The sequence below is a fragment of the Caballeronia sp. dw_19 genome (assembly GCF_018449515.1).
GTDB lineage: Bacteria > Pseudomonadota > Gammaproteobacteria > Burkholderiales > Burkholderiaceae > Caballeronia.
Genome location: NZ_JAAVUQ010000049.1, coordinates 1 through 51,427, shown reverse-complemented (window position 1 = coordinate 51,427; position 51,427 = coordinate 1). Strand labels below are relative to the sequence as shown.

Sequence of the window (51,427 nt, the reverse complement as noted above, 5' to 3'; positions counted from 1 at the left end):
GACAAAGAAATGACGTGCCGCCACGCACAGTGGCTAATAGTGATAAAGAGAAAATCCGACTCACGCAGACCACTAACGCTGAAAGCATCAACCCGGCATAGACTCCGACCACTAACCCCAGAACCTAATACCCCACCCACCCCCCCCCCCCCCCCCAACCCCGAGTGCCAACTCACCCCACTGGCATTGGCGCCAGCAACGCCTCAATATCCTCGGCAGAAAACTTCACCGCCCCAGCCGCGTCCTCACGCAAAATACTATCGGCGAGAGCGGCTTTGCGGCCCTGCATCGCCACAATCCGTTCTTCAATGCTCCCCGCCACAATCAGCTTGTACACAAACACCGGCTTCAATTGCCCAATCCGATGCGCCCGGTCCGTCGCCTGATTCTCCGCCGCCGGATTCCACCACGGATCGTAATGAATCACCGTGTCCGCAGCCGTCAGATTCAACCCCACGCCACCCGCCTTCAAACTGATCAGAAACAACGGTACCTCGCCATCCTGAAAACGCGTCACCGGCGTAATCCGATCAGTCGTATCTCCCGTCAACATGACATAAGGAAGCGCGGCTTTATCGAGCGCGGCAGCAATAATCGCCAGCATCCCGGTGAACTGCGAAAACAACAGCACCCGACGCCCTTCTTCAAGTAACTCCGGCAGCATATCGAGTAACAAATCGAGCTTCGCCGATTCCTCCACACGCTTCGCCCGCGCCAGCTTCACCAACGCCGGATCACAGCAAACCTGCCGCAACTTGAGCAACGCCTCAAGCACGACAATATGGCTGCGCGCCAAGCCCTGATCCGCCACCGCCATCCGCACTTTTTCCTGCATCGCGATCCGCACGGTCTCGTACAGATCACGCTGCGCACCCTCGAGCGCCACGGTCCGCACAATGGTCGTCTTCTGCGGCAATTCCTTCGCGACCTCATCCTTCCTTCGACGCAGCATGAACGGCCGAATCCGGCGCACGAGCAACTCACGCCGCACCGGATCGTCGTATTTCTCGATCGGTGTGCGCCAACGCTTCGTGAAATCTTTCTGCGTCCCAAGGAAACCGGGCAGCAAGAAATCGAATTGCGCCCACAACTCACCCAGGTGGTTTTCCAGCGGCGTGCCAGTCAAACATAGCCGATGCCGCGCGCGCAAATCGCGAATACCCTTCGCGGCCTTGGTCGCGACGTTCTTCACTATCTGCGCTTCATCAAGGATCAGCAGGTGGTACTCGTGCAACGACAACATCGCCTGATCGCGCCACAGCAGCGGGTATGTGGTCAATACAAGATCGTGCTCGCCAATCTGATCGAAACGTTCCTTGCGCTGCGGGCCGTGCAGATCCAGCACCCTCAAATCTGGCGCGAACTTTTTCGCTTCCTCACGCCAGTTGTGAACCAGCGTGGTCGGCAACACCACCAGCACCGGCCGGTCGAGCCGTCCGGACTCCTTCTCGACCAGAATGTGCGCCAGCGTCTGCACGGTCTTGCCGAGACCCATGTCATCGGCGAGAACTCCCGACAGATTGCGCTCGCGCAAATACTGCATCCAGTTGAGCCCTTCGCGCTGATACCCCCGAAGCTCGGCATGCAAGCCAAGCGGCACGGGCACTTCCCGCAGCCCCGGCCCTTCCTGCAAGCGCTGAGCAAGCTCGCGAATGGAAACATCGCCGTGAAACTCCCAGCGGCCCGTGTCGCTGAGCGCTTCCAGCCGTCCGGCGTCCTGTTCGGAAACACGCAGCGGATGCGTGCCGAGGGTATCGAAGAGATCGATCAGTACGCGTACCACCGGCTTGATCCGCGACGCCCGCACCCGCAGCCGCTCGCCAAGATCGGTCTTGAGCTCGATGCCTTCGTCGTCGTGGATCGAATCGATAGCGCCCGCCAGCCAGCGCCGGTCGCGCTGGAACAGGTCAGCCAGCAGCGGTTCCAGCCGAACGCTCCGATCCCCCACGGCAATGCCGAGTTCCAGGTCGAACCAGCCATCGGTTCCCTGGCGCGCGGTGCCCTGGATGTCGTCGATCTCAATAAAGTCGAAGCGAAATTCCGGCGTCATGCTCACGCGCCAGCCGTCCTCACGCAACGCGGGTAGCGCGTCGTTGGTGAACACGGCCCATGCGTCGGGCACGGGCAAGCCGAGCACGCCACTGGGAATGGGCTTGGGTCCAAAACGCTGATGCGAGGGAATCTGGCGGAAGCCAAGATCGTAGAGCGAGGCCAGATAACGCGCTTCAACGTCGTGGCGGCGTCTCACCTGGACCATCTCACCGGACGCGGCGCGCATGACCGTGGTGGCGCGCGTGGGGTCGATGCTGAAACCGTCGTAATCGAAAGTCACGAGGGCAAAGTCGAGCACGTTCGCGGCGGTGCGCTCGTCGCGGGGACGCCAACTGCTGTTGACGGGCTGCGTATCGAGCACAAGCACCGGCACCGGTTCCGTATCGACAATACGCACGTTCAGCGTTTCCGGCTCCGGCGGCGGAGGCAGATCGGAGTCGACTTCACGCAACATTGCGCTGACCAGCGGCGCTTCGGCAAGCGAGATGGGCGGCATCGACAAATAATCGGCCAGTTGCCGCGCGGGTTGCGGCATATCGACGATGCCCGCTTCAAGCGTCTGCGCGTCGGCGAACCACAGCGGTTCGGTGGGAATGACCAACGTGGCAGGCGGCTCGGTTTGCAGCACGGGACGCACGCGATCGTCCAGATCGGGCGTCCACTCGATTCGTCCCGGCCGCTGCTCACCTTCACGCAGCGGCCGGCGCGGCCCCGAGGTCTCGTGGCTGGCCAGCCTGGCGCTGAATAACCGTCCTGTCGCCAGCATGCGCTGCAGCAAGTCCGCGCCTTCTTCGCCGTGGAGCCCGAAGCCGCCGAAATCGTTGCGGGTACGTCCAATGAGGAGCCCCCGCACGATGCTCATGTCTTCATCGCCGACGAACTTCGGCTGCTTGACAAGCGCCGCGTCCAGATTCGTCCAGGGCCGGTCGAACGTGTGGACCGAACCGTCCGGACTGAGCCGCACTTTATACAGCGTGACTTCGGCGGTGCGCATGATGCGCGACGTTCCCAGCATATAAACGAGCGCGAGCGCGCCGCTCGACTCGCCGGGCTTTTTTGCGGAGGCACTGCGAGTGGAGGCGAACCGCGAGCGGAATCCTTCAAGCCAGCCTGCTACCTCGGGGCGCACGGTTTCGGACTCGCGCGGTCTGTCCGCGGCGCTCGCGAGCAATACGGCGGCGGCATGCTTGCAGCCGAATCCGACCGGGCACGAACAACGGCCTTGCGCGGAAAGTTTGCCGTGCTGATCGTTAAACGTCACCTCCACGGTATAAGGCTGGCGTTGCGTCCCTTGAACGTTGGCGCGCAGCACGTCTTCGTCCCAGTGCAGACGCGTCACGTCGTCCACGTACCCGCGTGCCTTGGCAACGGTATGCGCGCCGAGCCATTTGACGATTTGCGCCGTGTTGTACACAAACGCCGGCATCAGCAAACCCGCCCGTGCATGGCCCTTCGTGTCTCCGCCTGTCTTGCCGCCATCCGCTCGATCACCGTCTTCTCACCGTTCCCTTCGTTCCAATAGTTCCAGCAAGCCGCGCAGCGCGTACGCCGCCGCCTGGGTGCGAATCTGCTCGCGATCGCCCTTGAATTGCTGCGTCTCCACCGCCGTGTGCAAGCGGTTGCTCCATGCAAAAGACACCATGCCGACGGGCTTCGTTTCCGTGCCGCCGCCCGGTCCGGCCACGCCGGTAATCGATAGCGATACCTGCGCCCGGCTGTTCCTCAGCGCACCTTCCGCCATGGCTTTGGCGACCGGTTCGCTGACCGCGCCGTGGCGCTCGATCAGGTCGGCCGGCACGCCGATCATCTCGGTCTTCGCCAGGTTCGAATAGGTGACGAAACCGCGCTCGAACCACGCGCTGCTGCCGGAAATATCGGTCATGGCGGCGGCGACCATCCCGCCGGTGCACGACTCGGCGGTCGCGAGCATCAGCCGCTCGTCGCGCAGTTTGTTGCCGGCACGGATGGCGAGCTGGTGGACGACGTTATCGGTAGCCATGGCAAAGCCTCGGGTGGGGGCGGTCGGAAACGTGAGATGCGGGCAAGACAGAAATCAAATGGTCATGCGCCATAGCGCAATTACGAGCAGCGTGAAGAACGCAGCGGCAATATCGTCGAACATGATGCCGAAACCGCCTTTCAACCGGCGGTCGAAATAACTGATGGGCGGCGGTTTCACCATGTCGAAGAAACGGAACACGATGAACGCCCACAACTGCCCCGTGAACGTGGCCGGCGTGACGAACAGCAACACCAGCCAGAACGCGATGATCTCGTCCCAGACCACCGGCGACGGATCGGAAATGCCCATTTTCTTCGCCGTGAAACCGCAGAACCAGCAGCCGGCCACGAACCCCACGGCGATCAGCAAGGCCCATTCGGCAACCGTCAGGTGCGGGTTGAACACCACGAACGACGCCCACGCGAACAAGGTGCCGACCGTGCCGGGCGCGATCGGCGACAAGCCGCTGCCGAAGCCCAGCGACAGGATATGCAGCGGATGCGACAGCATGAAGCGCGCGCTCGTGCGGCGCGACGGCTTCGGGCGGGGTGTCTCGTCAATTGTGTCGATGATCGGATCAGTCTGCATGAAAATGGTCGAAGCCCGTGTCGGGGAAAGAAACCGGACCGGTGTTGTCGCGCCAGTCGATGGCCGGCAAGTCGTTCGGGGCTGTGCCGGACGTGTTGGACGCCGCTCGTTCCTCGGTGGCTGGACCCTCGATTGTACCGATACGCGTCAACAAAACTCCCTGCGCCGTCCCTATCCGCTCGATTTCGGTCCTCACGGCGGCAGGCGCGGTAAAGCAGAGTTCGTAGTCGTCGCCGCCCGCCAGGATGCAATGCACCTGCGTGGCCGCGGGCAGCCCAGCGAGCGTGCCGGAGCGCGGTATCTGATCGATATTCACCGTCGCGCGCACGTTCGAGCGCTTCAATACGTGGAGCAAGTCGCCGGCGAGGCCGTCGGAGATATCGAGCGCGGCGTGCGCGACACCCCGCAACGCGATGCCGAGCGCCACGCGCGGTTCCGGCAGTTCGAGCGCCTTGATTGCGATGGCTTCGCCGGCAGGATCTTTCATCGACCATTCGCCGCGGCGGATACCGAGCCCGGCACGCGCGCCGCCAAGCACGCCGGATACCCAGATATCGTCGCCCGGTCGTGCGGCATCGCGCCGCAGTGCCTGCGCAACAGGGACATCGCCGAACACGGTAATGCTGATGCACACGTGCGGGCCGCTGGTTGTATCGCCGCCGATCAGCTCGCAGCCGTACTGGTTGGCTAGTTGGAAAAGGCCGCTGCTGAACGCTTCGAGCCAGCTTTCATCGGCTTTCGGCATCGACAGCGCCAGGGTGAACGCGCGCGGCTTTGCGCCCATAGCGGCGAGGTCCGACAGGTTCACCGCCAGCGCCTTGTAACCGAGCGCCCACGGGGACACATCGGGGAAAAAATGGCGGCCCGACACGAGCATGTCCGTGGAAATTGCCAGGTGCTGTCCGTGCTTCGGGGCAAGCAACGCGCAGTCGTCACCTATGCCGAGCGTCGCCTTCGGCGCGTCGTCCGTTGCCGGGAACGCGGCGGCGGGCTGGGAGAAATATCGTTCGATCAGGGAAAACTCTGAGAGCATCAGCAATCCGGCGACGTGGTGGGAGAGAGTTGGCGACGATGCGTGCCTGTTGACGCGCGTTTCATCTCAATAAGGGAATTTTGCGGCGTGAACCCGCTGCCGGCGTACGGCTGATGCTGCTTTTCCAGCCCTTGTCCAAATGGGCTATGTGCCGCGAATTGCCGGTATTGCCATCCGGAGGGTCGGTTGATTGGCGCTACAATGCGTTCGAACTTCTATTCTAATCTCGCCTAAAGCCAGACGCCTCATGACCTCTCCTGCCGATAGCGCCAAAGCCAAACTCCGCGAAGCCGCACTCGATTACCACGAGTTTCCCACCCCCGGCAAAATCGCGATTGCTCCCACCAAGCAGATGATCAACCAGCGTGATCTAGCGCTGGCGTATTCACCGGGCGTGGCGTTCGCGTGCGAGGAAATCGTCGCCAATCCGCTGAATGCCGCGCGTTTCACCGCCCGCAGCAACCTGGTCGGCGTCGTGACAAACGGCACGGCGGTGCTCGGGCTCGGCAATATCGGGCCGCTCGCGTCGAAGCCGGTCATGGAAGGCAAGGCCGTGCTGTTCAAGAAGTTCGCCGGTATCGACGTGTTCGACATCGAGTTGAACGAGATGGACCCGCTGAAGCTTGTCGAAGTGATCTGCGCGCTCGAACCCACGTTCGGCGGCATCAACCTGGAAGACATCAAGGCGCCGGATTGCTTCATCGTGGAGCGGGAATGCCGCAAGCGCATGAAGATCCCGGTGTTCCACGACGACCAGCACGGCACGGCTATCGTTGTCGCGGCTGCTATTACCAACGGCCTGGTCGTGGTCGGCAAGAAGATTGAAGAAGTGAAGCTGGTTACCTCGGGCGCGGGCGCCGCAGCGCTGGCCTGTCTGGACCTGCTGGTTGAACTTGGCCTGAAGCTCGAAAACATCTTCGTGACCGATCTTGCCGGCGTGGTCTACAAGGGCCGCGTGGAGTTGATGGACCCGGACAAGGACCGTTTTGCGCGCGAAACCTCGGCGCGTACGCTGGCCGACGTGATGGAAGGCGCCGACGTGTTCCTCGGCCTGTCCGCTGGCGGCGTGTTGAAGCAGGAGATGGTCAAGGGCATGGCGCAAAAGCCGCTGATTCTCGCGCTCGCCAACCCGACGCCGGAAATTCTGCCGGAACTCGCACTGGAAGTGCGTCCGGACGCGGTGCTTGCCACCGGCCGTACCGACTATCCGAACCAGGTCAATAACGTCCTGTGTTTCCCGTTCATTTTCCGCGGCGCACTCGACGCAGGCGCGAGCACGATCACGCGCGAAATGGAAATTGCCGCGGTGAATGCGATCGCGGAACTGGCGCGGCAGGAACAAAGCGATATCGTGGCAACGGCTTATGGCATTCAGGACCTGTCGTTTGGTCCCGAGTACCTGATTCCGAAACCGTTCGACCCGCGCCTGATCGTGAAGATCGCGCCGGCGGTGGCCAAGGCCGCTATGGATTCAGGCGTGGCCACGCGTCCTATTGAAGACATGGACGCGTACGAACAGCATCTGCAGCAGTTCGTCTATCACAGCGGCACGACCATGAAGCCGGTGTTCCAGCTCGCACGCAGCGTGGATCCGGACAAGAAGCGCATTGTGTTCGCGGAGGGTGAAGAGGAGCGCGTGCTGCGCGCGGTCCAGATCGCGGTGGACGAGAAGATTGCGAAGCCGATCCTGATCGGACGACCGGCCGTGATCGCTCAGCGCATCACGAAGTACGGTTTGCGTTTGACCGCTGGCGTGGACTTCACGGTTGTGGATACCGATCACGACGAGCGGTATCGCGACTTCTGGCAGACATATCACACCATGATGGCCAGGAAGGGCATCAGCGCGCAGATGGCGAAGCTGGAGATGCGCCGCCGCACCACGCTGATTGGTGCGATGCTGGTCAAGAAGGGCGAAGCGGACGGCATGATCTGCGGCACGATCAGCACGACACACCGCCATCTGCATTTCGTCGATCAGGTGATCGGCAAGAAGGAAGGCTGCAGCGTCTATGCAGCAATGAATGCGCTGGTGCTGCCGGGCCGGCAGATCTTCATTGTCGACACGCACGTGAACGTGGACCCGACCCCCGAGCAGCTCTGCGAGATCACGATCATGGCGGCGGAAGAAGTGCGCCGCTTTGGCATTGTGCCGAAGATCGCTCTGCTTTCGCATTCGAACTTCGGTACCAGCAACGCGCCGACGGCCATCAAGATGCGCGACACGCTGGCATTGTTGCGCGAGCGTGCGCCGGATCTGGACGTGGACGGCGAAATGCACGGCGACGTAGCGCTGGATGCCAACCTGCGCCGCGAAGTCCTGCCGGAATCAACGCTGGTAGGCGACGCGAATTTGCTCGTACTGCCGAATATTGATGCCGCGAATATTTCGTACAACCTGCTGAAGACGGCAGCGGGCAATAACATCGCCATTGGGCCAATGCTGCTGGGTGCGGCTCAACCCGTGCATGTGCTGACGGCGTCGGCTACGGTGCGCCGGATCGTCAATATGACGGCGTTGCTGGTGGCGGACGCCACGGCTGCGGCGCGGTAAGGGTTCGAAGCGGGTTTTAAAGTTCGCCGGACAGGAACCCGCGCAGGACTGGCGGGTTCGAGTAGAACTCCGGGAAGAGGGATTGCAGAAATAGAAAGAGGGATTGCGGCAAGTGGTCGCAATCCCTCTTTTTCATTTCCGCGACGATTGGACCGCATAGTTGCAGCGTTTCGTCGGCTTGGATGATCGGATTCCTGATGGTCACTTCGGGCGCCGGAACAAAAAAAAGCGTGCCGGATGATCCGGCACGCCACGAGGCATGCAAGGGGATTTGCTTTCTCCTCCAAACAGCAATGATGCCGATTTTTACACCGTGGGAGCTTCGCGAGAGAGGCGACGCTGGCTCCGCTCCCCAAACCATGCATGAAGTCATTTTCAACCTAAATAAGATAAAAATATCTCAGACTGATCCTAAATATGATCGAGGCCTATTTTTTTGTCATTCGTGAAAAAGCGTTGGCGAGCCGCATGTAACGGTCAGATAAGAGGCAAAAAGCGCCTGAAAAATGGGCATCTTCCGAACCAACATTGATTCCCGGTGTCATTAGCGATACCCTTACGTCTTTAATGGTCGTCATATTTCTGGGTTCAAAGCGGGGACAGGTTTCGTGAAGCGCGCATGGTTTTGTGGGTTCATTGTGGCGCTTTCGTGGGTATTGAGCGGCTGCGGGAAAAGCGGGCCGGATTCCCCAAGCCCGGCCGCGAGCGCCTTGGCAGGAGCGTCGCAGGCGGAACCGCCGCACGTGTTGCAAGACAAGGACAAGCTGAAAAGCGATCCGCGCGCAAAGAGCTGGCGCGATGCCGCATCAACGGGTTCGGAACCGTCGCAGACTACCGTCGACGCCGCACAATTGCCGAAACAGGCCGTTGTGACGCTGCGGCGGATCGAGGCTGGCGGGCCTTTCCCGTATGAGAAAGACGGCATCGTGTTCGGCAACCGCGAGCGTATGCTGCCGCCGCACCCACGCGGCTTTTACCACGAATACACCGTTCCTACGCCGCGCGCCCGCGATCGCGGCGCACGGCGGATCGTATGTGGCGGGCCCCGTCGGCAGGTCGACAACTGCTTCTATACCGACGACCATTACGTGAGTTTTAAACGCATTGCGGGATTAACTTCGGGATGAACGGCATGAGCGACAACATCTACGCGCACGACAACGGTGTCGCGGGTGATCTTTTCGCCGGCGATGGCAACATGTTTCAGCGAGTTTTGCGACTCCGCACGACAGACGAAAATCGACCCGACGACGAACAGAGCACGGCGCTGTCATCATTGAACGAGGGGTCTATGAGTCTTTTCAAGACGGTACGATCAAATATCGTGCAGTCGATCCGCGCTTTCAGGGTCCAGGATCTCGCCGACGAAGCGAGCAAGCTCGGCCAGCATTTTCTCTACGCGTATTGCGGCCAGGCCCAGAGCAAGCAGGAAGTGCTCGAAACCATCGCCACGTCGTTTTTGTTTCCGAAGCACTTCGGGAAGAATTACGACGCGCTGTACGACAGTCTCACCGACCTCGTGCACAAAGCCGGTTCGCAGCCGGGTTTCGTGATCGTGCTGGAAGCACTGCCTGTTGCGCAGAAATTTGACAAGGAAGGGCGCGAGACCTTGCTCGACGTGTTTCGCGAAGCAGCGGAATTCTGGGCCGAACGGCGTGTGGCGTTCAGGGTGTTTTACTCGTTCGCCTGAGCGCAAGCGGCAAGCGCCCGAGTTCTGAACAAGTTCCATGCGCAAGGCGTTGAGTTTTCTCGGCGCAGAGAAGTTAGAAAGCCGGTCATCGTCTGTTGAACACAGGCGCTGACTGGCTTTTTTGCGTTTTATTTCGAGATGGATCGCAGCGATGCCGCGGTTAATTCACCACCCGCCCCAGCGCGCGGCCAGTGCCGCGAGGACTGCAATACCCGCCGTCTCGGTGCGCAAGATGCGAGGTCCGAGACCAAGGGTGACAAAACCGGCATCGACAATGGTCGCTTCCTCTGGCGGCGAAAATCCGGCTTCCGGCCCGATCGCGATAGTTACGGGCGCCGTGGGCGCGCTCGCGGGCAAAGAGGCAAACCCAAGCTGCGCTCGCGGCGACAGCAGCAGCCGCAACTCGCCGTCTTCGGCGGGCGGCAGGTTGCCGAGCCATTTGTCCAGGTCCTGAGGCACTGCTACGTCCGGCACCCGATTTCTTCCGCATTGCTCGCACGCGGCTCGCACCAACGCCTGCCAGTGTCCTTGGCGACGCGCCGCGCGTTCGCCCGATAACCGCACCACGCCGCGCTCGGCAGTGAGCGGAACGACGGACGTGACGCCCAGTTCGACCGCCTTCTCGATCAGCCAATCCATCTTGTCGCCGCCCGCCACACCTTGCACCAGCGTGACGCGATATGGCGGCTCCGCTTCGCGGTCGGTGAATTCATCGAGTTGCACGGTCGCAGTCCGCTTCCCGATCTCAACCAGGCGCGCGCGATATTCGCCGCCCAAGCCGTTGAACAGGTGGACCGTGTCGTCGGTTTGCAGGCGCAGGACGTGAACATGGCGGACGACATCGTCCGGCAAGGGCATGATTTCGCCCGCGACGAGCGGACTGGCAACAAAGAAACGTGGCATGAAATGACTCGCCCGGACGCCGTGAAGCGCGCGGGCAGGGAAGTGATGGAGCTTGAGCGCGACCTGATCAACGTTCAAGGTTCGACGAACAACCGTGAACGCGACGTACCCAGCCTAATTCAAATGCCGGGCGATTGCCCAGCGATACCCGTCCGGGTCTTCGAACTGCGCAAAACGGTCGCCCCAGTACTGGTCTTGCGGTTCGATCAGCGGCTTTGCGCCAACCGCGACCGCACGTGCGAACGCGGCGTCTACATCGTCTACGTAAAGATAGAACGATTGCGGCGCCATCAGGCCCGTGCTTTTCGGCGTCTTCGCGTGCGAACCATAGGCGCCTTCGGGGGCAAACATCAGGATCAACTGTCCGCGATACGTCATCTCGACGTGGATCACGGCGCCGTCGTCGTTGACGCTGTCACGCACCGCAAAACCTAGCGCCTGTTCGTAGAAGCCCGTGGAGACACGGGCATCGCGAACGGTCAGGTAAGGCGTGAGCCACGGCACATCGGCGGGGCGGGGGTCGGACATAAGGGCTTCTCCTCGAGCTCGGCTTGATCAGTGCATTGTGCCATGACGCCCTTTGGCAGAAGGGCTGCGCGGATTTCTGTTGTTGCGCGACGTCGCGTTCGCTCGCTATGCCGGTGCAGGGAGCGTGCCCGCGCGAAGCGTTCGTTATGATCTACCTTTGCGGCGGCAGCCAATTGGCGCCCAATTCCTTTGGCGCCGCGACGGCCCTCGCGGCAGTGCGCCAAAGTCGTCTGCTAGAATAACCGGCTTCCGATCCTCTTCGTTTCTCGTCGCTCCGGGTGTTGAAAACGTGGTTTCATCGTTTGCTCCGGTGCGTCGCCGAGAATCATCCCAGGATTTTTTCAGGACCTACCGGACTCGACATGACGACCCCGAATTCCAGCCAGACCAGCCTGATGGCCAACGCAATCCGTGCGCTGGCAATGGACGCTGTTCAACAAGCCAACTCCGGCCATCCGGGCATGCCAATGGGCATGGCGGAAATCGGTGTCGCGCTCTGGTCGCGTCACCTGAAGCACAACCCGAGCAACCCGCACTGGGCTGACCGCGATCGTTTTGTCCTGTCGAACGGTCATGGTTCCATGCTGTTGTACTCGTTGCTGCACCTGACCGGCTATGACCTGCCGATCACCGAACTCAAGAACTTCCGCCAACTGCATTCGAAGACGCCGGGACACCCGGAATACGGCATCACGCCGGGCGTTGAAACCACCACCGGCCCGCTTGGCCAGGGTCTGGCGAACGCGGTCGGCATGGCGCTCGCTGAAGCGCTGCTCGCGGCGGAGTTCAACAAGGACGGCGCGAAGATCGTCGATCACCACACGTACGTGTTCCTCGGCGACGGCTGCATGATGGAAGGCATCTCGCACGAAGCCTGTTCGTTCGCGGGCACGCTCAAGCTGCACAAGCTGATCGCGCTGTACGACGACAACGGTATTTCCATCGACGGTCACGTTGAGCACTGGTTCCACGACGACACCCCGAAGCGCTTCGAAGCGTACGGCTGGAACGTGATCCGCGCGGTAGACGGCCACAACGTGGACGCGGTGGACGCAGCCATTGCGCAAGCGAAGAACTCGGATAAACCCACGCTGATCTGCTGCCGTACGACTATCGGCAAGGGTGCGCCGACCAAGCAAGGCAGCCACGATTCGCACGGCGCGCCGCTCGGTCTGAAGGAAATCGCCGATGCACGCGCAGGAATGGGCTGGAGCTGGGAACCGTTCGTGATTCCGCAAGAAGTCTACGCAGCATGGGACGCGAAGGAAGCGGGCGCGCACGCGGAAGCGGAATGGAACAAGCAGTTCGATGCGTACCGCGCGAAGCATTCGGCCGAAGCCGCCGAATTCGTGCGCCGGATGAACGACGAACTGCCGGCCACGTGGGCGCAGGACGCGAAGAACATTATTGAAGCCGCGAATCAGAAGGGCGAAACCATTGCCACGCGCAAGGCTTCGCAGCAAACGCTCGACGGCCTCGCCGCTGCGCTGCCTGAACTGCTTGGCGGTTCCGCTGACCTGACGGGTTCTAACCTGACCAACTGGAAGGCATCGAAGCCGGTGCGCGCCGGTGAGAACACGAACGAGATCCAGTGGGGCAACCACATCAACTACGGCGTGCGCGAATTCGGTATGAGCGCGGCCATCAACGGCATCGTGCTGCATGGCGGTTATCGGCCGTTTGGCGGCACGTTCCTGACCTTCTCGGACTACAGCCGCAACGCGCTGCGCGTGGCCGCCCTAATGAAAGCGCCGTCCATTTTCGTGTTCACGCACGATTCGATCGGCCTGGGCGAAGACGGTCCGACGCACCAGTCGGTGGAACAAACGTCGAGCTTGCGGCTGATTCCGCACTTGCAAGTGTGGCGTCCGGCGGACACGGTCGAGACGGCCGTCGCATGGACGCATGCCATTGAGCACAAGGGCCCGTCAGCGTTGATCTTCACGCGTCAGAACCTGCTGTTCTCGCCGCGTAACGACGTGCAGATTGCGAATATTGCGAAGGGCGGCTACGTGCTGCGCGACTGGAACGACGACATCCCGGCACGCAAGATCATCCTGATCGCGACGGGCTCGGAAGTCGAACTGGCGCTCAAGGCCGGCGAGAAACTGGCGCAGGAAGGCATTGGCGCGCGCATCGTGTCCATGCCGTGTACGAATGCGTTCGATCTGCAAGATCAGGAATATCGCGACCGTGTGTTGCCGAAGGGCGTCGTGCGCGTGGCGATCGAAGCCGGTGTGACCGATTTCTGGCGTAAGTACGTGGGTCTCGAAGGCGGCGTGGTGGGCATCGATTCGTTCGGCGAATCCGCGCCTGCCGGCGAGCTTTTCAAGTATTTCGGCTTTACCGTCGAGCATGTCGTGGAGACGGCGAAAGCCGCGCTCGCGGGCTGACAGGGCGCTTGGGTCAGAGCTTATGACCCAGCCAACCCAGCCAACCCGGCAGCAGCGAACTGGAACCTTTTTTCAGCCATCAGGAGATAGATCATGACGATTCGCGTTGCAATCAACGGCTACGGCCGTATCGGCCGCAATACGCTGCGCGCCTTGTATGAAAACGGCAAGAAGCACGACATCGAGATCGTTGCCATCAATGACCTCGGCGACGCCAACACGAACGCGCACCTGACGCAGTACGACACGGCGCACGGCAAGTTCCCCGGCGTTGTGTCGGTGGATGGTGACTACCTCGTGGTCAATGGCGACCGGATTCGCGTACTGGCGACCCGCAATCCGGGCGAATTGCCGTGGGGCGAGCTGAACGTGGACGTCGTGATGGAATGCACCGGCTTCTTCACAACGAAGGAAAAGGCCAGCGCGCACATCAAGGCTGGCGCGAAAAAGGTCATCATCTCGGCGCCGGGCGGTAAAGATGTCGACGCAACCATTGTCTATGGCGTGAATCATCACGTGCTGAAGGCATCGGATACGGTGATCTCGAACGCATCGTGCACAACGAACTGTCTCGCGCCGCTGGTCAAGCCGCTCAACGACAAGATCGGCCTGGTGAACGGCCTGATGACGACTATCCATGCGTACACGAACGACCAGGTCCTGACGGACGTGTATCACGAGGATTTGCGTCGCGCGCGCTCGGCCACGCATAGTCAGATCCCGACGAAGACGGGTGCTGCGTCGGCGGTGGGCCTGGTGTTGCCGGAACTGAACGGCAAGCTGGACGGTTACGCTATTCGCGTGCCGACCATCAATGTGTCGATCGTGGATCTGTCGTTCATTGCTGCACGCGACACGACGGTGGACGAAGTGAATTCGATCATGAAGGAAGCATCGGAAGGCTCGTTGAAGGGCATCCTGGGCTACAACACCGCGCCGCTGGTGTCGATCGACTTCAACCACAACCCGGCTTCATCCACGTTCGACGCGACGCTCACGAAGGTGTCGGGCCGTCTGGTGAAGGTATCAAGCTGGTACGACAACGAGTGGGGCTTCTCGAACCGCATGCTGGACACGGCCGTAGCACTGGCTAATGCAAAGTAAAAGCCGCAAATTAACGCGGTGAAATCAAGCTGAAAAAAAAGCCGCCGGTTTGCAAGAACCGGCGGCTTTTTTACACGTTGCGCACTGAACCACACGCACGAACGGTTAACTGAAATCAGTTCTTTCTGTGTGGACACTGCTCCTTCGTACACGTGCCATACAGTGCAAGCGCGTGCTCGTGCAGCTTGAAGCCGCGCTCCTTCGCGATATCCTGCTGACGGCTTTCGATTTCAGCGTCGAAGAACTCTTCCACCCTGCCGCAGTCCAGACACACCAGATGGTCATGATGGGTCCCTTCGTTGAGCTCGAACACGGCTTTGCCCGACTCGAAATTACTGCGCGTCAGCAGGCCGGCTTGCTCGAACTGCGTAAGCACGCGGTACACGGTGGCGAGACCGATGTCGAGTTCTTCGTGCAACAGGTTTCTATACACGTCTTCTGCAGTCAGGTGACGCACAGGACTATGCTGGAAAATCTCAAGGATCTTGAGCCGGGGCAAGGTTGCCTTCAGCCCGATATTTTTCAGATCGGCGGGATTGGTCATCGCTAGGCATCCCTAGAGTACAATTCAAGGTTCTCATAGTAATGCGTTTTTACCGTTCCGGTCACCATCCGAACGAAATGGCGCGATCTCCGAAAGACTCCGAAACTTCTTGCGCCCCCACGGGCGATGGGCCAGGCGAAGGGTGAAATGAAGGGTGAAATGTTTCTAAAATCTTTATTGAATAGCCGGGAGAGCCGTCGTATGCGCGGAACCTTGATCGCTGCCGCCACTATGACCGTCCTGGCTGGTTGTTCCGCTTACGATAGCGTTACGCAAAGCATCGCGCAGCGCATCACACCGTACCGGATCACGGTTGTGCAGGGGAACTTCGTTTCAGCGGAAGCGGCGAGCCAGATGAAGGTCGGCCTGACGCGCGACCAGGTGAAGACGCTGCTCGGCACGCCGTTGCTGGCGGACATGTTCCATGCGGATCGCTGGGACTACGTCTTCTACTTCAAGCGCGGTTCCACGTCGGTCGTGCAGCAGCGTGATTTCGTCGTGTTGTTCGCGGGCGATCACGTAGCGAGCTGGTCGGGCGGCGAGGGGTTGCCGTCGAATCTCGAATTGCTTGCCGAAATTGACGGCGACAAGGGCCGCAAGCTCACCGCCGCTACGGCTGCGGCCACGGCCGTTTCAGCCAGCGGCGCCAGCGCAACGGACGCAGCTGCTGCAGCGGGTACGTCCGCTAGCGGCGCAGCGGTCGCGGGAACGGCGAGTGCGTCGGGCGTCCAGCCGGATGCATCGAATGCGTCGAACGCATTTGCCGGCGACGCCAACCAGCAAGCCGCTCAAGCCGCCAATCGCGCGACCGACGCCGTGCAGGCACCCACGGGCCGCACCCGCTCGTCGGCCATGCCGACCGTGCCGGGCAACCCGGGATTGCCGCCGAACGTCAGCGCGGCAGGCAACTCGCAGATCCAGCTGCAACGTCGTCCGAATACGATCACGATCCCGGACAGCACCGCTGTGGGTCCGCAAGGCACGTCGCCTGCCCCGGCGAACACGAGCAACGGTTTAGGCGCGTCCTCCGTGCCGGCAACGACTACCAACTAAGCAGAACGGCGGGCCGACGTACGTTGCCCGCCTGCTTTGTCTGGTTTCGTCGAGACCTGTCCTGTTCGGGCGGCCGTGTGCCATGCGGCCGCCGTATCTGTCGTATCGCTGCCATGCTTCTGACTTCATCGCCCCAACTCACGCGAGACACGCCATGAAAATCGCCATTGCCGGCGCATCGGGCCGCATGGGCCGCATGCTCATAGAAACCGTTCTCAAGGACGCCAACGCCACGCTGGCCGGTGCGCTCGACAGAACCGGATCGCCGCAACTCGGCCAGGACGCGGGCGCGTTCCTCGGGCAAGAGACGGGCATTTTGCTGACTGACAATATTGAGCAGGTTTTCGCCAACGCGGACCTGCTGATCGACTTCACGCGTCCCGAAGGCACGCTCGTGCATCTGGAAGCGGCGTTGCGGCATAACGTGAAAATGGTGATCGGTACCACCGGTTTCAGCGATGAGCAGAAAGTCCGCTTGCGTGCGGCCGGCGAAACAATCGGGATCGTGTTCGCACCGAACATGAGCGTGGGCGTGAACGTGACGCTCAAGCTGCTCGAATTCGCGGCAAAGCATTTTGCCGAAGGTTACGACATCGAGATCATCGAGGCCCATCACCGGCACAAGGTTGACGCACCCTCGGGCACCGCGCTTGCAATGGGTGAAACCATCGCGCACGCGCTCGGCCGCGAGTTGAAGGATTGCGCCGTGTACGGCCGCGAAGGGGTGACGGGGGAACGCGACCCATCGACTATCGGTTTCGCTGCGATTCGCGGCGGCGACATTGTCGGCGATCACACCGTGTTGTTCGCGGGCATTGGCGAGCGGGTCGAGATCACGCACAAGTCGTCCAACCGTTTGTCTTACGCGCAGGGCTCGTTGCGCGCCGCTCACTTTCTTGCGGGCCGCGAGCGCGGTTTCTTCGACATGCAAGACGTGCTTGGTTTGCGCTGAGCCTGAGCCACCCAAACCCGGGGTTTTTGTCCGATGGCTACAACCGGCATCATCCATTACCTGCAGAGCAGCGACGGCATCACACACGGCGTCGCGGGCGTGCTTCTGGCCATGTCGGTGGCGAGCTGGTGTTTTCTCATCGTGAAGGCTTGGGTTTTGGTGCGCGCGAAGCGTCAGGGGCCGCGCGCCGTGCAGCGTTTCTGGCAGGCGCCGACGCTGGCCGAGGGTATCGCGGAATTGCGGAAAGTGGATCGGGAGCGCGTGTATCTGCCGCTCGCGGTTGCTGCGTGGCGAGCCACGGAAGCGGAAATGCCGGGGGCGCTGATCGCGCATGTGGAGCCCGGCGAGCGGGTATTGCGCGCGTTGCGGCATGCGTTGCTGGCGTCTCAGCGGCGGCTTGAGTTCGGGCAGGTTTTGCTGGCGTCGGTGGGGAGTACGGCGCCGTTCGTCGGCTTGCTGGGCACGGTGTGGGGCATTTATCACGCGCTCGGAAGTATCGCGGCGAGCGGACAGGCGATGATCGAGAACGTAGCCGGCCCGGTCGGCGAGGCGCTCATCATGACCGCGTTCGGGCTGGTCGTGGCAATCCCCGCCGTGCTCGCGTACAACGTGCTGGGGCGGCTCGTGCGGCAGATATCGGAAGAACTCGACGGTTTCGCACACGACCTGCACGCCTATACAAGCGGTGTGGCGCCGCGCCGCGTCAAGAGCGCGCCCGTCGTTCAAGACCACGCGATTTAAGACGTCGCGGTATTCATAGCTGATCCTTCAAGACCACGCATCCGGACGAGCACATCATGGCATTCGGCGGACTGGACAAGAAATCGAACGGCGCGCCAATGGCGGAGATCAACATGACGCCGTTGATCGACGTCATGCTGGTGCTGCTGGTGATTTTCATCATCACGGCGCCGTTGTTCACGCATGCTATCCGGCTTGATTTGCCGAAGGTCGCGTCGCAAGCCGCGCACGAGACGCCGGACACGATCACGCTTTCCATCGATGCCACCGGCAAGCTCTACTGGAACGACAAGCCGATCACGCTCGAGCAGATGCGAAGCCAGTTCGCGGCTGAAGGCAAACGCGCAACGCCGCCGGAGATTCACTTGCGGGCGTCGAAGGACACGCGCTACGACGTGATAGCGCAGGTGATGGGGGCGGCGCAGGACGCGGGGCTGAACAAGATCGGCTTCGTGACGGATCAGGTAAAGCCGGCGCATTAGCTCCCGGACGAGTGACGCTCCAAAGCCAAACCGACCCTCCAAAGCCAAACCAACGCAGAGCCCGCGAGTGCAACGCTTCGCCGGGATAAAAGTCCCATGCGCGACGCGAGCCCAGGGCGCAGGAACGCACACTGCCGGAACCTTCTGCCCCAACGGTATAATCGCGTTTTGGCCGCGCGGGCGCGCCCAACCGGGGTTGGAATAGCGCCAGGCAGCGGCCCGAGGGGCTGCGATCCTGGCAAAGCCCGGGCAGAATCCGGGCAGAACCCGCAACCGACGCCAGCCGAGCACCGCCGCCAGGCAGTACTGCCGCAACGCCGAAAGGCAAAACCGCCAAAAACCACACCATGCAAGATAAATACGTACCCGCCGACGTCGAATCCGCAGCGCAAAGCGACTGGCGCGCGAAAGATGTCTACCGGGCGACCGAAATCAGCGACAAGCCCAAGTTCTATTGCGTGTCCATGTTGCCGTACCCGTCGGGCAAGTTGCACATGGGCCACGTGCGCAACTACACCATCAACGACGTGATGTACCGCTTCCTGCGCATGAACGGCCACAATGTTCTGATGCCCATGGGCTGGGACGCGTTCGGCATGCCCGCGGAAAACGCCGCGATGGCGAACAACGTGCCGCCGGCGAAGTGGACTTACGACAACATCGACTACATGAAGAAGCAGATGCAGTCGATGGGGCTGGCTATCGACTGGTCGCGTGAAATTGCGTCGTGCAAGCCCGAGTACTACAAATGGAACCAGTGGCTGTTCCTGAAGATGCTGGAAAAGGGCATTGCGTACAAGAAGACCGGGACGGTGAACTGGGACCCGGAAGACCAGACGGTGCTCGCGAACGAACAAGTCATCGACGGGCGCGGCTGGCGTTCGGGCGCACTGGTGGAAAAGCGCGAAATCCCGATGTACTACATGCGCATCACGGATTACGCGGATCAGTTGCTCGGCGACCTGGAAGGCCTCGGCTGGCCCGAGCGCGTGAAGGTGATGCAGCAGAACTGGATCGGCAAGAGCTTCGGCGTGAATTTCGGCTTCCCGTACGAGATCGACGGCGAGAGCAAATTGCTGCGCGTGTTCACCACGCGCGCCGACACCATCATGGGCGTGACCTTCGCTGCCGTTGCTGCTGAACATCCGCTCGCCACGCGCCTTGCTCGCGATAACGCGGGTTTGCAGGCGTTCATCGAAGAATGCAAACGCGGCGGCGTGGCTGAAGCCGACGTCGCGACGATGGAAAAGAAGGGCATGCCGACCGGCTTCTTCGTCACGCATCCGCTGACGCAGGAAAAGGTCGAAGTGTGGATTGGCAATTACGTGCTGATGAGCTACGGCGAAGGCGCCGTGATGGGCGTGCCGGCCCATGACGAACGCGATTTCGCGTTCGCGAAAAAATACGCGCTGCCGATCAAGCAAGTGGTCGCGGTGCAAGACAAGACCTACAGCACGGACGCCTGGGAAGAGTGGTACGGCGAGAAGGGCGTGGGCACGCTGATCAACAGCGGCAAGTACGACGGCCTCGGTTTCGAAGACGCGACCAGCGCAATCGCCGCCGACCTGAAAGCGCAAAATCTCGGCGATAAACAAATCACGTGGCGTCTGCGCGACTGGGGCATTTCGCGCCAGCGCTACTGGGGCACGCCGATCCCGATCATCCACTGCGCGACTTGCGGCGACGTGCCCGTGCCGGAAGCCGATCTGCCGGTCGTGTTGCCGGAAGACCTGGTGCCGGACGGCACGGGCAATCCGCTCGCCAAGTCCGAAGCCTTCGTCAATTGCACGTGTCCGAAGTGCGGCGCGCCGGCGAAGCGCGAGACTGACACCATGGACACCTTCGTCGATTCAGCCTGGTATTTCTCGCGTTATGCCGCGCCCGACGCAACGTCGATGGTCGACGAACGCACCGATTACTGGATGCCGATGGATCAGTACATCGGCGGGATCGAGCATGCGATTCTTCACCTCTTGTACTCGCGTTTCTGGACCAAGGTGATGCGTGACCTGGGCTTGGTGAAGTTCGGCGAGCCGGCGAAGAACCTGCTCACGCAGGGCATGGTGCTGAACGAAACCTATTTCCGCGAAGACGCGGCGGGCAAGAAGACGTGGATCAACCCCGTCGACGTCACCGTCACGCACGACGACAAAGGCCGCCCGGTCGGCGCGGTGCTGAACGCCGATGGCAAGCCGGTGGTGATCGGCGGCGTGGAGAAGATGTCGAAGTCGAAGAACAACGGTGTTGATCCGCAATTGCTGATCGATGCCTACGGCGCCGACACCGCGCGTCTGTTCGTCATGTTCGCTGCGCCGCCTGAGCAGTCGCTCGAGTGGTCGGGCACGGGCGTGGAAGGCGCGAGCCGCTTCCTGCGCCGCGTGTGGCAACTCGCGCATGGCCGTGCCACTGTCCTTAAAACACATGCCAAGCTCGATTCATCGAAGTTCAATGACTCCGATCGCACGCTGCGCCGCGAGATATACACCATCCTGAAGCAGGCCGATTTCGACTACGGCCGCTTGCAGTACAACACGGTCGTCTCGGCGGCCATGAAGATGCTGAATGCCGTGGATAGCGCGAAGGACGCAACGCCCGCCGTGCTGACCGAAACCTTCGGCGTGTTGCTGCGTGTGCTGTATCCGGTCGTGCCGCATATCACGTTCCAGTTGTGGCAGGAACTCGGTTACGTCAATCTGCATGGCGGTTTGCTCGACGCATCCTGGCCGAAAGTGGATGAAGCCGCGCTTGAACAAGCTGAAATCGAGCTGGTCTTGCAGGTCAACGGCAAGGTGCGTGGTTCGCTGACCATGGCGAAAGATGCGTCGCGCGAGGACATCGAAAAGGCGGCGGTCGCCCATGAGATGTTCGCGAAGTTTTCGGAAGGGCGCACGCCGAAGAAGGTCGTCGTGGTGCCGGGCCGGCTGGTGAACGTGGTCGTATGAGCCTGAGATCGCGCGCCATGAAAATCCTGGAGGACGTTGTGAGCAGGAAAGCTGTCAGCTTGAATTCGACCAACACCATGACGAAGCGCGCGATCAGCCGGCGCTCGATCCTGACGCTGGCGTGCAGCGCGGTGCTGCTGTCCGCCTGCGGCTTCCAGTTGCGCGGGCAGCAGGACTACGCGTTCAAGCGGCTCGCCATTAGCGGCGGCACGCCGGAAATGCTTGGACGCCTCCAGCGAGTAGTGGAAGGCGGCAGCGACACCGTGATCGTCAAGGTGTCGGAAAAGCCCGACGCCATCCTTTCGCTGACCGGCGGCAACGGCATGAAGACCTTGAGTCTGAATGCACAAGGCGTCGTGCAGGAGTACGAACTCGACTACAACCTGAATTATTCGATGGTGGGCGCCGACGGTACCTTGCTGATTCCGCCGAGCGTGATTTCGCTGAACCGGGCGCTGACATATAGCGATCAGTTCACGTTGGCGAAGGGTATTGAAGCGCAGACGCTGTATCGCGACATGCAGTTCGACGCTGTGGACCAGTTGACGCGCCGGCTTGCCGTCGTGCGTTCGCTGCATCCGGCGCCGAGCGAGGCTTTGCCGGGCATCGCGCCGCGTGCGCCGTTGCCTGTGCCGCCGCTCTAAGCGCCGGAGCGTCACGAAAAACCATGCAACTTCGACTCGACGCGCTCGACGCGCACCTCGCGAAAGGCCTGAAGGGCTTGTACGTTGTCTATGGCGACGAGCATCTGCTCGCGCAGGAAGCGTGCGACAAGATTCGCGCGGCGGCCCGGGCGCAGGGTTTCACGGACCGATCGGTGTTTGTCGTCGACCGTTATTTCGACTGGAGTTCGTTGTTGGGCGCGAGCCAGTCGATGTCGCTCTTCGGCGACCGCCAACTGGTCGAGTTGCGCATTCCCACCGGCAAGCCGGGCAAGGAAGGTGGCGAGGCGTTGAAAACCCTGGCCGCCGCCGATAACCCCGACGTCCTCACGCTTATCACCTTGCCACGGCTCGATGCCGCCACGCAGAAGTCCGCGTGGTTCACGGCGCTGAGCGGCCCGGGCGTGATGATGAAAATCGATCCGGTCGAGCGCGCGCAGTTGCCCATGTGGATCGGCCAACGCCTGAGCGCGCAAAACCAGCGCGTGGCGCCGGGCGAGGACGGACGGCGGGCGCTGGTGTTTATCGCGGAACGGGTGGAGGGCAATCTGCTCGCCGCGCATCAGGAAATCCTGAAGCTTGGGCTTCTGCATCCCGCAGGCGTGCTCACGTTCGAACAGATCCATGACGCGGTCCTCAACGTCGCACGCTATGACGTGTTCAAGCTCAACGAAGCCATGCTGACCGGCGACGTCGGCCGCTTGACACGCATGCTCGACGGCCTGAAGGGCGAGGGCGAAGCCGGCACGCTCGTGATATGGGCGCTGGTGGAAGAAATCCGCACGCTGCTGCGCATGAAACGCGGCGTTGCGGCGGGCAAGCCGCTCGCCACGCTGCTACGAGAAAATCGCGTGTGGGGACCGCGCGAGCGGTTGATCGGACCTGCGCTCTCGCGCGTGAGCGAAGCGGCGCTTGAAAAGGCGTTGTCGCTGGCGGCGAAGCTGGACAGGCAGGTGAAGGGATTATCCGGCGGTGGCGGTCCGCGAGGCAGCGCAAACCCGGGCGATCCGCCGCCGGATCCGTGGGACGGCATGTTCGAACTCGCGATGACCGTCGCGTCGTCGGGCAGTCCGCTGCACGGCAAGCCGCCCGCAGCCTCGCCGGCTACCAAGCGCCCAGCCTGACAACGGCTTAAAATCGGTTGCTGGCACGCCGTCCGATCTGACAGCCTCGCCACATCAAGCGTCGAACGAACCCAAGAGAATGACGATGACCAACATCGACGAATACATGACCGACCTCGGCCGCCGCGCGCGCCAGGCTTCACGCGCGATGGCGCGGGCGTCGACGGCTGCGAAAAACGCCGCACTCAACGCGGTCGCCGACGCGATAGAACGCGAGCGCGCCACGTTGAAGGACGCGAATGCGCGAGATCTCGCCCACGCTCGCGACAAAGGCCATGACGCCGCGTTCATCGACCGCCTGACGCTCTCCGATAAAGCGCTGAATACGATGATCGAAGGCTTGCGGCAAGTCGCCGCGCTGGCTGACCCTATCGGTGAAATCAGCGGGTTGAAATTTCGGCCGAGCGGGATTCAGGTCGGCCAGATGCGCGTGCCGCTCGGCGTGATCGGGATCATTTATGAATCGCGTCCGAATGTGACCATCGACGCAGCCGCGCTTTGCCTCAAATCCGGCAACGCGACCATTCTGCGTGGCGGTTCCGAGGCGCTGGAATGCAATACGGCGCTGGCGAAATTGATTGGTGAAGGGCTGGAAGCGGCCGGCTTGCCGCAGGACGCGGTGCAGGTCGTGGCGACGGCGGATCGCGCGGCGGTGGGCAAGCTGATCACCATGACCGAATACGTCGATGTCATCGTGCCGCGCGGCGGCAAGGGCCTGATCGCGCGATTGATGGAAGAAGCCCGGGTGCCGATGATCAAGCACCTCGATGGCATCTGCCACGTCTACGTGGACGACCGCGCGGATCTCAACAAGGCGCTCAACGTCTGCGACAACGCCAAGACGCATCGCTACGGCACCTGCAACACCATGGAAACGCTGCTGGTGGCGCGCGGCATCGCGGCTCAGGCGCTGCCGGTGCTGGCAAAGGCGTTCCAGGCGAAAGAGGTCGAACTGCGCGTGGATGCCGCGGCGCGCGCCGTGCTGAACGAGGCAAAATTCAGCGGCCCGCTCGTGGACGCCACCGAAGCCGACTGGAGCACCGAATATCTCGGCCCCATCCTGTCGATCAAGCTGGTGAACGACCTTGACGAAGCCATCGATCACATCAACACCTATAGCTCGAATCACACGGATGCGATCGTCACGGAAGACCACGACCGTGCGATGCGTTTCCTGCGTGAAGTCGATTCGGCGAGCGTGATGGTGAATGCATCAACGCGTTTCGCCGATGGTTTCGAGTTTGGCCTGGGTGCCGAAATTGGCATCTCGAACGACAAACTGCATGCGCGCGGCCCGGTTGGACTGGACGGACTCACATCGTTGAAATACGTGGTGCTGGGCCACGGCGAAATACGCCAATAATCGAGAAAATGCTTCCGATGCTCTGGATCAAATCGCTGCACATAGTATTAGTGGCTTCGTGGTTCGCCGGCCTGTTCTACCTGCCGCGAATTTTCGTCAATCTCGCGTCGGAAACCGACGCGGCAGCTACGCGGCGACTGCTGCAGATGGCGCGCAAGCTGTTCCGCTTCATGACGTTTATCGCTGTGCCGGCGCTGGCGTGCGGCTTGTGGCTGCTGCTGGTAATGGGAATCGGGCGCGGGCAGGGATGGATGCACGCCAAGCTGGGCATCGTCGCGCTGGTGATTATTTATCACGCATATTGCGGGGTTTTGCTCGGGCGGTTTCAACGTGGCGAAAATAAACGTTCGCACAAGTGGTACAGACTGTTTAACGAGTTTCCCATCCTCGGGCTGCTCGGTGCGACGCTTTTGGTGGTGATCAAGCCGTTCTAAATTGCGTTACCGCATGGTCACGTCAAGCGGTGCACGTGTTGCCACGCTTGATTCGCTTCAGAAAGAATCTGTTTCACCAAGTCAGCCGACGTCTCCACGATCGCGTATTCATCCTGTCCCGGACCGCCCATTTTTACCCGTTCATTGCGATAGCGCATGCCGCTGGGGGAGGGCACGCGTCCGGAGGTGTGGTACTCGACGCAACCGGTTTCCGCGACCAGTCGCGCAATATTGTTCACCCGTACGCCCGCGCCCGGCATGATCACCAGGCGCTCGCCGGCGGCCTCACGCAGCTTGCTGATGAGCGCAGCGCCTTCCAGTGCACTGGCTTCCTGTCCGGAGGTGAGGAGGCGGTTGCAGCCTGTGGAAATGATGTCTTCCAGCGCTTCAAACGGATCACGCGCTACGTCGAACGCCCGGTGAAACGTAACCGGCATGGATGCAGCCAGTTCCACCAGATGCCGGGTACGAGGCACATCGATATCACCGTCGGCGGTGAGCAACCCGATCACCACGCCGTCGACGCCGAGCTGTTTGCAGGCGCGGATATCTCGCTCCATCACGTCAAACTCGACATTTGAATATAGAAAGTCACCACCGCGCGGGCGGATGATGACGTTCAACTGTATCTGCAGTTTTTCGCGCGCGCTGGCGGTGGCGCCGTATGAAGGGGTAGTGCCCCCTTCCAGCAGGTTGTCGCAAAACTCGACACGGCTCGCGCCGCCTTCTTGCGCTGCCAGGCATGAGGTAACCGAACCCGCACAGATTTCCAGCACGACAGGGGAGGTTGACATGGAGGGGTTTCCTCATTGAGACATAGCCTCGCAGCTTAAAGCACGCCAACCCGGGCATCGTCCTGCTTGTGCTTATTTCTCACGCTTATTGCGATGTTTTGCCCGGGCGGTTTAACGAGGCGAAAATAAGCATTCTCACAAGTGGCACAGAATGTTTAACGAATTTCCCGTCCCCGGATTTGCTGGTGCGACGCTTCTTGTTGTTATGACGCCATTTTAATCATCGTTACGTTCTGCTTCGTTAATCAAAATGCCGGCCCGCGCGCCGGCATTTTTGCGTCTGGCCGTCCCATCCGAATTCCCCATCGCTATTCGTTTAAGTAGGCGTAAGCCGCTGATTTTTCAGCGCATGTTCACGAACAACTCAAGAGTTCGGCATCCGTTTAATTAGGACCATTCTCATGGTTCTCTGAGCCTCCGACGACGAGAATCAACTCATCGCATTAAGTCAGTGCGCAGAGCAGCAATTACGGATTCCCTTCGCTGTTTGTATTTAGGACGCTTCTTATTTTCGGTGTCCGAGCCCGTGCAGATAATGCATCCGCTGAAATAAATGCATCCCGCGACGAATCGTTCCGCGTCGTTACTGAACGACGTATCCACCCCGGCTGGTCCGGAGGCCCAAGCCTCCTCACCGGACGCTCAAAAGTCAAATGCCATGAAAAATGAAGTACCGGGCGCGATAACGCCCATTCAACCGGACGGCGACGATGCATTGGCGCTATCGACGAAGGTTGACGACACGCTGTTGAAAAGTCTCGTATGGATGGCCGCGTACCACGGCAAGCCGACCAGCGAAGCGGCGATGCTCTCGGGCCTGCCCGCGGGACGATTCATTTCCCCCAAGCAAGCACAGCTCGCCATGGAGCAGTCGGGTTTCAATGTCGGCGTGGTCGAACGCCAGCCCAACGAAGTGTCGCCCATGTTGCTGCCGGTCATCCTGTTCCGCAAGGATCACGGTGGTTGCGTCCTGCTCGGCCGCGCGCCCAACGACGTCAAGGTCATCAAGCCGGCCGCTGAAATCAAGGAAGGCCAGCAACCGGCCCAGGACGAAATGGAAGCCGCCTACCTGGTGGTGCTGCCGGAGACGGGCTCGAAGGTCGTCTCCATCGGCGTCAGCCAGCTCAAAGCCAACTACACCGGCTTTGCGATGCTGGTGAAGCCCGTTGGCAAGGTCGACACCCGCGCGGGCATACCTGAGGAGAAGTCGGACGGCCACTGGCTGTTGAGCACGTTGTGGCGTTATCGGCGTTACTACTGGAGCGCCGCCCTTGGCGCGCTGCTGATCAATGTGCTCGCGCTGGCCGGCACCTTCTTCACGATGAACGTCTATGACCGCGTGGTCCCGAACCAGGCGTTTGTCACCTTGTGGTCGCTCGCGATCGGCGTGGCGATCGCCATGCTGTTCGAGTTCATTGCAAGAAACGTCCGGGCTCATGTGCTCGATGTCGCCGGCAAGAAAGCCGATCTGATCATGGGCGCCATGTTGTTCAAGAAGGCGCTCGCCATTCGCATGGAGCACAAGCCGGCATCGTCGGGCTCGTTTGCCAACCAGTTGCGCGAGTTTGAATCGGTACGCGACTTCGTCGCGTCAGCCACGCTCGCCACGTTGTCGGATTTGCCCTTCACGTTCCTGTATATCGCGGTGATCTTCATGATCGGCGGCATGCTTGGCTTTATCCCGCTGCTGCTGGTCCCCGTGATCGTCGGCGTGAGCGTGTTGATTCAATGGCCGCTCAAGAGGGTGATGAAGGAAAACCTGCGCGAATCGTCGCTCAAGCAAGGTGTCCTGATTGAAAGCGTGGAAGGCATTGAAACGTTGAAGGCCACTGGCGGCGAGCGTTACATGCAGGAACGCTGGGAACTGTTTTCAGCCAAGGCGTCTGACACTTCGATGAAATCGAAGCATCTCTCGGCGCTCGCCATGAACTTCGTCTCGTGGATCACGCAGTTCGAAACGGTGATGATCGTGGTAGCCGGCGTGTACATGATTTCGGCAGGCAAGCTGACGCAGGGCGCGTTGATCGGTTCTGTGATCCTGGCTTCCCGAGCATTGGCACCGCTGGCGCAAGTTGCCGGTCTGGCCGTGCGCTTCCAGCAAGCCAAGGCTGCGCTCGACTCGCTCAGCGGGCTGATGAAGAAACCGGTGGAACGCGATCCGGACGTCCAGTATTTGAACAACCCGGGTATCAGCGGCGCGATCGAACTCCGTCAGGTGGGCTTCCACTACCCGGTTCAGAACGGCATGAAGCCGCCTGAATTCCTGAAGAACATCAACATCGACATTCGTGCAGGAGAACGCGTCGCCATTCTGGGCCGTGTGGGTAGTGGCAAGTCATCGTTGCTGCGCGTGATGTCGAATCTTTATCGTCCGACAAGCGGCCAGGTGTTCAGCGACGGCATTGATATCACGCAAGTCGATCCGGCCGACTGGCGCGAAAAGGTGGGCTATGTGTCACAGGACAGCCGCCTGTTCTACGGATCGCTTCGTCAGAACGTGATGATTGGCCGTCCCGATGCAAGCATCCACGAGTTGCTGCGAGTAGCCAAGCTGACCGGACTCGACGCAATAGCCGCGGGCAATCCGCACGGCTGGAACATGCAGATTGGTGAAAACGGCGACGGTTTGTCGGGCGGTCAAAAGCAACTTGTCGCCATCGCTCGCTGCCTTATTGCGCGTCCCACGCTTATTTTGATGGACGAGCCGACCAGCGCAATGGACACGCAAACCGAGAGCGCATTCATCAGGGATCTGGCAGAAGCCACGCGCGGCACCACGCTGGTAGTGGTCACGCACCGGCCCTCGCTGCTGCAACTGGTTGATCGCATCGTGGTTATAGATGCAGGAAAAGTGGTCACCGATGGCCCGAAGGAAGAAGTGCTTGCCGCATTGCGCAACCCTGCCGCTCCAGCCGTGAGTCACGCGCAGGGAACCGATACACAGGCGCACGGCGCCATCAAGGAACCATCATGAAATTATTTACACGATTGGGCTATTGGGCCCGCTCACTGACGCCGGGCGGCCGCAAAAAGAATGCCGCGCCTTACGTCCATCCGGCCCATACGGCCTACATGAACGACTTGCGCGAATCGATGCTCGCGCAGTCGATCCCCGGCACCATGGCCATGCTCTACCTGGTTGCTGCCGTGATTGTTGGCGGGTTGATCTGGGCGAAATTTGCCCACGTTGAAGAAGTTACGCAGGGACAGGGGAAAGTGGTTCCGGTCATGCGTGAGCAGATCATCCAGAGCCTGGAAGGCGGAATTCTCGCCGACATGCATGTGAAAGAAGGTGACGTAGTCGAGAAGGGCCAGCTGCTGTTGAACATTGACCCGAAGCGCGCTGATTCGTCGTACTCCGAAGGGCATTCCAAGCTGATCGGTCTCGAAGCCAAGGTTGCACGGCTGCGTGCTGAAGCGAATGGCACGGCCCTCGTGTTTCCCGACGATGTCCTAAAGGACCCGGCCGTCGTCCTGAGTGAGACGCAGACGTATCAATCACGTCGCCGCTCCCTGCAAGACACCGTGGCTTCGCTTCAAACAAGCTATGGGCTGGCGATGAACGAAATCAACATGACGGAACCGCTCGCAGCGCGTGGCCTGATTTCGGAAACCGAAGTTCTGCGCATGAAGCGCAGCGCGAACGAATTGCAGTCGCAGATTGTGGATCGCCGCAACAAGTACAAGTCCGATGCCAACGACGAAATGTCGCGCCTCGACCTCGAGTTGTCGCAAACGAAGGAAAACCTGGTAGGACGCGCTGACGTGCTGGAACGCACCACGCTGGTCGCGCCGGTCAAGGGCACGGTCAAGGACATCAAGATTACGACTATCGGCGGCGTGATTCAGCCAGGCGCGCAGATCATGAGCATCGTGCCTTATGCCGACCAGTTGATTGTCGAGGCGCGTATTCAGCCGAAAGACGTGGCCTTTCTTCATCCGGGACTCCCGGCCATGGTCAAGATTTCTGCTTACGACTTCGGGATTTACGGTGGCTTGAAGGGGCATGTCATTGACGTCAGCCCGGACACGCTGCAGGACGAGAAAGCGGCGCCGGGCAAACCCGATGCCATCTATTACCGGGTACAGGTTCTGACTGATAAAAGCGAACTCGTGGCCGCCGGCAAGCATTTGCCGATCATTCCCGGCATGACCGGCAACGTCGAAATTCGCACTGGCGAAAAGACCGTGCTCTCGTACCTGCTGAAACCCATTTTCAAGTCGCGTGAAGCGTTCCGCGAGAGATAAGTCGACATGTCAACACAATCAAACAAAGTGCGGTTGATCCGCGCCGGAAACAAGCTTGATGGCGCGCTTCCGTATGGCATCACCCCGAACCGGACGTTGTTCTCCGCGATGGGCGTATTGGTCGGTAGCGGTGTTATCGGGCTGGCATTCAGCGCAACGGACGCAAAGGCCAGGTCAGCGCTGGACGACATGGCGTGGGCGCCGCAGCAGTCACGGCTAACCCAGCCGGCAGCTTCGGCCGACAACAACATGGACGGGGCGGTAGCGCTGGCTCGCGCCATAGCGCCGGGCGCACCGCGAGCGCAGCCGGTGGCGGTGGCTCCTGCCGCGGCTGCCGTGTATGAGTCGCCGCAAGCGGTTGCGGTGTCACGCGCTATAGAGGCGAATCCCGTGGCCATGCAGCCTTTGCAGGCAAGCGCTAGCGAAGCGGTGCAACCCTCGGCCACGCGCTCAAGCGCGAGCTTGCCGCCGTTATCGGGCAGTTTTGCCCAGGCCTTCGCGAACGCCGGCATTGTGCAGGCTTCGCAGCAACCAGCCGTGCCGGCAGTTCAGGCCGCGGCGCCGCAGATTGCTGTCCCTGCGTCGGCTGCTGCGTCGGCCCCTTCCGCGCTGCGTCCGGAATTTACCGCTACCAATAGCGCACGCATCGGCATGGCGCAGTCGCCTATTCGCGCCGTCAGCCCGACGCAAACGGCATCCGCTGTTTCCCCGCGGGTGCCCAACGTGCTAAGCGATCTCCAGTCACTGCGAGGCTCGCTGGCTACGGGCAGCACTGCACAAGCAGACAGTGATTCGCCTTCCGTATCCGGTGCAGGCATGGCGAACAAGGCATCGGTGCAGGCCACGCTTGACGCCCGATCGGCCATGGTAATGGCCAATCCGCCCGCCGGCATTCGTCGCACCGTGCGCACCATGCGCTCGAACGACCAGACGTATTCGGACTGGCTGGACGACGGCAGCACGTCGCGTTCGGTCCTCAATACAGCGGTCGTGCCGGAGCAGGCAGTACGCGCCGCCCTGCGCAACGCCGCGGACGCCGCTGCTGCGCGCAGCCCGGCCCTCAAGCAGGCGCGCAATGACTGGGACGCGGCAAAGTTCGACGTCGATCAGGTGAAGGGCCAGCGTTATCCGCAGATCCAGGTCGGCGCGAATTCGCCTGCCATTACCGGCGATAGCGCCAGCTTCAACCAGTACAACCGTCCGACCGCGAGTGTTGCGATCACTACCCTGATCTATGACTTTGGCAAGACGAGCAAGAGTATCGACAGCCGCACGAAAACGGCGCAGGCCGCGGAGCTGTACTACCAGACCCTGGCGCAGCAGAATGCTTACGACACCTCGAGCAGCCTGGTCGAGCTGGCCAAGAACCGCGCCGTGTATGCGATTGGCGAGAACTACGTGAAGCGTATGTCGCAACTGGTGCAAATGCTGGAAGAGATTGTCAAGGCGGACCCGGGCCGCCTGAGCGAATTGACGCAAGCTCAGGCCCGGTTGCTGCAGGCCCAGACGTCGCAGGCAACGGTTGCCGCACAAGTGCGCACGCAAGAGATCGCGGTCCGCAAGCTGGTCGGCGAAGAGCCTACTCCCATGCCCGGCGGGGTTCACTGGCAATTCATGCTTGATGGCGTAGATTCAGCAGTCAGCTCCGTGGCGCAGAACCCGGCAATCGCCCAGGCTGACGCGGAAGCCGAAGCTGCGAAGTTGAACGCTCAGTCGGTGCGGGCAGACTCAATGCCCAAATTGAACTGGGTGATCAACAAGAATACGGCGCCGGATGTGTTCGGCAACCGTCAACCCTGGTCAACCATGCTGCAACTGTCCTGGACGCCATTCCAGGGTGGCAGCCAGCGTGCCGCCGAGCGCGCAGCGCTGTCGCGTGCTTCGTCGAGCCTTGATAAGCGCGACCAGCTGGCGCTTGACTCGGAATTCAAGGTACGGGATGCCTACCATGACGCGCTCGCCATGAGCACGCGCGCCAAGCTGTACGACCAGCTTTCCACGGAATCGGATCTGATCCGCAAGCAGTTTTTCGAGCAGTGGTATCACCTGAACCGACGGACGTTGCTGGACGTGTTGTCCGCTGAAAGCGATTTCTATAACAACCAGGTTAGCGCAGTTACAACGCAGTTCGACGCCTATCAGGCTGTTCTTAAAATCCATCTCAATAATGGCACGCTGGATTCGTGGTTGACGGGTGCTTGACAGCCCGTAGTCGCTGTGAATTAATCCGCTAGATCAACGTTTTTATAGATTGCCGAACGGCATGGATTCGCGCGTATTTTCAAGGCCAATTAACGACTTGTCGTTAATTGGCCTTTTTCATTTTTATAAATTGATTGATTAAGTCTGTTGGTCATTAATCGAATCGGCATATTTATTAGTAACTTATATTTTACAAATTTCGACAATTTATGACGAAATTGACGTTGCTTCGGTTGTCAGCGTGCAACGCTTTTTCTTTATAAGAATAATCCTAATTGAATGAGGCCGTTTAAGAGGCAGTGTGTGCGCCGGCCTCTTCGCCTTTGCCAGCAATGGACTTGACCAAATAACCGGTGCGCGGTTTCCTGGATTCGTACGGAGGATCAATGTCGAGAAACAAGGATTCAGTTTGCGAGACGCAAATTAGGAGTTTTCGCATTAAGTCGCTTCGGTTCCAAATCTATAGTTCGTTTGCGTTCACAAGAACCGGGCCTCACAAGTAACCCCGGTTTCAGTGCTTCGGTATTAAAGAACCGAAAGAGGCATCGAACGCCGAGCGTTACGCGGAAGCTGCAAACGCATTGGCCATCCGGAATAAAGGTGGCGATCGATCTCTGCCGAGCCGCAAGGCGATTTTCTATTTTTGTAAAAAGGTATTCATAGCATGAACAAGTCATACAAATCAGTCTGGAATGAATCGACGGGATTATGGGTCGCAGTTTCGGAACTGGCAACTGGACGCAGCAAGAGCAAGCGTGCAAAAACAGCCATCTCCAAGGCTATCCTGACGCAGATCGCGGTCGGCGGCATGAGCCTGGCAGGCGCCGGCGTCGCCATGGCTGACGACACCGTCAAGTCGGGCACGAACGCGACTGTCAATATTGCTGACGGCGTAGCGATTGGTGTCAATTCGGAAGTCGATGCAGACGCAGCGGCCCCCACCAAGATTGGCGGTATCGCGATTGGCGATTCGGCGTACTCAATGGGTTCGGGCGTGGCCGTCGGCCAGAACAGCCAGGCCAGCTCGGACAGCCTTGCGTTTGGTTCGGCTGCAGTGGCTGGAAACGGCGGCACGGCAATCGGCGCCAACGCTTACACGATCAACAACGGTGGCGTTGCAATCGGTCAAAGCGCTTCGGCAACGGGCTCCGGCGCCATGGCTTTCGGCATGAACAGCTCAGCATCGGGTTCCGGCTCGGTAGCACTGGGTCAGGATTCCGTTGCAACCGACAAAAACACGATATCGGTGGGTAACGCAACAACGCAGCGCCAGATCGCGAATCTGGCTGCCGGCACGCACGCTACGGACGCAGTGAACCTGGGTCAGTTGGCAGCAGCAGGCTTGAACATCAACACGAGCGGCGTGGTTCAGAACGCATTCGTGGCGTATGACAGCACGGCGAAGACGGGCGTGACGCTGGGCGGCGGCACGGCTGGCACGAAGATCTCGAATGTCGCAGCGGGCACGATCAATTCGACGAGCAAGGACGCCGTCAACGGTTCACAACTGTATGCCACTGCAAACAGCGTAGCCACGATTTTGGGCGGCTCAGCTGGCGTCAATACCGACGGCACGATCAAGGCACCGACCTACACAGTCGGCGGCAAGACGTATAGCACGCTTGATAGCGCAATGACCGCTACCGCTACGCTTGCTGCCGCAGGGAATCCATACGTGGTGACGAACGGCAAGAACGACGGTTCGGACAACGCCAAAGTCAACTCTGCTTACGGCATCGCTATCGGTTCCAACGCAGTTGTGGATACCGGTGGGGCTGGTAATGACGCAATTGCAATTGGTGATCACGCGACCGCGGGGGCCTACGGTTTCACGGGTTCAACCGCGGTGGGTGGCCAGTCATTGGCTGGGGGGCAGGGCACGGCATTGGGCTACGCCGCGACAGCATCAGGGGGGGGGCGGTGGCACTGGGCAAATCGTCGCTGGCGAGTACAACTTACGCCGTGGCCGTGGGCAATGCGGCCACGGCTTCCGGAGAAACGTCCACCGCCTTGGGCAATTCGGCCACGGCCTCCGCTGTCGGCTCGGTTGCTCTCGGCACTTCTTCTGTTGCGAGCCGGGCGAATTCCGTTTCTGTCGGGAAGGTCGGCTCAGAACGCCAGATCGTGAACGTGGCGGCAGGTACGACAGCAACGGACGCAGTGAACCTGGGTCAGTTGGCAGCAGCAGGCTTGAACATCAGCACGGCCGGCGTGGTTCAGAACGCATTCGTGGCCTATGACAGCACGGCGAAGACAGGCGTGACGCTTGGTTCGGGCACGGTCGGTGCGCAGCTTCACCAATTGGCGGCTGGTACTGTAGCAACGGACGCAGTGAACCTGGGTCAGTTGGCAGCAGCAGGCTTGAATATCAACACGAGCGGCGTGGTAACGAACGCATTCGTGGCGTATGACACCACGGCGAAGACGGGCGTGACGCTGGGTTCGGGCACGGTCGGTGCGCAGCTTCACCAATTGGTGGCTGGTACTGCCGCAACGGACGCAGTGAACGTCGGTCAGTTGACAGCAGCAGGCTTGAACATCAACACGAGCGGCGTGGTTCAGAACGCATTCGTGGCGTATGACACCACGGCCAAGACCGGCGTGACGCTGGGCGTTGGCACAGCAGGTGCGCAAATTCATGGCCTCGTTGCCGGTGTTGCTGACACGGACGCAACGAACGTTGCTCAGTTGAAGGCAATGGGCGCTACGTTCAACTCGAGCGGCGTGGTTCAGAACTCGTTTGTAGCGTATGACACCGCAGCCAGGACCAAGGTTACGCTGGGCGACGGTACGACCGCAGTAACGGTCTCGAACGTAGCAGCAGGCGTGGCGGGTACGGACGCGGTCAACGTGAACCAGTTGAACTCCGCATTTTCCGGCGCCGCAGGCCTTAGCGCTTCGCTGAAATATATCAAGTTCGGTCCGAGCACAGCAACGCAAGCTCAGGCAACACAGACCGACTCGATGGCAATTGGCGGCAACGCGTTCGCCAATGCGTCAGGCGCCCTCGCGTTTGGTTTGAACGCGCGTGCAACTGGCAATAACTCTGTTGCTATTGGTGTGAACTCGTCGACCTCCATCGACAACACCGTGTCGTTTGGCACGGCAGCGGCTACGCGCCGACTGATCAACGTCGGGGCAGGTGTGGCCGATACCGATGCAGTGAACCTGGGTCAGGTCGACGACTTGATCGCCCAGGCAATTGCACCGGCAGCGCAGAAGGTCAGCTCGACGCCGGTCATGGCAACTCGCACGTTGTTGGGTGACACTGTACAAACGCCGGTTCTGTCCGACGTAGTTGCAGTAGGCCCGACGGACAAGCTGGGTCATAACGAAGCACTGTCCCAAGACGGCATTGCAATTGGTCTGGGGAACAGCTCGACGGGTATTCAGTCTGTGGCGATCGGTTCGAACGTCAGTTCGACGGCTAATACGTCGGTCGGTCTGGGCTACGGCGTCATCGCTAACGGCGACAACGCAACGGCTATCGGCGTAGGCTCTCAAGTTATTGCTAATGAAGCTTTGGCTATCGGCTACAACGCACAGGTCGAAACGGTCGGCGGCGTGGCGATTGGTAATAACTCGCTGGTGACGGGTGCCGCTGTGAATGGTATTTCGGTTGGTTCGAACAACCAGCTCACTGGTGCCGGCAACGTTGTTGTGGGTAACAACACGCTGATTTCGGGTACGAACACAGTCGCAATCGGCAACAACATCTTCGGTACGAAGTCGACGACGCCCGCGGTTGGCAGCAACAGCGTGATCCTGGGTAACGGCAGCGATGGCTCGCAGAGCAACGTTGTGTCTATCGGTGCAAAGGGTTCGGAACGCAAGATCGTGAACGTGGCTGCTGGTACCACGACCACGGACGCAGTCAACCTGGGTCAGATGACCACAGCAATCGCCGCAGCAGGAACAGGCGGTGGCGGTTCGACGCTGATCACGCAAGCTGCTGCAGGTGCTGACCTTCTGGTTGGCGGTGCAACGCAAGGCACGCATGTGAACTTTGCCGACAGCACGGGTGCTGCTCGTGAACTGACCGGTGTAGCAGCAGGCACGGCGGACACGTCTGCAGTGAACCTGGCGCAGTTGAAGCCGGTGGTTGCAGCTTTGGGTGGCGGTGCAGCGATTGATGCAGCGGGCAAGGTAACTGGCCCGACGTATTCGATCGGTGGTCACACAACCACGAACGCAGGCGATGCATTCAAGGACGTTGATACCGGCCTGACGAACCTGAACAACGCGGTCGCAGCAATCTCGGCGGATACGGGCGGTACGGGTCTGGTTGCTCAAGATCCTACGACGCAAAACATCACCGTCGGCAAGATGACTGGTGGCACTGTTGTCGACGTAACGAATTCGTCGGGTGTTCAGCGCACGATCACCGGTGTAGCTGCCGGTGCCGTGAACTCGTCGAGCTTCGATGCAATCAACGGTTCGCAACTGTTCAACAACTCGCAAAGCATCGCAACCGCGATCGGCGGCGGCGCGCAAATGAACTCTGACGGTTCGTTCACGCAGCCTACGTTCAACGTGGGTGGTGGCACGGTTCATAACGTCGGTGACGCAATCAGCAACCTCGACAGCCGTGTTACGCAGAATGCGGACAACGTGACGAATCTGCAGACCACGGTGAACAACATCACCGCAGGTGGCGGAGTGGCAGCGCCGAACGCAGTGTCGTATGACTCGTCAGCACATGACCAGATCACGATGGCTGGTACGGCTGGTACGAAGTTGACGAACCTGGCGGCAGGAACGGTTGCAGCAGGTAGCACGGATGCAGTAACCGGCGACCAGTTGTACTCGACGAACCAGGCTGTCGACGCTCTTCAAACCTCGGTGACGAACATCGCCACGACGGGCTCCACGAGTATCGGCATCAATGGTACGAACGGTGCTGATGGCGCACCGGGTACACCGGCTGCAGCAGCAGCGGCAAGCGGCAACGACGCAATCGCCATGGGCGACAACGCTTCGGCTGCTGGCGATCACGCAGTTGTGATTGGTGGCGGTGCAAGCGGTACGGGTGACGGCACGATCGCTATCGGCGGCAACGCTGGTGCGACGGGTACGAACTCGATCGCTATCGGTAACGGTGCTACGGCTCCGAATGCCAATTCGGTAGCGTTGGGTGCTGGTTCCACGACCGATCGTGACAACAGCGTTTCGGTCGGCTCTGCAGACCAACAACGTCAGATCACGAACGTTGCAGCGGGTACGCAAGGTACGGATGCAGTCAATCTGAACCAGATGAACTCGGCAGTGGGCGGTATTGCTCGCAAGGCGTACAGCGGTATTGCGGCAGCGACAGCGCTGACGATGATCCCGGACGTCGATGCTAACAAGACGTTGTCGATCGGTATTGGTGGCGGTACGTTCCAGGGCTATGCAGCATCGGCCATTGGCGGTACGGCTCGTATCACGCAGAACATCAAGGTGCGCGTAGGCGCAGGTTGGTCGGCAGCGGGTACGACGGTTGGTGCGGGCGCTTCGTACCAGTGGTAATCAGGGCTTAAGCCTCGGGCCCGGTTCGTCAAGAACCGGGCTGGTTCAAGGGCTTTTGCACTACAAGTTGTTCATGTTGTAGCAGTACCTTAAGGCAGTACTTGAAGCGGGTTCTTCTTCGGAAGAACCCGCTTTTTTTTGGGGCTTACGCAGAGCGTAGGCGCAAGCATGCAGATCACGCGCACACGGCCGCGACCTGTTTGCGGCATGGACATGGTCAGGTTCCCTGGCCGTCAGGCCACAGCAACGCTTCCCAAGTAACCTTCCTAATTCCCCACTCGCCTTCTGTCGAGCACGCCCTTGGCGTCCGCCAGTCTTTCCGCGAACTCGGGTCCCCTCGCCAGCGCTACCCCAACCGCCAGAATGTCGCCTATAGCGAGATGGGACACGCGAGAGGTCATCGGCGAGAAAATGTCGGTGTCTTCATCGACGTTCGCAAAGAGTCCCACGCTCGCGAGCCGTGCCAGCGGAGAGCTTCCATGCGTGATCGCAATGACCTTGGCGCCGCCCTGGAGCGCGGACTTCACGGCGTCCAGAATGTCGCGCGTGCGTCCCGTATTCGATACCGCCACCACCACGTCCCCCGCGCCCAGCAGCGCGGCGGAGGTGGTGTAAGTGTGCGGGTCCGAATAGGCCACGCTCGGCACGCCGAGCCGGAAGAATTTGTGCTGGATATCGAGCGCGGCAATGCCGGAGCCTCCCGCACCGTAGAACTCAATGCGTCGCGCTTCGGCCAGCAAATTGATTGCCGCGGCCACGCTATCCGACGACAAACTATTGCGCACCTGCAATAGCGCGCCAATGGTCCTGTCGAGAACTTTTGCGGCTACGCCGGCGGCGGGTTCATCGGCGCGAACGTCGCGAAACACAGCGGGGGCGGGAACGTCGGACGCAATGCTTTGAGCCAGCCGGATCTTGAACTCGCGGAAACCTGAAAATCCCAATGCCTGGCAAAAACGCGCAATGGTCGGCTGGCTGACACCGGCGCGTTTGGCGAAATCGGTCATTGCGAGATCCAGCACCTCTCGCGGAGCGTCAATCACATAATCGGCCAGCTTGCGCTCGGATGGGCGCAACTGCTCGCGCATTGCTTCGACTTGGGACAGCAACATCGTGAATCTCACCTATGCTGGAATTGAACGGACTATAGCTGATTCGTGGTTATGTACAAAAACTACACAACCAAAAGTGATTTGATGCCGAATTCCGTTGACTATCAACCGTATCATTCGTCTATCAGTTCATGGTGAACGGATAAGTAAGGGTTTTCCAGATATGAAAAATGTAGTTTTTCTACTAACATTCGTCTGATCCGCTCGGTTATCGTCAAATACCAAACTGCCGACTCCGAGCTTCTATTCGTCCCGGGCGCCCCCGGATGCTCGCCGACCCCAGGCGAAGGAGTTTCGATGGTTTCCCCGCATTCGCATCTCAACAAAGTGACGCAGCGCGTGATCGAGCGCAGCAAGCCGACGCGCGCGGCCTATCTGGCCCGCATCGCGGGCGCACAGGGGCACTTTCCTGCCCGCGGCGCGCTTTCGTGCGCCAACCTCGCGCATGGTTTCGCCGGCATGGAAGGCCAGGAAAAGATCGCGATCAAGGCGATTCGCGAGCCGAACATAGGCATTGTTTCGTCCTACAACGAGATGCTTTCGGCCCATGCGCCGTTCAAGAATTACCCCGACATCATCAAGCACGCGGCGCGCGAAGCGGGCGGTGTGGCGCAGTTTGCGGGCGGCGTTCCGGCCATGTGCGACGGCGTTACGCAAGGCAACGCGGGCATGGAGTTATCGCTGTTTTCGCGCGAAGTCATTGCCATGAGCACGGCGGTGGCGCTGACCCACAATATGTTCGATGCCGCGCTGTGCCTCGGCATCTGCGACAAGATCGTTCCCGGCTTGCTGATCGGTGCGCTGCAATTCGGGCATTTGCCGACTATTTTCGTGCCGGCGGGCCCCATGACAAGCGGCCTGACCAACGACGACAAAGCCAAGGTTCGCCAGCAGTTCGCCACCGGCGGCTGCGACCGCGACGCGTTGCTCGAAGCAGAAGCGGCGGCGTATCACGGCCACGGCACATGCACGTTCTACGGCACGGCGAACAGCAACCAGATGCTCATGGAAGTCATGGGCCTCCACTTGCCGGGCTCGGCCTTCATTCACCCGCACACGCCGTTGCGAGATGCGCTCACCGCCGAAGCGGCGAAGCGCGTGCTTGAGCTGACCGTGGAGCGGGGGCATTACACGCCGGTCGGCCACGTGGTCGACGAAAAAGCCATAGTCAACGGCATCGTCGCGTTGCTGGCTACCGGCGGTTCGACCAATCACACGCTGCACCTGGTAGCAATCGCGCGGGCGGCGGGAATCGTGATTGACTGGAATGACTTCGATGAACTCTCGCAGGCCGTGCCGCTCACGGCGCGGATTTATCCGAACGGGAAGGCCGACGTGAACCACTTCCACGCGGCAGGCGGTATTGCCTTCCTGGTGCGGGATCTGCTGGAAGCCGGTTTGCTGCACGAAGACGTGCAAACGGTCGCGGGCCCCGGCCTCAAGCATTACACCCGCGAGCCAAAATTGATCGATGGAAAATTGCAATGGATCGATGGCCCCGAAGCCAGCCACGATACAAAAGTGTTGCGCAGCCACAAGGAACCCTTTGCGCCCGACGGCGGTCTTCGCCTGATGCAAGGCAAGCTGGGGCGCGGCGTGATCAAGATATCGGCGGTGGCTGACGCGCATCGGCATGTCAAGGCGCCGGCAATTGTTTTCGATTCGCAGGAACAGGTCCAGGAAGCCTTCGATAACGGCGAGCTCAAGCGGAATTTCGTGGCGATCGTGCGGTTCCAGGGGGCGCGCGCCAACGGCATGCCGGAGTTGCACCGGTTGACGCCGCTTCTCGGCGTGTTGCAGGATCAGGGCTTTCATGTTGCGTTGGTGACCGACGGGCGCATGTCCGGCGCGTCGGGCAAAGTTCCCGCGGTGATTCACATTTCGCCGGAAGCGTTGCTGCAAGGGCCGTTGGGCAAGGTGCGCACGGGCGACATGATTGTTATCGATGCAAACAAGGGTGTGCTGGACATTGAAATAGATGCAAACGAATGGAACGCGCGTCCGGTCGAACAGCCTGCGCATCAAGCTGCGAACGAAGTCGGATTCGGGCGCGAATTATTCGGCGTGTTCCGCAGCGCGGCCATGCCGGCAGAACTGGGGGCATCGGTATTCGGCCCCATGGTGGGCGAACTGAGCGAACAGAGCGAACAACAAGCAAACATTGCCGAGCGCCGATAAAACCGCCGTCGAGCCTGAGAGAACCAGAACCACTATAAGGAAGGAGCAGAAAATGAAGTCAGTCAGTGAAATAGTGCGTCTTGGGCCGGTCATACCCGTGCTCGCGTTTGAATCGGCGGAGCAGGGTGAGAATGTGTCGCGCGCATTGCACGCGGGCGGCGTCAAGGTGCTGGAGATCACGCTTCGCACGAAGGCGGGACTGGAGGCAATAGAACGCGCATGCGGACTGGGCGATGACATCGTGGTCGGCGTGGGCACCATCACCCGGCCGGAACATTGCGCGCAGGCGAAGAAAGCGGGCGCGCAATTCGGGGTATCGCCGGGATTGACGAAGGACATTCACATGGCCGCTCTCGACGCCGGCTTGCCGCTGCTGCCGGGCGTGATGACGCCGACTGACATCATCACGGCCATGGAACTGGGCTACGAAATCGTGAAGCTGTTTCCGGCGCAACAGGCGGGTGGCATTGCGATGCTTCAGGCGCTGAACGGTCCGTTCCCCGGCCTGAAATTCTGCCCGACGGGCGGCATCACAGCGGAAACCGCTCCGAGCTTCCTGGCATTGCCGAACGTGGTGTGTGTGGGTGGATCGTGGTTGACGCCCAAGGCGGCGCTCGCCGCGCAAAACTGGGAAGAAGTGACGCGTCTGGCGCGCGCTGCCAGCACCCTGGCGCCGCGACCGTAAAGCACCACACAAGCCCCTCCCTTGAATATCAAGGAACGACCGAAGCCCCTGCCATCTGCCAGCGGGGGCTTTTTCACATCAAGACACGTTTGAAAGACGTATTTCTCTACCTGCAAGTAAAATCCCCGGGTTGAACACCGGCTGCGCTACGGCGTGTTGCGACGACCCGGCCCCGACGGGCTTGAGATCCAGTCTGCTGCCGCGCGGCATATCTACTAAACAACCTCGGAGGCGCTTAATGGAGCCAGTCCACGGCAGCATGCTGTTGGTGTACGCGGTTATTGCCATCGCATTGCTGATCCTGTTGATCACGCGTTACAAGGTTTATCCGTTTCTTGTCCTGGTGATCGTTTCGTTGTTGCTTGGCCTGGCAGTCGGCATGCCGATGGAGAACATTGTCAAAGCGTTCGAGACCGGCAATGGCAACACGCTGGGGCATATAGCGATCGTGGTCGGACTGGGCACCATGCTCGGCAAGATGATGGCCGAGTCGGGCGGAGCGGAGCAGATTGCCAATACGCTGATCAAGTGGTTTGGCGAGAAGCATATTCACTGGGCCATGATGTGCGTGGCGATTATCGTCGGCTTGCCGGTGTTCTTCGAAGTGGGTTTCGTGCTGCTGATCCCCATAGCGTTCAACGTCGCGAAACGCACCAACAAGTCGCTGTTGCTGGTTGGCTTGCCCATGGTCGCCGGGCTTTCGGTGGTGCATGGATTGATTCCTCCTCACCCCGCCGCGCTGCTTGCCGTGCAGGCTTACCACGCGGACATTGGCCGCACCATAGCGTATGGGCTCATTGTTGGCATTCCTACTGCGATTGTTGCGGGCCCGCTGTTTGCGCTGCTGATCAGCAAACATATCAAGCTGCCTGAAAACAATCCGCTCGCGGCGCAGTTTATCGACTCAGGCAAGGACTCAGGCAAGGAAGGTAAGCAAGGCGAGAAGCGCGAGCTGCCCGGGTTCGGCATCACGCTGCTCACTGTCTTGCTGCCCGTGATCCTGATGCTGATTGGAAGCTGGGCCGACCTGATTTTCGCGCCCAAATCGCTGCCCAATAACTTGTTGAAATTTGTAGGCAATGCCGACGTCGCGTTACTGATTGCCGTGCTGTTCAGTTTCTGGAGCTTCGGGGCGTCTCGCGGCTTCAACCGTGAACAGATCCAGAAGTTCTGCGGCGATTGCCTCGCGCCCATTGCGGGCATTACCTTGATCGTGGGCGCGGGCGGCGGCTTTGGGAACGTGCTGCGCGAAAGCGGGATCTCGCAGCAACTGGTTGCCACTGCTTCGGCTGCGCATTTGTCGCCGTTGCTGCTTGGCTGGTTCGTGGCTGCGCTGATCAGGCTGGCAACCGGGTCCGCGACGGTCGCCATGACCACGGCGTGCGGGATTGTGGCGCCTATAGCGGCGGCATCGAATGGCGCGGTCAGCGCGGAATTGCTGGTGCTTGCCACCGGTTGCGGATCGTTGATTTTCTCGCACGTGAACGACGGGGGATTCTGGCTCGTCAAGGAATATTTTGGCATGACGGTGGGTCAGACGTTCAAGACGTGGTCGCTTTGCGAAACCATCATTTCGCTAATGGGATTAGGTTTGACCTTTGCGCTTGCGACGGTCGTATAAGGAGATTCCAATGATATTGATTGCGATGGGCGTATCCGGCTGTGGCAAGACCACAATAGGCGAGATGCTGGCTGAACGGCTGAGCTGCGATTTCGCCGATGCTGACAGTTTTCATAGCCAGGCAAACAAAGACAAGATGCACCAGGGCATTCCATTGACGGACGAAGACCGCTGGCCGTGGCTGAACGCTATTCGCGCTTCTATTGTGGAGAAGCAGGCTGACGGCACGCCGCATGTCTATGCCTGCTCAGCGTTGAAGCGCGTTTACCGCGACATTCTTCGCAATGGAGACCCGGACGTGACTTTCGTTTATTTGAAAGGATCGGAAGAACTGTTGAGAGAGCGCATCAAGACACGCAAAGGGCATTTCTTCGACCCGGCATTATTGCAAAGTCAGCTTGATACATTAGAACCGCCCGGTCCCGACGAAGCCATTGAAGTGGATATTGCGTTAGCGCCGGAGAAAATTGTGGATACAGTATTGAGTGCAATGAGCGACCGCGGTTTCTAAATTCAAGCATCTATTACGCGCACGTGCTTCGCATGCGTTTCAAAATTAAAGCGGGTTCAGTGCAACACTGAACCCGCTTTATTTTATTCAGGCCGGTTTCTCATGGTCCGAATTGGGCTTGGCCGTCCATCGCGCGGCAATGGGCGGTTTTATCTGTGGCGGAGCAGGCGGACAGACCTGGGCAACCCTATTTGACCTTTGACTGCTCGACAACGGCGCGGTGTAAGCCGGATCGACGCAGTCGGGTTTCGTCGCGGAATGGCGAATACATCGTTTCCAAAGGCCGCTGTAATTCGGCCTCACGTGCCACTTATCAACCACGCGGTTGAGAAACTGTGCGTTTCAGCGTTGTACTGGAACCTTGCATAAGGGTCCTATATTGTCGAGCGCGGTGAAGAAATTAGTTATGCAAAGCATAGATACGATTGGAGAAATATTTTCAACAAATGTTGGGAGGGTCTGTGTGCCAGTTTGACTCATTTTCACTTTGCATTTAGGACTTTTCCTGTAGGTGCGTATTCCTTTAACAGTCAGAATCGCCGTTCATGCGTTGGAACTCACTATTTCATAGTTATCCGACTCGTTCATCTGGGTGACCGGCTCGGTTCGCGCTGAACGTGGCTCAGAGTTGCACCCTTTCAATTCACTGTAATAAAAGGTAATAACATGGCACTCCAAACATCCGATCCGTCAGCGGCAGTCATTACGTCAGTTGGCTCGGTAGGGAACGGCGGCACGATCTCGAGCACCACGCCGGTCATCACGGGCACGGCGGACGCGGGCGACATCGTCAGCGTTTATGACGGCGTGCGGCTGCTCGGCACGGCATTGGTGGATGTAAACGGCAAGTGGTCGTTCACGCCAACCGTAGCGCTCAAACTTGGCGCGCACAGCTTTGCGGCCATCCCCCAGGACAGCAAGGGCAACTTCGGCGCCTCGTCGGCGACGGTGGGCGTGCAGGTGGCTTCGAACGTAGCTCCCACGCCAGCCATCACAAATGTGCTCGATACAATTGGCACGAATGCGGCTCTCGTGAGTATTCCGAGTGGCGGCGCGACCAGCGGCAATCAGCCCACTGTCAGCGGCACGGGCACGGCCGGCGCCACCATCTACATTTACCAGAATGGCGCCGGATGCGGCACCGCGGTCGTTGACGTGACGGGTCACTGGTCGGCGAAGATTCCGGCAGCCATGACGGACGGCGTGCATGCCATGACCGCCGTCCAGATGGGTACGGGCGGACAGGGGGCAAGCGCGTCGTCGGCGAGCTGGACGATCACGATCAACACCACCACGCCGGCTACACCAGCAGCGCCCACCACCACGGACGACAACGGCAACGCAATTCCCGCAGGCGGCACAACGGCCGACCCGCATCCGCATATCCACGGCAAGGGCACGAACGGCGACACCATCACGGTGTACGACAACGGCGTCGTTATCGGCTCGACCACGGTTGCAGGGGACGGCACATGGTCGTTCACGCCGTCGCCGGATTTGCCCAGCGGCAACAACAGCATCACGGTGATTGAAACGAACCCCGCGGGCACGTCGAGCGCGAGTTCCACGCCTATCGTGGTGGTGGTGGACACGACCACGCCGGCAAAACCGTCGACGCCGGTTCTGACGGACGACAGCAACGCATCAATTCCTGCGGGCAGCACCTCGTCCGACGACCATCCGCACATCAGCGGCACGGGCACGGCAGGCAACATAGTCAACGTCTACGACGGCGCGACCCCGATCGGCTCGGCCGTGGTTGACGTCACCGGCAAGTGGACCTTCACGCCGTCAACGGACATGGCCAGCGGCACGCACAGCATCACGGCCACGCAAACCAACGCGGCTGGCACGACGGGCGCGGCATCGGCTGCAATCGCGTTCACGTTCACGCCTGTGGCAACGGTACCGGTCATTACGCTTCTGCATGAATACAACGGTTTGAACGACGTCAAGTCCGTACCGAGCGGCAGCACGACGCCGTACACGGGCAACGTTATCTATGGAACGGCGCACTACGGCGACACGATCTCCGTATACGACGGCGCGAAGCTGTTAGGTTCGGTCGGCGTGTCAATAGACGGCTCATGGTGGATCGGGTCGGGCATCACCTGGGCAAGCGGCGTGCACACCATTACCGCCACGGCCAAGACCACCACCGGTCTGACGAGCACGGTATCAAACACGTTCACTTTCACGGTGAACACCAGCACGCCGGCCACGCCGGCAGCACCGACCATGACGGACGACAGCGGCCATGCAATCGCCGCCGGTTCCTCGACGGCCGATCCGCATCCGCATATTGCGGGCACGGGTACGGCAGGCGACATCATCACGGTGTACGACAACAGCGCCATTATCGGTTCGACCACCATTGGAAAAGACGGTACATGGTCGTTCACGCCGTCAACGGATATGGCCAACGGCTCGAACAGCATCACGGTGATTGAAACGAACCCGGCCGGCACGCCGAGCGCGAGTTCCACGCCTGTCATCGTGGTGGTGGACACGACCACGCCGGCAAAACCGTCGACGCCGGTTCTGACGGACGATGCCGGCTTGGCGATTACCTCCGCCTCTCCCGACGGCCATCCGCACATCAGCGGCACGGGCACGACAGGCAACATCGTCAAGATTTACGATGGCGCGGCCATGATCGGCTCGGCCGTGGTCGATGGCGCAGGCAAGTGGACCTTCATGCCGGCAACGGACCTGGCCAATGGCGCGCACAGCTTCACGGCAACGCAAACCAACGCGGCAGGCACAACGGGCGCGGCTTCGGCTGCGGTCGCATTCACGTTCGCTCCTCCCCCAGTCATTACGAACGTTGTTGATACGTTCGGCACAAGCCCGACTCTGGTGACCATTCCGGATGGCGGCGCGACCAATGGCAATCAGCCGACCATCAGCGGCACGGGCGTTCCGGGCGACACGGTCTATATCTATGCTTCGGGCCGTGGCGTGGGCGACATGATTATCCCGCCAAGCGGAATCTGGTCGATACAGGTCAACAAGGGCCTGTACGAAGGCACCAACATCATGACGGCCACGCAGTTCCCTGCCGGCCAGGCGCAGAGCGTTGCGTCGAACAGCTGGACGATCACGATCAACACCGGTACCCCGGCGACGCCGGCGGCACCGACCATGACGGACGACAGCGGCAACGCGATTGCAGCGGGTAGCACGACGGCCGACCCGCATCCGCATATCGCGGGCACGGGCACGGCAGGCGACACCATCACGGTGTCCGACAACGGCGTCGTGATTGGTTCGACCACCATTGGAAAAGACGGTACATGGTCGTTCACGCCGACAACGGATATGGCCGGTGGTAACAACAGCATCACGGTGATTGAAACGAACCCGGCAGGCACGCCGAGCGCGGCTTCGACCCCGGTTGTCATCACGGTCGTTACGACCGCGCCGGCTACGCCGGCCGCGCCGACCTTTACCGACGACTTAGGCGGGATCATTCCTGCAGGCAGCACGACCCCTGACGCGGCTCCGCATATCAACGGCAAGGGCACGGCGGGCGACATCATCACGGTGTACGACGGCGCCACGGTGCTGGGTACGGCGGTGGTGCAGACAGACGGCACCTGGACCTTCCAGCCGACAACGGCTTTGTCTCCGAGCACCGCGCACAGTATTACCGTGACGGAATCGAACGCGGCGGGCGCGAGCGCGCACTCGGCAGCCTCGTCAGTGACGATCAGCTCGGCCGGTATCGTGATTACCGGCGTGTATGACTCAAGTGGTCATCTGATCGCGAATGGCGGTTCTAACACTGGAGCGTTTACTGTCGAGGGAACCGTCACCGGTTATGGTAACGGCGATCGGATCCTGATCGGTTTTACTGCAGGCGTGGTGGGCATCTCCGCTGCGAGCTACGTAACCGTAACCGTGATTAATGGCACGTTCTCCTATACTTTTGATAAAAATACGACGGACGACTCGGGACATCCTTTCTTTCCTGCAATAGCGGCTAGCTGCACCTTCACCGCTGTGGCAGAGCATTCAAATGCTGTAACTTATGCGACGTCCACAAGCTATACGGTCAATGAAACCAGTTGGACCTCCAACGTGCCCGTGCCGGCCACCCCGGCCGCGCCGGCTTTCTCCGACGACTTAGGTGCGGCCATTCCCGCAGGCAGCACAACCGGCGACGCATCTCCGCATATCAGCGGCAAGGGCGCTTCGGGCGACATCATCACGGTGTACGACGGCGCCACGGTGCTGGGCACGACCGTGGTGAAGCCAGACGGCACCTGGACGTTCCAGCCGGCAGCCCTCGCCACGAGCACGGCGCATAGCATCAGCGTGACGGAGTCGAACGCGGCAGGCACGAGCGCGCATTCGGCGGCCTCCTCAGTGACAATCGGCGCGCCCTCGGTCGCGATTACCGGCGTGTACGACCAAAATGGTCATTCGATCGCGAATGGCGCTTCTAACACTGGATCGTTTACGGTCACGGGGACCGTCAATGGTTATGGGAACGGCGATCGGGTCAATATCGGCTTCACCGCCGGCAGTCTCAACAGCTCCTCCGCTAAAACTTTCGTAACCGTAGTTGTAAATAATGGCACATTTTCCTTTACTTTCAATACTGCTACCACGGACTCCAACGGGCTACTATTCTTTTCGGGATACGCGTCTAGCTACACCTTTTACGCTGCTGCACAGCATATAAGCAGCGCTCCCGTCACCTACGCGACGTCCGCAAGCTATACCGTCAATGAAACCAGCTGGACCTATAGCGGCACCACGACTGTGCCGGCTACACCGGCTGCGCCGGCTGCGCCGACCTTCTCCGACGACAGCGGAGCGGCCATTCCCGCAGGCAGCACGACTACCGACGCTGCTCCGCATATCAACGGCAAGGGCTCGTTTGGCGACACAATCACCGTGTACGACGGCGCCACGGTGCTGGGCACGACGGTGGTGAAAGCAGACGGCACCTGGACGTTCCAGCCGTCAACGGCTTTGTCTAATGCTGCGCACAGCATTACCGTGACGGAGTCGAACGCGGCTGGCACGAGCGCGAAGTCGGCAGCCTCGTCAGTAACCATCGACCCGTCCTCGATCGCGATTACCGGCGTGTACGATCAAGACGGTCATTTGATTGCAAGGGGCGGTTCCATGACTGGGACGATTACGGTGAAGGGGACCGTCAGCGGTTACGTCACCGGCGACCAGGTTATGCTCGAAATTGCGGGACAAGCAGTTGCTCATAGTAATGTTGCAAGGCAACAGGTGTTTCTTACGATCGCCAGTGACGGCACGTTCTCGTACACGTACAACTCGGCCTCGAAAAATTACAACGGGGACCCCCTCTTTCTGGGGACTGCTGGAAGTGTCAGCATTCAGGCTTCAGCCGGACATGCCGCGTACGCCTTCTACGCGACAAGCACGGTATATACAGTCAACGAAACCAGCTGGACTTACAGTGCGCCGGTCGTCCCGGCTACACCAGTCGCGCCGACCTTTACGGACGACCTCGGCGCGGCCATTCCCGCAGGCAGCGCAACCCTTGACGCAGCGCCCCATATCAACGGCAAGGGCACGGCGGGTGACATCATCACGGTGTATGACGGCGCCACGGTGCTGGGCACGGCGGTGGTGAATCCAGACGGCACGTGGACGTTCCAGCCGGCAACGGCTTTGTCTAGTGCTACGCACAGCATCAGCGTCACGGAATCGAACGTGGCGGGCACGAGCGCACAGTCGCCGAACGTTTCGCTGGTGGTCGGCGTGATCGCCGTGCCGTCGTTTTCTTCGATTAACTACACTGGCAGCGACGGCAATAGGTTTACGATTGCCGATGGAGGCAACGTACCAATTGACTACCAGTCTGTAAATCTCGGCGGACAGGGCACTGTGGGCGCCACAATCAAAATCTACGATGGATCGACCTTAGTTGCTTCGGGGGTGGTTAGTGCGACAGGCTATTGGAACGCCGGGTTTAATACATCAACCCTTCCGATGGGGACGCACTCCTTCAGCGCGACGCAAACGCCAACGGGAGGCAGTGAGAGTGCACACAGTGCTGCCCATCCATTCACAGTAGGAACCACCACCGTTGGTACGTTGGTGTTTGATAGTGTCGGTTACACCGATATGTACGGCCAAAGGCACACATTTCCCGTTGCAGGCAACGTTCCGATTAGTTACCAGTCTGTAAATCTGGGCGGAGAGGGCACTGCGGGCGCCACGATCAAAATCTATGATGGATCGACCTTGCTTGCTTCGAGTGTGGTCGCCGTGACCGGGAACTGGAACGGCGGATTTTCTGGCGGGGTCCTCGCGCTGGGAGCACACTCCTTGAGCGTGACGCAAACTACAACGGGAGGCACTGAGAGCGCACATACCACTGCACTGACAATTAACGTGGTGGCGACAGTGTCGTCCAGTATGCAGCCCACGACCCAGGACGCAACCGACGACACAGCCCAAGCAGCGGCGGGCGTAGATTCGACTCAACCCGACCACCACACGGTAGTCGGCGAGCACGACGCGTTCGTCGGCACGGCGGCCAACGGCAACGAGACAGTGGACCTGAACGCGGACCCGGCGTCCTACTTCAAGGAAACCACGGCGCACATTCAGGGCTCGGGCGGTACGGCGATCGACACGCTGCACCTGACGGGCGACCACCAGGTGCTCGATCTGACATCGCTGACCGGTCAAACGGCAGCGGCGAAGATTTCGGGTATCGAAGTGATCGACCTGGGTGGTCACACGAACAACCTGAAGCTCTCGCTGACGGACGTGCTGAATCTCGGTGAACAAGACCTGTTCCAGAAGGACGGCCATCAGCAGTTGATGGTGAAGGGTTCTAATGGCGACACGGTTGACTTGTCGAATGCGCACATCGCGGGCGTGGCTGACGGTCAGTGGCAAGCGGAAGGCACGGCGGTGGTGGGCGGGGTGACGTACAACGTGTACGAACACTCCGGCGCGCACACCGAGTTGCTGGTGCAGCAAGGCGTGCAGATCGCGTTGCATAACTAAGCAGCGCAATTGAGGAGAGCGGTTCCCGGACGGAGCCGCTCTCAGCTGACAGAAACATGGAAAGGCCGTTGCGGGAGCAATCCCGCAACGGCCTTTTTTTTGGGGCTTGTCTCCCCGCCGTTCGGAAAGCGCCTAAAAGACCGCCTCGGCGTTCTGATTCAGGACATCTCGTATTGCAGCGGCCGCCGCCGCGCGAAGGCTACCCGGCGGAGTTGCACGGTGGCCGCGGCTTCAAATTGTGTGACCAGCCGCGCAGATCCGACGAATTCCATGCACTGAAGCGCATGCCGCGCATTACGCCTGGCTATCGTTACATTTCTTTTCATACAGGTCGTCCGCGGAGCCTTGCCTTTAGGATTTCTCTGGTATCTATGCCGTTGATTCGCATGGAGAATTCGCGGTACGCACGTTGG

General features: G+C 60.3%; 34 protein-coding genes. 25 read left to right on the top strand and 9 right to left on the bottom strand.

All coding sequences use genetic code 11. The features are described 5' to 3' along the window. Positions 1-172: 172 nt before the first annotated feature. From HB376_RS36380 to thiL, 4 genes are all read right to left on the bottom strand, one after another. The gene (locus tag HB376_RS36380; RefSeq protein ID WP_213768534.1) at positions 173-3,478 is read right to left on the bottom strand and encodes a DEAD/DEAH box helicase; all 3,306 of its coding nucleotides are present in this window, start codon (positions 3,476-3,478) and stop codon (positions 173-175) included. A gap of 72 nt (positions 3,479-3,550) precedes the next feature. Next, the gene (locus HB376_RS36375; RefSeq protein WP_213768533.1) at positions 3,551-4,051 is read right to left on the bottom strand and encodes a CinA family protein; all 501 of its coding nucleotides are present in this window, start codon (positions 4,049-4,051) and stop codon (positions 3,551-3,553) included. A gap of 54 nt (positions 4,052-4,105) precedes the next feature. Beyond that, positions 4,106-4,642: a phosphatidylglycerophosphatase A gene (locus HB376_RS36370; RefSeq protein ID WP_255631769.1), complete on the bottom strand. Its 537-nt coding sequence runs from the start codon at positions 4,640-4,642 to the stop codon at positions 4,106-4,108. After that, positions 4,632-5,675: a thiamine-phosphate kinase gene (thiL, locus tag HB376_RS36365; protein WP_213768532.1), complete on the bottom strand. Its 1,044-nt coding sequence runs from the start codon at positions 5,673-5,675 to the stop codon at positions 4,632-4,634. Before thiL ends, HB376_RS36370 begins: the two co-directional genes overlap by 11 nt. A 247-nt stretch (positions 5,676-5,922) precedes the next feature. Here thiL and HB376_RS36360 point away from each other — a divergent pair, with 247 nt between their 5' ends. From HB376_RS36360 to HB376_RS36350, 3 genes are all read left to right on the top strand, one after another. Then, positions 5,923-8,229, top strand: a complete 2,307-nt coding sequence (locus tag HB376_RS36360) for an NADP-dependent malic enzyme (RefSeq protein WP_213768531.1) — start codon at positions 5,923-5,925, stop codon at positions 8,227-8,229. A gap of 608 nt (positions 8,230-8,837) precedes the next feature. Next, complete coding sequence (locus HB376_RS36355) at positions 8,838-9,356, top strand: ribonuclease (RefSeq protein ID WP_346730649.1); 519 nt, start codon at positions 8,838-8,840, stop codon at positions 9,354-9,356. Positions 9,357-9,361: 5 nt separating this feature from the next. Next, positions 9,362-9,919, top strand: a complete 558-nt coding sequence (locus tag HB376_RS36350) for a barstar family protein (RefSeq protein WP_213768530.1) — start codon at positions 9,362-9,364, stop codon at positions 9,917-9,919. 165 nt (positions 9,920-10,084) lie between these two features. Here the strand turns inward: HB376_RS36350 and HB376_RS36345 are convergent, their stop codons facing one another. Together HB376_RS36345 and HB376_RS36340 are read right to left on the bottom strand one after the other, a co-directional pair. Further along, positions 10,085-10,822: a 16S rRNA (uracil(1498)-N(3))-methyltransferase gene (locus HB376_RS36345; protein ID WP_213768529.1), complete on the bottom strand. Its 738-nt coding sequence runs from the start codon at positions 10,820-10,822 to the stop codon at positions 10,085-10,087. A 114-nt stretch (positions 10,823-10,936) separates the two neighbouring features. Further along, entirely contained in the window at positions 10,937-11,350 is a 414-nt protein-coding gene (locus tag HB376_RS36340; RefSeq protein ID WP_062089626.1) for a glyoxalase/bleomycin resistance/extradiol dioxygenase family protein, read from the bottom strand. Positions 11,351-11,712: 362 nt separating this feature from the next. Between HB376_RS36340 and tkt the strand changes: the two genes are divergently transcribed. Together tkt and gap are read left to right on the top strand one after the other, a co-directional pair. After that, positions 11,713-13,743, top strand: coding sequence for a transketolase (tkt, locus tag HB376_RS36335; protein ID WP_213768528.1), 2,031 nt, complete (start codon positions 11,713-11,715; stop codon positions 13,741-13,743). 93 nt (positions 13,744-13,836) lie between these two features. After that, complete coding sequence (gene gap, locus HB376_RS36330) at positions 13,837-14,847, top strand: type I glyceraldehyde-3-phosphate dehydrogenase (RefSeq protein WP_213768527.1); 1,011 nt, start codon at positions 13,837-13,839, stop codon at positions 14,845-14,847. A 115-nt stretch (positions 14,848-14,962) separates the two neighbouring features. Here gap and fur read toward each other — a convergent pair whose 3' ends face one another. Beyond that, positions 14,963-15,391, bottom strand: a complete 429-nt coding sequence (gene fur, locus HB376_RS36325) for a ferric iron uptake transcriptional regulator (RefSeq protein ID WP_213768526.1) — start codon at positions 15,389-15,391, stop codon at positions 14,963-14,965. Positions 15,392-15,592: 201 nt separating this feature from the next. Between fur and HB376_RS36320 the strand changes: the two genes are divergently transcribed. The 9 genes from HB376_RS36320 to HB376_RS36280 all read left to right on the top strand — a co-directional run bounded on the left by HB376_RS36320 (position 15,593) and on the right by HB376_RS36280 (position 25,144). Next, a complete protein-coding gene (locus HB376_RS36320) occupies positions 15,593-16,444 on the top strand; it encodes an outer membrane protein assembly factor BamE (protein ID WP_213768525.1) in 852 nt (283 codons plus the stop codon). A 154-nt stretch (positions 16,445-16,598) separates the two neighbouring features. Then, entirely contained in the window at positions 16,599-17,396 is a 798-nt protein-coding gene (gene dapB / locus HB376_RS36315; protein WP_213768524.1) for a 4-hydroxy-tetrahydrodipicolinate reductase, read from the top strand. A gap of 33 nt (positions 17,397-17,429) precedes the next feature. Then, entirely contained in the window at positions 17,430-18,137 is a 708-nt protein-coding gene (locus HB376_RS36310; RefSeq protein WP_213768523.1) for a MotA/TolQ/ExbB proton channel family protein, read from the top strand. 56 nt (positions 18,138-18,193) lie between these two features. Beyond that, entirely contained in the window at positions 18,194-18,619 is a 426-nt protein-coding gene (locus HB376_RS36305; RefSeq protein ID WP_213768522.1) for a biopolymer transporter ExbD, read from the top strand. A gap of 347 nt (positions 18,620-18,966) precedes the next feature. Further along, positions 18,967-21,561, top strand: coding sequence for a leucine--tRNA ligase (leuS, locus tag HB376_RS36300; RefSeq protein ID WP_213768521.1), 2,595 nt, complete (start codon positions 18,967-18,969; stop codon positions 21,559-21,561). A 92-nt stretch (positions 21,562-21,653) separates the two neighbouring features. Then, complete coding sequence (gene lptE / locus HB376_RS36295) at positions 21,654-22,205, top strand: LPS assembly lipoprotein LptE (RefSeq protein WP_213768537.1); 552 nt, start codon at positions 21,654-21,656, stop codon at positions 22,203-22,205. A 23-nt stretch (positions 22,206-22,228) separates the two neighbouring features. Then, positions 22,229-23,347: a DNA polymerase III subunit delta gene (gene holA / locus HB376_RS36290; RefSeq protein ID WP_213768520.1), complete on the top strand. Its 1,119-nt coding sequence runs from the start codon at positions 22,229-22,231 to the stop codon at positions 23,345-23,347. An 85-nt stretch (positions 23,348-23,432) separates the two neighbouring features. After that, positions 23,433-24,710, top strand: coding sequence for a glutamate-5-semialdehyde dehydrogenase (locus tag HB376_RS36285; protein ID WP_213768519.1), 1,278 nt, complete (start codon positions 23,433-23,435; stop codon positions 24,708-24,710). A 17-nt stretch (positions 24,711-24,727) separates the two neighbouring features. Continuing rightward, on the top strand, positions 24,728-25,144 hold the full coding sequence (locus HB376_RS36280) for a CopD family protein (RefSeq protein WP_213768518.1): 417 nt from the start codon (positions 24,728-24,730) through the stop codon (positions 25,142-25,144). A 17-nt stretch (positions 25,145-25,161) separates the two neighbouring features. Here the strand turns inward: HB376_RS36280 and HB376_RS36275 are convergent, their stop codons facing one another. Beyond that, positions 25,162-25,938 (bottom strand): copper homeostasis protein CutC, encoded by a 777-nt coding sequence (locus HB376_RS36275; protein WP_213768517.1) that lies wholly within the window; start codon positions 25,936-25,938, stop codon positions 25,162-25,164. A 658-nt stretch (positions 25,939-26,596) separates the two neighbouring features. On the opposite strand from HB376_RS36275, the gene HB376_RS36270 reads away from it, so the two are divergent. From HB376_RS36270 to HB376_RS41460, 5 genes are all read left to right on the top strand, one after another. Beyond that, complete coding sequence (locus HB376_RS36270; RefSeq protein ID WP_213768516.1) at positions 26,597-28,912, top strand: type I secretion system permease/ATPase; 2,316 nt, start codon at positions 26,597-26,599, stop codon at positions 28,910-28,912. Further along, positions 28,909-30,186 carry an HlyD family type I secretion periplasmic adaptor subunit gene (locus HB376_RS36265; protein WP_255631768.1) on the top strand — a complete coding sequence of 426 codons (1,278 nt, stop codon included), beginning with the start codon at positions 28,909-28,911 and terminating at the stop codon, positions 30,184-30,186. Before HB376_RS36270 ends, HB376_RS36265 begins: the two co-directional genes overlap by 4 nt. Positions 30,187-30,192: 6 nt before the next feature. Beyond that, positions 30,193-32,388 carry a TolC family protein gene (locus HB376_RS36260; protein ID WP_213768515.1) on the top strand — a complete coding sequence of 732 codons (2,196 nt, stop codon included), beginning with the start codon at positions 30,193-30,195 and terminating at the stop codon, positions 32,386-32,388. 664 nt (positions 32,389-33,052) lie between these two features. After that, a complete protein-coding gene (locus HB376_RS36255) occupies positions 33,053-34,516 on the top strand; it encodes an ESPR-type extended signal peptide-containing protein (RefSeq protein WP_213768514.1) in 1,464 nt (487 codons plus the stop codon). Further along, the gene (locus HB376_RS41460; RefSeq protein WP_346730650.1) at positions 34,399-37,896 is read left to right on the top strand and encodes a YadA-like family protein; all 3,498 of its coding nucleotides are present in this window, start codon (positions 34,399-34,401) and stop codon (positions 37,894-37,896) included. Before HB376_RS36255 ends, HB376_RS41460 begins: the two co-directional genes overlap by 118 nt. A 266-nt stretch (positions 37,897-38,162) precedes the next feature. Here HB376_RS41460 and HB376_RS36210 read toward each other — a convergent pair whose 3' ends face one another. Beyond that, positions 38,163-39,008: a MurR/RpiR family transcriptional regulator gene (locus HB376_RS36210; protein WP_213768513.1), complete on the bottom strand. Its 846-nt coding sequence runs from the start codon at positions 39,006-39,008 to the stop codon at positions 38,163-38,165. A gap of 297 nt (positions 39,009-39,305) precedes the next feature. Here HB376_RS36210 and edd point away from each other — a divergent pair, with 297 nt between their 5' ends. From edd to HB376_RS36180, 6 genes are all read left to right on the top strand, one after another. After that, a complete protein-coding gene (gene edd / locus HB376_RS36205) occupies positions 39,306-41,186 on the top strand; it encodes a phosphogluconate dehydratase (protein WP_213768512.1) in 1,881 nt (626 codons plus the stop codon). A 52-nt stretch (positions 41,187-41,238) separates the two neighbouring features. Beyond that, positions 41,239-41,871, top strand: coding sequence for a bifunctional 4-hydroxy-2-oxoglutarate aldolase/2-dehydro-3-deoxy-phosphogluconate aldolase (gene eda / locus HB376_RS36200; protein ID WP_213768511.1), 633 nt, complete (start codon positions 41,239-41,241; stop codon positions 41,869-41,871). A gap of 238 nt (positions 41,872-42,109) precedes the next feature. Beyond that, complete coding sequence (locus tag HB376_RS36195) at positions 42,110-43,492, top strand: GntP family permease (RefSeq protein WP_213768510.1); 1,383 nt, start codon at positions 42,110-42,112, stop codon at positions 43,490-43,492. 10 nt (positions 43,493-43,502) lie between these two features. Then, positions 43,503-44,003, top strand: a complete 501-nt coding sequence (locus tag HB376_RS36190) for a gluconokinase (protein WP_213768509.1) — start codon at positions 43,503-43,505, stop codon at positions 44,001-44,003. A 666-nt stretch (positions 44,004-44,669) separates the two neighbouring features. Continuing rightward, entirely contained in the window at positions 44,670-51,014 is a 6,345-nt protein-coding gene (locus HB376_RS36185; protein WP_213768508.1) for an Ig-like domain-containing protein, read from the top strand. 173 nt (positions 51,015-51,187) lie between these two features. Then, on the top strand, positions 51,188-51,427 hold a 240-nt coding region (locus HB376_RS36180; RefSeq protein ID WP_213768507.1), incomplete at its 3' end, for a hypothetical protein.

What these genes read in the sequence shown, in the direction of transcription:
- HB376_RS36380 (WP_213768534.1), bottom strand. Translation starts at nt 3,478, where the DNA reads ATGCCGGCGTTTGTGTACAACACGGCGCAAATCGTCAAATGGCTCGGC.
- HB376_RS36375 (WP_213768533.1), bottom strand. Translation starts at nt 4,051, where the DNA reads ATGGCTACCGATAACGTCGTCCACCAGCTCGCCATCCGTGCCGGCAAC.
- HB376_RS36370 (WP_255631769.1), bottom strand. Translation starts at nt 4,642, where the DNA reads ATGCAGACTGATCCGATCATCGACACAATTGACGAGACACCCCGCCCG.
- thiL (WP_213768532.1), bottom strand. Translation starts at nt 5,675, where the DNA reads ATGCTCTCAGAGTTTTCCCTGATCGAACGATATTTCTCCCAGCCCGCC.
- HB376_RS36360 (WP_213768531.1), top strand. Translation starts at nt 5,923, where the DNA reads ATGACCTCTCCTGCCGATAGCGCCAAAGCCAAACTCCGCGAAGCCGCA.
- HB376_RS36350 (WP_213768530.1), top strand. Translation starts at nt 9,362, where the DNA reads ATGAGCGACAACATCTACGCGCACGACAACGGTGTCGCGGGTGATCTT.
- HB376_RS36345 (WP_213768529.1), bottom strand. Translation starts at nt 10,822, where the DNA reads ATGCCACGTTTCTTTGTTGCCAGTCCGCTCGTCGCGGGCGAAATCATG.
- HB376_RS36340 (WP_062089626.1), bottom strand. Translation starts at nt 11,350, where the DNA reads ATGTCCGACCCCCGCCCCGCCGATGTGCCGTGGCTCACGCCTTACCTG.
- tkt (WP_213768528.1), top strand. Translation starts at nt 11,713, where the DNA reads ATGACGACCCCGAATTCCAGCCAGACCAGCCTGATGGCCAACGCAATC.
- gap (WP_213768527.1), top strand. Translation starts at nt 13,837, where the DNA reads ATGACGATTCGCGTTGCAATCAACGGCTACGGCCGTATCGGCCGCAAT.
- fur (WP_213768526.1), bottom strand. Translation starts at nt 15,391, where the DNA reads ATGACCAATCCCGCCGATCTGAAAAATATCGGGCTGAAGGCAACCTTG.
- HB376_RS36320 (WP_213768525.1), top strand. Translation starts at nt 15,593, where the DNA reads ATGCGCGGAACCTTGATCGCTGCCGCCACTATGACCGTCCTGGCTGGT.
- dapB (WP_213768524.1), top strand. Translation starts at nt 16,599, where the DNA reads ATGAAAATCGCCATTGCCGGCGCATCGGGCCGCATGGGCCGCATGCTC.
- HB376_RS36310 (WP_213768523.1), top strand. Translation starts at nt 17,430, where the DNA reads ATGGCTACAACCGGCATCATCCATTACCTGCAGAGCAGCGACGGCATC.
- HB376_RS36305 (WP_213768522.1), top strand. Translation starts at nt 18,194, where the DNA reads ATGGCATTCGGCGGACTGGACAAGAAATCGAACGGCGCGCCAATGGCG.
- leuS (WP_213768521.1), top strand. Translation starts at nt 18,967, where the DNA reads ATGCAAGATAAATACGTACCCGCCGACGTCGAATCCGCAGCGCAAAGC.
- holA (WP_213768520.1), top strand. Translation starts at nt 22,229, where the DNA reads ATGCAACTTCGACTCGACGCGCTCGACGCGCACCTCGCGAAAGGCCTG.
- HB376_RS36285 (WP_213768519.1), top strand. Translation starts at nt 23,433, where the DNA reads ATGACCAACATCGACGAATACATGACCGACCTCGGCCGCCGCGCGCGC.
- HB376_RS36280 (WP_213768518.1), top strand. Translation starts at nt 24,728, where the DNA reads ATGCTCTGGATCAAATCGCTGCACATAGTATTAGTGGCTTCGTGGTTC.
- HB376_RS36275 (WP_213768517.1), bottom strand. Translation starts at nt 25,938, where the DNA reads ATGTCAACCTCCCCTGTCGTGCTGGAAATCTGTGCGGGTTCGGTTACC.
- HB376_RS36270 (WP_213768516.1), top strand. Translation starts at nt 26,597, where the DNA reads ATGAAAAATGAAGTACCGGGCGCGATAACGCCCATTCAACCGGACGGC.
- HB376_RS36265 (WP_255631768.1), top strand. Translation starts at nt 28,909, where the DNA reads ATGAAATTATTTACACGATTGGGCTATTGGGCCCGCTCACTGACGCCG.
- HB376_RS36260 (WP_213768515.1), top strand. Translation starts at nt 30,193, where the DNA reads ATGTCAACACAATCAAACAAAGTGCGGTTGATCCGCGCCGGAAACAAG.
- HB376_RS36255 (WP_213768514.1), top strand. Translation starts at nt 33,053, where the DNA reads ATGAACAAGTCATACAAATCAGTCTGGAATGAATCGACGGGATTATGG.
- HB376_RS36210 (WP_213768513.1), bottom strand. Translation starts at nt 39,008, where the DNA reads ATGTTGCTGTCCCAAGTCGAAGCAATGCGCGAGCAGTTGCGCCCATCC.
- edd (WP_213768512.1), top strand. Translation starts at nt 39,306, where the DNA reads ATGGTTTCCCCGCATTCGCATCTCAACAAAGTGACGCAGCGCGTGATC.
- eda (WP_213768511.1), top strand. Translation starts at nt 41,239, where the DNA reads ATGAAGTCAGTCAGTGAAATAGTGCGTCTTGGGCCGGTCATACCCGTG.
- HB376_RS36195 (WP_213768510.1), top strand. Translation starts at nt 42,110, where the DNA reads ATGGAGCCAGTCCACGGCAGCATGCTGTTGGTGTACGCGGTTATTGCC.
- HB376_RS36190 (WP_213768509.1), top strand. Translation starts at nt 43,503, where the DNA reads ATGATATTGATTGCGATGGGCGTATCCGGCTGTGGCAAGACCACAATA.
- HB376_RS36185 (WP_213768508.1), top strand. Translation starts at nt 44,670, where the DNA reads ATGGCACTCCAAACATCCGATCCGTCAGCGGCAGTCATTACGTCAGTT.